General features: G+C 51.8%; 47 protein-coding genes (2 of these 47 cut by a window edge). 27 read left to right on the top strand and 20 right to left on the bottom strand.

Annotated elements, in window-relative coordinates; all coding sequences use genetic code 11:
• Nucleotides 1-584 carry the 3' end of an NnrS family protein gene (locus AGRI_RS12825; RefSeq protein WP_202800798.1) on the top strand. 622 nt of this gene lie to the left of the window's left edge, so 584 of the gene's 1,206 nt are visible here — the last part of the coding sequence; the start codon falls outside the window, past its left edge; it ends in the stop codon at nt 582-584.
• A 109-nt stretch (nt 585-693) separates the two neighbouring features.
• Complete coding sequence (locus AGRI_RS12820; protein WP_008985331.1) at nt 694-1,089, top strand: putative zinc-binding protein; 396 nt, start codon at nt 694-696, stop codon at nt 1,087-1,089.
• Here AGRI_RS12820 and moeB read toward each other — a convergent pair.
• Genes moeB through norR form a run of 3 tightly spaced genes read right to left on the bottom strand, consistent with a single transcriptional unit; the run spans nt 1,086 to nt 3,728 of the window.
• Nucleotides 1,086-1,841 carry a molybdopterin-synthase adenylyltransferase MoeB gene (gene moeB / locus AGRI_RS12815; protein WP_008985330.1) on the bottom strand — a complete coding sequence of 252 codons (756 nt, stop codon included), beginning with the start codon at nt 1,839-1,841 and terminating at the stop codon, nt 1,086-1,088. The genes AGRI_RS12820 and moeB overlap by 4 nt on opposite strands.
• Nucleotides 1,834-2,211, bottom strand: coding sequence for a YbaN family protein (locus tag AGRI_RS12810; protein WP_008985329.1), 378 nt, complete (start codon nt 2,209-2,211; stop codon nt 1,834-1,836). The genes moeB and AGRI_RS12810 overlap by 8 nt, the downstream gene beginning before the upstream one ends.
• A gap of 2 nt (nt 2,212-2,213) precedes the next feature.
• On the bottom strand, nt 2,214-3,728 hold the full coding sequence (norR, locus tag AGRI_RS12805; protein ID WP_008985328.1) for a nitric oxide reductase transcriptional regulator NorR: 1,515 nt from the start codon (nt 3,726-3,728) through the stop codon (nt 2,214-2,216).
• 167 nt (nt 3,729-3,895) lie between these two features.
• Between norR and ytfE the strand changes: the two genes are divergently transcribed.
• A complete protein-coding gene (ytfE, locus tag AGRI_RS12800; protein WP_008985327.1) occupies nt 3,896-4,585 on the top strand; it encodes an iron-sulfur cluster repair protein YtfE in 690 nt (229 codons plus the stop codon).
• A gap of 291 nt (nt 4,586-4,876) precedes the next feature.
• Here ytfE and AGRI_RS12795 read toward each other — a convergent pair whose 3' ends face one another.
• Nucleotides 4,877-6,730, bottom strand: coding sequence for an esterase/lipase family protein (locus AGRI_RS12795; protein ID WP_008985326.1), 1,854 nt, complete (start codon nt 6,728-6,730; stop codon nt 4,877-4,879).
• Nucleotides 6,731-6,975: 245 nt separating this feature from the next.
• On the opposite strand from AGRI_RS12795, the gene AGRI_RS12790 reads away from it, so the two are divergent.
• Genes AGRI_RS12790 through pelG form a run of 7 tightly spaced genes read left to right on the top strand, consistent with a single transcriptional unit; the run spans nt 6,976 to nt 18,832 of the window.
• Nucleotides 6,976-9,675, top strand: coding sequence for a bifunctional glycoside hydrolase/polysaccharide deacetylase family protein (locus AGRI_RS12790; protein ID WP_050979303.1), 2,700 nt, complete (start codon nt 6,976-6,978; stop codon nt 9,673-9,675).
• Nucleotides 9,672-13,151: a tetratricopeptide repeat protein gene (locus AGRI_RS12785; RefSeq protein ID WP_008985324.1), complete on the top strand. Its 3,480-nt coding sequence runs from the start codon at nt 9,672-9,674 to the stop codon at nt 13,149-13,151. Before AGRI_RS12790 ends, AGRI_RS12785 begins: the two co-directional genes overlap by 4 nt.
• 15 nt (nt 13,152-13,166) lie before the next feature.
• Nucleotides 13,167-13,673, top strand: a complete 507-nt coding sequence (locus AGRI_RS12780; protein WP_008985323.1) for a hypothetical protein — start codon at nt 13,167-13,169, stop codon at nt 13,671-13,673.
• A gap of 7 nt (nt 13,674-13,680) precedes the next feature.
• Nucleotides 13,681-15,042: a PelD GGDEF domain-containing protein gene (locus tag AGRI_RS12775; protein WP_008985322.1), complete on the top strand. Its 1,362-nt coding sequence runs from the start codon at nt 13,681-13,683 to the stop codon at nt 15,040-15,042.
• Entirely contained in the window at nt 15,005-15,985 is a 981-nt protein-coding gene (locus tag AGRI_RS12770) for a tetratricopeptide repeat protein (protein WP_008985321.1), read from the top strand. The genes AGRI_RS12775 and AGRI_RS12770 overlap by 38 nt, the downstream gene beginning before the upstream one ends.
• Entirely contained in the window at nt 15,972-17,477 is a 1,506-nt protein-coding gene (gene pelF, locus AGRI_RS12765; protein ID WP_008985320.1) for a GT4 family glycosyltransferase PelF, read from the top strand. The genes AGRI_RS12770 and pelF overlap by 14 nt, the downstream gene beginning before the upstream one ends.
• Entirely contained in the window at nt 17,465-18,832 is a 1,368-nt protein-coding gene (pelG, locus tag AGRI_RS12760) for an exopolysaccharide Pel transporter PelG (RefSeq protein WP_008985319.1), read from the top strand. The genes pelF and pelG overlap by 13 nt, the downstream gene beginning before the upstream one ends.
• Nucleotides 18,833-18,847: 15 nt before the next feature.
• On the opposite strand, the gene AGRI_RS12755 is transcribed toward pelG, so the two are convergent.
• Together AGRI_RS12755 and AGRI_RS12750 are read right to left on the bottom strand one after the other, a co-directional pair.
• Complete coding sequence (locus AGRI_RS12755; RefSeq protein ID WP_008985318.1) at nt 18,848-20,956, bottom strand: putative bifunctional diguanylate cyclase/phosphodiesterase; 2,109 nt, start codon at nt 20,954-20,956, stop codon at nt 18,848-18,850.
• 9 nt (nt 20,957-20,965) lie between these two features.
• On the bottom strand, nt 20,966-22,549 hold the full coding sequence (locus AGRI_RS12750; RefSeq protein ID WP_008985317.1) for a methyl-accepting chemotaxis protein: 1,584 nt from the start codon (nt 22,547-22,549) through the stop codon (nt 20,966-20,968).
• Between the two features lie 226 nt (nt 22,550-22,775).
• Here AGRI_RS12750 and AGRI_RS12745 point away from each other — a divergent pair, with 226 nt between their 5' ends.
• Entirely contained in the window at nt 22,776-23,957 is a 1,182-nt protein-coding gene (locus AGRI_RS12745; protein WP_008985316.1) for a GGDEF domain-containing protein, read from the top strand.
• Between the two features lie 46 nt (nt 23,958-24,003).
• Here the strand turns inward: AGRI_RS12745 and katG are convergent, their stop codons facing one another.
• From katG to AGRI_RS12695, 9 genes are all read right to left on the bottom strand, one after another.
• Nucleotides 24,004-26,172, bottom strand: a complete 2,169-nt coding sequence (katG, locus tag AGRI_RS12740; protein WP_420169881.1) for a catalase/peroxidase HPI — start codon at nt 26,170-26,172, stop codon at nt 24,004-24,006.
• 320 nt (nt 26,173-26,492) lie between these two features.
• The gene (locus AGRI_RS12735; protein WP_008985314.1) at nt 26,493-27,089 is read right to left on the bottom strand and encodes an outer membrane beta-barrel protein; all 597 of its coding nucleotides are present in this window, start codon (nt 27,087-27,089) and stop codon (nt 26,493-26,495) included.
• A gap of 150 nt (nt 27,090-27,239) precedes the next feature.
• Entirely contained in the window at nt 27,240-28,562 is a 1,323-nt protein-coding gene (locus AGRI_RS16225; protein WP_008985313.1) for a PepSY-associated TM helix domain-containing protein, read from the bottom strand.
• A gap of 60 nt (nt 28,563-28,622) precedes the next feature.
• Entirely contained in the window at nt 28,623-30,731 is a 2,109-nt protein-coding gene (locus AGRI_RS12725; RefSeq protein ID WP_008985312.1) for a TonB-dependent siderophore receptor, read from the bottom strand.
• 143 nt (nt 30,732-30,874) lie between these two features.
• Nucleotides 30,875-31,480: a hypothetical protein gene (locus AGRI_RS12720; protein ID WP_008985311.1), complete on the bottom strand. Its 606-nt coding sequence runs from the start codon at nt 31,478-31,480 to the stop codon at nt 30,875-30,877.
• 61 nt (nt 31,481-31,541) lie between these two features.
• On the bottom strand, nt 31,542-32,078 hold the full coding sequence (locus AGRI_RS12715; RefSeq protein ID WP_008985310.1) for a carboxymuconolactone decarboxylase family protein: 537 nt from the start codon (nt 32,076-32,078) through the stop codon (nt 31,542-31,544).
• A gap of 13 nt (nt 32,079-32,091) precedes the next feature.
• Nucleotides 32,092-32,994, bottom strand: a complete 903-nt coding sequence (locus AGRI_RS16220) for a GNAT family N-acetyltransferase (protein ID WP_008985309.1) — start codon at nt 32,992-32,994, stop codon at nt 32,092-32,094.
• The gene (locus AGRI_RS16215) at nt 32,954-34,564 is read right to left on the bottom strand and encodes an NRDE family protein (RefSeq protein ID WP_008985308.1); all 1,611 of its coding nucleotides are present in this window, start codon (nt 34,562-34,564) and stop codon (nt 32,954-32,956) included. The genes AGRI_RS16220 and AGRI_RS16215 overlap by 41 nt, the downstream gene beginning before the upstream one ends.
• The gene (locus AGRI_RS12695; RefSeq protein WP_008985307.1) at nt 34,552-35,046 is read right to left on the bottom strand and encodes a hypothetical protein; all 495 of its coding nucleotides are present in this window, start codon (nt 35,044-35,046) and stop codon (nt 34,552-34,554) included. Before AGRI_RS12695 ends, AGRI_RS16215 begins: the two co-directional genes overlap by 13 nt.
• A gap of 155 nt (nt 35,047-35,201) precedes the next feature.
• Here AGRI_RS12695 and AGRI_RS12690 point away from each other — a divergent pair, with 155 nt between their 5' ends.
• The 6 genes from AGRI_RS12690 to AGRI_RS12665 all read left to right on the top strand — a co-directional run bounded on the left by AGRI_RS12690 (nt 35,202) and on the right by AGRI_RS12665 (nt 39,470).
• Nucleotides 35,202-36,122: an AraC family transcriptional regulator gene (locus AGRI_RS12690; protein ID WP_008985306.1), complete on the top strand. Its 921-nt coding sequence runs from the start codon at nt 35,202-35,204 to the stop codon at nt 36,120-36,122.
• A 113-nt stretch (nt 36,123-36,235) separates the two neighbouring features.
• Nucleotides 36,236-36,670, top strand: coding sequence for a thioredoxin family protein (locus AGRI_RS12685; protein ID WP_008985305.1), 435 nt, complete (start codon nt 36,236-36,238; stop codon nt 36,668-36,670).
• Nucleotides 36,671-36,672: 2 nt separating this feature from the next.
• On the top strand, nt 36,673-37,374 hold the full coding sequence (locus AGRI_RS12680) for a cytochrome c biogenesis CcdA family protein (protein ID WP_008985304.1): 702 nt from the start codon (nt 36,673-36,675) through the stop codon (nt 37,372-37,374).
• 186 nt (nt 37,375-37,560) lie between these two features.
• Entirely contained in the window at nt 37,561-38,196 is a 636-nt protein-coding gene (locus AGRI_RS12675; protein WP_008985303.1) for a methylamine utilization protein, read from the top strand.
• A gap of 27 nt (nt 38,197-38,223) precedes the next feature.
• Nucleotides 38,224-39,057 carry a DUF3034 family protein gene (locus AGRI_RS12670; RefSeq protein ID WP_008985302.1) on the top strand — a complete coding sequence of 278 codons (834 nt, stop codon included), beginning with the start codon at nt 38,224-38,226 and terminating at the stop codon, nt 39,055-39,057.
• A complete protein-coding gene (locus tag AGRI_RS12665; RefSeq protein ID WP_008985301.1) occupies nt 39,057-39,470 on the top strand; it encodes a group I truncated hemoglobin in 414 nt (137 codons plus the stop codon). The genes AGRI_RS12670 and AGRI_RS12665 overlap by 1 nt, the downstream gene beginning before the upstream one ends.
• Nucleotides 39,471-39,523: 53 nt before the next feature.
• Here the strand turns inward: AGRI_RS12665 and AGRI_RS12660 are convergent, their stop codons facing one another.
• The 4 genes from AGRI_RS12660 to AGRI_RS12645 form a co-directional block, all read right to left on the bottom strand.
• A complete protein-coding gene (locus tag AGRI_RS12660; RefSeq protein ID WP_008985300.1) occupies nt 39,524-40,417 on the bottom strand; it encodes a ribose-phosphate diphosphokinase in 894 nt (297 codons plus the stop codon).
• Between the two features lie 3 nt (nt 40,418-40,420).
• Complete coding sequence (locus AGRI_RS12655) at nt 40,421-42,010, bottom strand: thymidine phosphorylase family protein (RefSeq protein ID WP_008985299.1); 1,590 nt, start codon at nt 42,008-42,010, stop codon at nt 40,421-40,423.
• A gap of 103 nt (nt 42,011-42,113) precedes the next feature.
• Nucleotides 42,114-43,808 carry a class I SAM-dependent methyltransferase gene (locus AGRI_RS12650; RefSeq protein ID WP_008985298.1) on the bottom strand — a complete coding sequence of 565 codons (1,695 nt, stop codon included), beginning with the start codon at nt 43,806-43,808 and terminating at the stop codon, nt 42,114-42,116.
• Between the two features lie 98 nt (nt 43,809-43,906).
• Nucleotides 43,907-44,386: a YqhA family protein gene (locus AGRI_RS12645; protein WP_231728928.1), complete on the bottom strand. Its 480-nt coding sequence runs from the start codon at nt 44,384-44,386 to the stop codon at nt 43,907-43,909.
• Between the two features lie 215 nt (nt 44,387-44,601).
• Between AGRI_RS12645 and AGRI_RS12640 the strand changes: the two genes are divergently transcribed.
• From AGRI_RS12640 to AGRI_RS12595, 10 genes are all read left to right on the top strand, one after another.
• Complete coding sequence (locus AGRI_RS12640; RefSeq protein WP_008985296.1) at nt 44,602-47,292, top strand: M14 family metallopeptidase; 2,691 nt, start codon at nt 44,602-44,604, stop codon at nt 47,290-47,292.
• A gap of 146 nt (nt 47,293-47,438) precedes the next feature.
• On the top strand, nt 47,439-47,993 hold the full coding sequence (locus tag AGRI_RS12635; protein ID WP_008985295.1) for a sigma-70 family RNA polymerase sigma factor: 555 nt from the start codon (nt 47,439-47,441) through the stop codon (nt 47,991-47,993).
• Complete coding sequence (locus AGRI_RS12630; protein WP_008985294.1) at nt 47,990-48,667, top strand: anti-sigma factor; 678 nt, start codon at nt 47,990-47,992, stop codon at nt 48,665-48,667. Before AGRI_RS12635 ends, AGRI_RS12630 begins: the two co-directional genes overlap by 4 nt.
• 163 nt (nt 48,668-48,830) lie before the next feature.
• A complete protein-coding gene (locus AGRI_RS12625) occupies nt 48,831-50,411 on the top strand; it encodes a DUF4331 domain-containing protein (RefSeq protein WP_008985293.1) in 1,581 nt (526 codons plus the stop codon).
• Between the two features lie 10 nt (nt 50,412-50,421).
• Nucleotides 50,422-50,895 carry an Ig-like domain-containing protein gene (locus tag AGRI_RS12620; protein ID WP_008985292.1) on the top strand — a complete coding sequence of 158 codons (474 nt, stop codon included), beginning with the start codon at nt 50,422-50,424 and terminating at the stop codon, nt 50,893-50,895.
• Nucleotides 50,896-50,944: 49 nt separating this feature from the next.
• Nucleotides 50,945-52,015, top strand: coding sequence for a tetratricopeptide repeat protein (locus AGRI_RS12615; protein ID WP_008985291.1), 1,071 nt, complete (start codon nt 50,945-50,947; stop codon nt 52,013-52,015).
• Nucleotides 52,012-52,518 (top strand): hypothetical protein, encoded by a 507-nt coding sequence (locus AGRI_RS12610; protein ID WP_008985290.1) that lies wholly within the window; start codon nt 52,012-52,014, stop codon nt 52,516-52,518. Before AGRI_RS12615 ends, AGRI_RS12610 begins: the two co-directional genes overlap by 4 nt.
• Nucleotides 52,519-52,526: 8 nt before the next feature.
• The gene (locus AGRI_RS12605) at nt 52,527-54,575 is read left to right on the top strand and encodes a TonB-dependent receptor (RefSeq protein WP_050979302.1); all 2,049 of its coding nucleotides are present in this window, start codon (nt 52,527-52,529) and stop codon (nt 54,573-54,575) included.
• 148 nt (nt 54,576-54,723) lie between these two features.
• The gene (locus AGRI_RS12600) at nt 54,724-55,419 is read left to right on the top strand and encodes a hypothetical protein (RefSeq protein WP_008985288.1); all 696 of its coding nucleotides are present in this window, start codon (nt 54,724-54,726) and stop codon (nt 55,417-55,419) included.
• Nucleotides 55,420-55,470: 51 nt separating this feature from the next.
• Nucleotides 55,471-56,406, top strand: a complete 936-nt coding sequence (locus tag AGRI_RS12595; protein WP_008985287.1) for a surface lipoprotein assembly modifier — start codon at nt 55,471-55,473, stop codon at nt 56,404-56,406.
• Here the strand turns inward: AGRI_RS12595 and AGRI_RS12590 are convergent.
• A protein-coding gene (locus AGRI_RS12590) for a S8 family serine peptidase (protein WP_008985286.1) crosses the window boundary here: on the bottom strand, nt 56,389-57,671 show its 3' portion. The gene runs 85 nt beyond the window's last position; the window shows 1,283 of its 1,368 coding nt (coding positions 86-1,368); its start codon lies off the right edge, out of view; it ends in the stop codon at nt 56,389-56,391. The genes AGRI_RS12595 and AGRI_RS12590 overlap by 18 nt on opposite strands.

The following is a 57,671-nucleotide window of genomic DNA, read 5'->3' as shown; positions in this document are numbered from 1 at the left end:
CCCCAAAAGTGGAGGCGCTGGTCTGGCTGGATCGTGCCGCGCTGGGTAGTCTGTGGCTGATCTTTGTGCTGCACTTTTTCAGTCTGGCCTCGTTACTACCCGCTAGCCTGTTAAGCGCCCTCTTTGCCCTGAGTGCGCTGCTGACCGCTATCCGTTGCGCGCGCTGGAAAATCTGGCTGACCTTCAGAGTATCATTGCTGTGGTCCTTACATCTGGCTTATTGGTTTATCCCGCTGGGTCTGGCGTTATTTGCGTTACGTTATGCCGGCTTTGCCATCAGCCAGAGTATCGCACTGCATGCGTTAACGGCTGGCGCCATGGGGTCAATGATTCTGTCGATGATGGCCAGGGTCTCGCTCGGCCACAGCGGCCGGCTGTTACAACCAAAACAGATTATGGGCTGGGCGTTCTTGCTGGTGGCGCTGGCCGGTATCAGCCGTACCTTACTGATTTGGTTACTGCCAGCGCATACGTTTAGTTTGCTGTGGCTGGGTATTGTTTGCTGGGTGCTGGCCTATGGTTGTTACGTGCTGGTGTACTTACCGGTATTAACCACGCCCAGAGCGGATGGCCGGCCGGGCTAGCCGGCCTTACCCATGAAGGGGTAAAGCTGGTGCAGCTTTGATTTATATCAAGCTGCCGACGCAGTGGACTTCTAAACTTCAGCTATCGCAAGTTTTAGGAAGCCACATTATGAGTCATAGTTACGAAACAAAGCCGCTGGTTTATGCCTGTTCTGGTTGCTCCAATGTTGCGCAACTGGCCAACGATTTAGCCGTGGTGATGGATCGGGAAGGCCTGGCGGAGATGTCCTGCATTGCCGGCGTAGGTGGTAAGGTTAAACAACTGGTTAAGGTCGCGCAATCTGGCCGGCCGATTCTGGCGGTCGATGGCTGCCCGCTTAACTGTGTTAAGCAAACGCTGGCCACGGTAGACGTGGTGCCGACCTGGCACCTGGAGCTTACGGCTTTAGGTTATAAAAAGCGCGATCATGAAAACTGTGATCTGGGCGATGCTTACCAGTTGTTGCAAAAAGTGCATAGCGACGTGCTGCCGCAACTGACAAAACAGCAAGGGATCAGGCATTAACGCCCCCGGCATACCGGACAATCAGGATCCACGGTTAACTGAAACTGCTGCCACTGACCGCTTAAGGCATCAAACAACTTTAACTGGTGATACTCGGGTTCACCAACCGCAGCCAGAATCTTTACCGCCGCCAGGGCCTGCATTACTCCCAACACACCGACTACCGGCGACAGGATCCCTGCCTCCATACAACTAAGTTGCTGTTCACCAAAAAAGCGGCTTAAACACTGATAACATGGATCGCCAGGCTGATGGCGTAAACTCAATAGCTGGCCTTCAAAGCGGATAGCTGCGGCTGAAACCAGCGGCACACCGGCGTGAACACAGGCGGCATTGATGGCGTTGCGGGTGCTAAGGTTATCAGTGCAGTCCAGCACCAGGCTATAGCCGGGAATCAGTTGTTGTAGTGCGGTTTCATCCAGCCGCTGCGCCAAAGCGGTCAGCCTGATGTCGCTGTTTAATTGTTGCAGTTGCTGCAAGGCAGTACTGACTTTCGGCTGGCCGATATCCTGCTCGCGATACAGTATTTGACGCTGCAGATTACTGCGATCAATGTTATCGTCATCCACCAGGGTAAGCTCGCCAACACCACTGGCTACCAGGTAAGGCGCCGCCGCGCAACCCAGCCCTCCCATGCCAACCAATAGCACTTTGCTGGCTAATAACGCTTCCTGACCACGAAAGTCCAGCGCCGGCAGCATTAACTGCCGGCTGTACCTCAGCGCTTGCTGCGGGTTAAGTATCTCAGTCATCTGCTGACTCCTGCGGCTCTGGCCGCCGCCATAGCCAAACGGCTACCAGTAACAGGCAACCGGGTAAGATAGTTTTTAATAACAAAGGCGCTGTCGACAACCACAGTAGCAGCATACTGGCCAGCATCATGCCGGACGCCAGCCATTTCGCCCGCCGCGACACGGCGCCCTGCTGCCGCCATTGCCGGATCGACGGGCCAAACCTTTGATGCGCCAGCAACCACTCTTCAAACTGCGGCCAGCCCTTACCGGCAGCCCAGGCCGACAGCAACACAAAAGGCACCGTGGGCAAACCCGGTAACGGAATACCCACGAGGCCCAAAGCCAAACTGCACAGGGCTAATAACCGGTAGCCAGTAGTTTTTAGCATGGTTATTTTAATCCCAACCGTTGCGCCAGTTTATGCAGATTACTGGCATCCAGTTGCAGTGCCCGCGCTGCCTTCGACCAACATTGTTGATGTTGCTGCAGAGCTTGCAGGATCAATTGCTGCTGGTACTGGTTTACCGCTTCTTTCAATCCCTGTGTCGGCAAGATTGCCGGTGCCGGCGACAAGGGTGCTCTTATCGTTTGCGGCAAGTCCAGTAACTCTGGCTGCAGAATCACGATATCACTGCGCTGTGCGCCCTGGCTTAGTGCCTTAATTGCCGCCCGGCTGATCACATGCTCCAGCTCGCGGATATTGCCGGGCCAGTTATAACCCAGCAGCGCCAGCTCGGCAGTGGGCGCCAGGCGCAAACTGCGCAAGCCCAGCCGGCTGCGGTTTTGCTCTAAGAAATGCCCGGCCAGTAACGGCAAATCTTCGCTGCGTTCACGAAGCGGCGGAATGGGGATCGGATATACCGATAAGCGGTGATAGAGATCAGCGCGAAATTCGCCCTGCTTGACCTGTTGCTGCAAATCACGATTGGTCGCTGCCACCAGCCGCACATTAACCCGCTGTAGCTTATCCGAGCCCAGGCGTTGAATTTCGCCGTTTTGCAGCACGCGCAGTAATTTCGCCTGCACTGATAACGGCAATTCGCCCACTTCATCCAGAAATAAGGTGCCGCCATCGGCGGCATCGAAACGGCCAGCGCGCTCACTCAAAGCGCCGGAAAAGGCACCTTTGCTGTGCCCGAATAATTCACTTTCGGCCAGACTTTCCGGCAGGGCGGCACAGTTCACATAGATCATCGGTTTGTCCGCACGCCCGGAGCGACGGTGTAACTGACGGGCAAACAGCTCTTTACCAACCCCGGTTTCACCAAGCAGCAACACCGGTAACTCTGAGCTGGCCACCACATCCAACTCCTGCAAAATGCGTTGCAGTGCCGGACTCTGGCCAATAATTTCATACTGTTGCGCGCCAGCAGTACTGGTACCTGCTGCCGGTAGCTCGCCCTGACGTAAGGCACGATTGGCCTGCTCCAACTCGGTAATGCGAATGGCGGCCTCTACCAGCAAACTGAGTTGCTGTAACTGTAAAATGGCCAGCGCATCAAAACCAGCCGGCGACAGGGCATCCAGCGTTAAGGCGCCCCAGCAGCGTCCTTCAACGTATAACGATACGCCCATACAATCATGCACCGGCACCGCTTCACCCGGCGTTTCTGCCAATAATCCATCATAAGGATCGGGCAGCTCGCTGCCAGGTGGAAAACGCACCGGTTGGCGACTGGCTAAAATCGCGGCCAGCCTTGGATGCTGTGCCACCACAAAGCGTCGGCCCAAGGTTTCACGCAACAGCCCCTGCACCGCGACCGGCTTTAACTGTGCTTGCTGCAGCTGCAACAATGCGACGGCGCCACAGGCAAAATGATTACGCAAGGTGTTGACCAGCCGTTGTAAACGCACGGCTGCCGGCAGCTCTGTCACTAAGTCGGCAAATAAGACTGCATCCAACATGGTTGTTTTTACCCTTATGGTGAAACTCACCCGAAGTAATTAGGGTGCAATTTACCATCCGCTGCAAAAAACTTATATAAATCAAAGGTGGTAGTTCTGGCATCCCGCTTGCTCTACAAGGATAACCGCCTGCTACAGGCAAACCTTTGATTAGACAGGAGTACGCTATGTTACTGGAACAACCTTTAGGCCAACTGGCCACCCGCATCGCCGGTGCGACGGCCGTCTTCCACCAATTCAAGCTGGATTTTTGCTGCGGTGGTCAGCAAAGCCTCGGTGAGGCCATCGCCAAGCGCGGTTTAAATCAACAACAGGTGTTGGCGGCACTGGAAAAACTACAACGCCAGCCACAGGCCGCTGTTGACTGGCATAGTGAGCCTACGCCAAAACTGGCCGAATATGTACTGACCCGTTTTCATCAACGCCACCGTGAACAACTGCCCGAGTTGATCCGCCTGGCGCGACGGGTTGAAACCGTGCACAGTGACAGCCCACATTGCCCGCATGGTCTGGCCAATCATCTGGCTGATATGCAGCAAGAGCTGGAAAGCCATATGCTAAAAGAAGAGCAGATCCTGTTCCCAATGCTGGTGCGCGGCGTCTATCCGTTCGGCCCAATCAGCGTGATGCTGGAAGAGCATCAGGAGCATGGCGAAGCGCTGGAAAAACTGGATAAATTGAGCTTTGAACAGCAATTACCGCCCGGCGCCTGTAATACCTGGACCGCACTGTATCTGGGGCTGCGCGAACTGAAAGAAGATTTAATGCAGCATATTTTGCTGGAAAATGAAATTTTGTTTGTCGAACCCAAACGGCCAGGCCACGGCGATCAAAGCTGCTGTGGCAGCTGCCAATAACCCTAGGGCGTGTTGACGTTTGCTGCTTGTTTTTGCAGCCGTTTGGCTGGTGTTTATACAAGGCAGAGCTTGTGATGTGTAGTTATTCTACATGAACAAGCGATAACGCAGTAGAAACGCCAGCCAAACGCTGCCCGAAGGGTTCGCGCTGGCGGCGCTTTGCTCTTTGTCACTCGTCACTTATTTAGAATAACTAAACTGCGCTCCTCGTTTCGCTATCAAAGCGCCGCCAGTGCGAACAAAATCTAAGCAGCAAACGTCAACACGCCCTAAGTATAGTGCTGCCTGCTGTTAGTCGGGCAGCTCTGCTAAATGCTGGTGCAGGATACGCCGCAACTCCAAAATGGCGGAGGACGTTTCCTGTACACTATGACCAGAGCGAATCACCATCTCCGACTGGGCACCGGCTAGCGACGCACTTAAATAAGGTACAACACCGTCAGATTGCTGCTCAACCGGTAACGCCGGTTGCTCGACCCCGATAATAGAGTGGTATCGCACTGCCGGGTTAATCGGCAAACCGGCAGTCGCCTTAATAAAGGGATCCTGATCGCTGAGGTTTTCAATACTGGTAAAGCGCACCGGCCGGCTATTGTCCGAAGTGTCAGGATCGATCAGTAACTCGGTGACCTGCGCCAAACGTTCCAGCACCGTAACCGGCAAGGTGATTAAGCCGGCCAGCCAGCGCGCCAACCGGTAATCGGCAACGGCAGTACCACGATGCGGCGCGGCAATAAACACCGCCCGACTGACACCCGGTAAAGCCGTTAACGTGAGATCCTCGCGAAAACGTTGGAAAAACTGCTGCCGTCGCTGTGCATCCAGCCGGCGCTGCTCACTAATCGTTTGCAGAAGACTATCGCCGGAATCGGATACCAGAAACCGCGTTAATAAACCACCCATGCTATGGCCTATCAGCACGATATCGCGCGACGCCGCTGCACTGCCTGTCGGATCAAAATGCTGTAAGGTACTGAGAATACGCTGGCGGATGCTCTGTACATTAATAATCAGCGGTAAGTTCGTTGGATAATACAGTTGCCACAGCTGATATTGCTCCCGCAGGGTTTCATCGCCTAACACCTCGTTTGCCGTGTTAACCCAAGCTTCCGGGCTACTGGCAATGCCATGCAACATAATGATAATTTTACGATTCGGATCATAGGGCTGCAGCATAAACAGCTGCGGCTCGGCCAGCGCATCGCTGGCGCCCATCAAATTCCAGAAAGCCTGCCGCGAAAAGTCTGAGCGCGCCAGCCACAAGCCGTAACCGGCAGTAAAGTTCGCAGCCAGCGGGATCGGATTACCGGCAATCCGCACCTCACGCTGTTGTAAGGGATCAACTAAATGTAACGTCGCCTGATCACTGGCCAATACCTCATCAAGAGTTGTTCCATCGAAACTTAGCAGTGCCGTCACCACCGGTACCGGCAATTCGCTAAAGCCGCGTTCATTGCGGGCAACACTGGCATCCGGCCCCACCGCAACCAGTTCAGCGCCTAAGCCATCACGACGGTATTGATTGCGCAGGCCCTGAAACGACAAGCTACTGGCGGCCAGCAATTGCTGTGGCAGTGCTTGTTGCCGAAACCGTTGATGCTGCAATAAACTGCGCACCTGCCAATTCTGGGTTTGCAAACGCACGTCCGGATCCTGTAACCAGCGGCGCTGTGACTGTGCGAACAACAGCGTAGCCGCTTGTTGTACCGCAAAATTGTAGTAATCCCGCACCTGGGTCTGGCGATCAGTAAACAGCCGGTTGTATGGCGCGACGCCAGAGTAAAACAAATAGGCATAGGCGTAGCGGGCACTCATCAGATAGGCATCGATTTCCGCCAGTAAGTCTTTGTGCCGGGGTTTTGCATACCAGAGCGCCTGATACAACCACAGTTCCGCCATGGTCGACAGCCGCTGCTCGCTGGTCAGCCCCATTGCCGTGGTTAACATTTCTGCACATTGCGCCGCCTGACGCCGGCAACTACTTTCATCCTGACCAAGAATTTGTAACACGGTACCGGTATATAAACTCAGCTCACCGGTGGTCAGGACATCACCTCGACGCTGCTTTACATAATCGCGGCTATCAACATTCGATACTGACACCATGGCGCAGCCGGATAACATCAATATCAAAATCAACAGCATTCCACCGCAATAAGTGGGGGCCGTGCTTGTAACTCTGATCAGCTGTCGATAATATCGTGCTATTGAATCCATAAAGTCAGCTATCCGGTTTGGCGACTGTAAAATCGGAAACGTGATTATCCCATAAAAAATATAATAAGGATTGATTCATTCTAATGCGTTTGCTTGCAGCGTCTCGCCGCCTTTTCGATCACACTGCCTCTTCGAGGCGTGCGTTCTGGCTCTGCCTGCTACTATGTGGCTTATTGTTTGGCATTAATCGCCCAGTTGTCGCGAAATCGCCAGAGCGCTCTATCGCCTTTTACTATCAAAGTATCGACTCAGTCCGGGAATTATTAAGTTATGACCGGGTTGTTGTCACGCCAGAAGCGTTATCTGACTCTCAACTAAAACAACTACAACAGGCTCAGGTGCAGGTTTTTGCGTACTTAAGTGTTGGCGAAGCCAATCCGCAACTTGCCGCTACCCTACCCAATGCCCAGCTTACCGAAAATAGCGCCTGGCAATCGTTGGTGATGGATTTGCAGCATCCCGCCTGGCAACAATACTTACGGCAAAGCGCGCAGCAACTGCATGACCGTGGTTTCGACGGCCTATTTCTCGATACCCTCGATAGCTTCCGCCTGGCGAATGCTTCACAACATAATGCGCAACAGGATGCGCTACGCCAACTACTCGACCAGTTAGCCGAGATCAGTTCCCAATTGATCCTAAATCGTGGTTTTGACATCCTGCCGGCCCTGCGTAAACCACCGGTTGCCGTCGTCGCTGAGTCACTGTTCCACGGCTACGATGTCAGCACTGACCGCTATACGCAACAGAGTGCAGAGGATATTGCCTGGCTTAGTGCGCAACTGCGTCAGGTGCAGCAGCAGGGTATCGAAGCAATAGTACTGGATTACCTACCCGACGAGCTGCCGCTGCGCCTTAAGGCAGCCCAACAAATCCTGGCGCAGGGCTTTACCCCCTATATTGCCGATGGTTTGTTACGCCAGCATGGTGTGTCATTACATTACCCGGTACGACGCCGGGTATTAGGGTTATACGACGGTGACGCCAGTCCGAAAAAACAGTCCCGTTGTCACCGCTATTTGTCGATGCTGATTGAGTATGCCGGCTATGTACCGGATTGCCTGAACTTCCGCCAGCTTGACCCGGCGCAGTTTCCGCTGCAGTTGTATGCCGCTGCGGCTATCGATCTGCCGGATGCCAATTATCAGGACGCCCGGGTTACCCAATTAGTCCAACGGCTGGTACCACAAATCCCAACCGTATTTGTTGGTACCTTGCCTAGTGATAGCGGCTTGCTGCAACAACTGGGTATCCAGCAGGAAGGTTTTTACAGCGGGCGATTAACGGCCAGCAGCACTATGCTCTATCCGTTGCCCACCGCCTCCGGTACCCGTTTTCCACGTTATGTCAGTACTAATCCCGAGCTCGACATCTTAGTTAGCCTTACCGATAGTCAGGGGGCGGTTGGCGCCGCAGTAATCAAAGCGCCCTGGGGTGGTGCAGTGCTGGCTCCGGTACATTTACAGGAGCTGGTCGGTGATCGCCTGCGCTGGATGCTGGATCCTTTCGACTACCTGCTACCTTTACTACAGCTTCCGGCGTTACCGGTACCGGATCTGACCACTGAGTCAGGCCAGCGGATCCTGACCGCCCATATTGATGGTGATGGCTTCCCGTCCGTTGCCTGGCTGCCCGGTAAACCCTTTGCCGGCGATGCTATTTACCAACGTATTTTACGTCAATATCCACTGCCCCATACCGTTTCAGTGGTAGAAGCCGAAGTCGCGCCGCATGGTCTCTATCCGCAGCATGCGGCTAAACTGGAAGACATTGCCCGTCAAATCTTCCGGCTACCGCATGTCGAAATGGCGTCCCATACATTCAGTCATCCGTTTTTCTGGGATCCGCGGGTATCGGCTCGGGAAAAGCTCTATGGTGATGCGCTCCCTGTGCCGGATTATCAACTTGACTACGACCGTGAAGTGGCTGGCAGCGTCGCCTATATCAACCGACAGCTGGCACCACCCGATAAGGCCGTAAAGGTATACCTTTGGTCCGGCATGGCGAATCCCACGCCCGATATTATTGCCCGCACTTCAGCGCTCGGACTACAGAATGTCAATGGTGGTAACACCTATGTACTAAACGATAACTTCTCCTACGCTCAGGTGTCTCCGCATATCAACTGGTATCCCGGTGCGGTACAGGTTTACGCGCCAGTGATGAATGAAAACCTCTACACCGAACTCTGGACCGAAAATTTCAGCGGCTTTGCCCGAGTCACGGAAACCTTTGAGCAGTTGGGCTCCCCCCGCCGTTTAAAGCCCGTCAGCATTTACTATCATATGTACTCCGGCATGTACCCCAGTTCATTGGGTGCCCTGGATTATTTGTATCAGTGGGCGATGCGTCAGGCCTTTACGCCGCTTTACCTGAGTGAATTTGCACAGCGTGCCCATAGTTTGTATGAAACCGGCATGGCTTATCACCTGAGCGGCCCTGGGTTTCGGGTGCGCAGTACGGGTGTGCGTAGCTTGCGCCTGCCCGGGGATCTTTATCTGTCGCCGCTAAGCCGGGGTATTGCCGGCGTTACCCAAGGGCCCGATGGCTGGTATGCCACGCTGGGTGCTGCGGTGGTGGAATTAATGCCGGCCTCTAATCAACAACATCTGCAAGGCCGCCCTTACTTGCAACACGCCAACGCCATAGTGCAAGAGTGGCGGCTTGACGCTAATGATCTCTGGCTGGAACTGCAAAGCCACGTACCGCTGCAGGCTGAGCTGCGGCAGGTAGCCGGTTGTCAGATTATCAGCCAAAGTCCTGCGTTAAAGCTCAGCCGTCAGGCCGACACTTTCCAACTTAGCACCGCCGAACCGGCTACCGTTCAACTGCAGCTGCGCTGCCCGCAATCAGGTAGTGAAGTATTGCAATGAGGCCGTTAGAAAGAATAAACCAACGGGTTGGCAAACGTATTGAATTAGTAAACCGGCGGACTTTGTTTACGCTGACACTGGTCACACTGACGCTATTGTGGCTGTTGAAGCCAAACACTAATCTACTAGTTTCCCTGCTGGAGAAAACTGAAGATCCGACTGTGGCGATTGCCTTTATCCAGGTACTAAGGAGCGATCAGAGTTCTCCGACCCTGGATTTGGCTTTGGCACAGCAATATCAGAAATTGGCGCAACCGCAACGGGGCATTGAGAGTTTGTCGCCACTGGCAAAATTCGATCAAACACCTGAATGGTTAACCGCACATCAACTCTATACCCAGTTGTTACTGAATTTAAGCCAGACAGATGCTGCAGCCCGCGCTACCCTGCTTAGCTATTTACAGCAACTGCCTCTCACCCTGCCCGTTAGCCAAAAACAGCAATTGGCAGACTACGCGCTGCAACTGGGCGAGCCGGCACTGGCCTTAGCTATCCGCAAGACATTACCCGCGCAAGATCCGGCAGAGTTGCTGGCGTTGGCATTACAAGCCAACGCCACAGACGAGGCGGCACGGCAGGCGACTGCGCTTTATCAGCTGGAGCCCAGCCAGCAGACGTTGCTGCAATTACTGCCCCTATTAGAACAAGAGCAGCAAGGACAACTCGCACTGCGCCTGGCAACACAACATCTGCAGACTGCACCGTGCGATGCCGCCTGTTTACAATACCTGATTGGCCTGGCACTGCGCAGTAATGACGTACAGCAAGCCGCCGCCTTTGCTGATCGAAAAGCCGCGACTAGCCGCGATACCGCAGACTGGCTGCAAGCAAGCGAACTCTTTGCCGCCACTGGCGAAATCGCAAAAGCAACGCACTATCTGGAATTAGTCAGTCAACAGCAACCCAGTCAGGCGGTAGACCGGCAACTACATCAATATTACCGCTGGCAACAAGATACCACGGCCGCACTGCGACTTAGCAAGCGCCTGCTACAACAAACTCAGGATCAGGGCACGGTACGACAAGCTATTGCCGATGCGATGGCAGAGAGTGACTTAGCGGCACTGGCCGATTTTTATACCATCCTGGCCCGGCAAACCGGACTGACACCGGCCGAATTCGACACCTTTATCGATGCCACGGATAAGGCTTATGGTGCTGCTGTTACCTTACAAAAGCTGCAGCAGCTGTACCGGCTCCGACCACAACAAGCCGGGCTGGCCGCCCAACTGGCCCGGTTTTATCTGTTTACCGGCCAACCGCAGCAAGTAACCGCCCTCTGGCCACAAGTTGCCAATACCGAACCATTGAGCACTCCGCAACTAAACTGGTTTGCCCAGGCGTTTATCAGCGTTGGTCAACCCGAGACGGCACTGCAAATTTTGCATCAATACAGTACGCCGGAAACAATGAGTACTGCCCAATTAAGTTCGCAACTGGAGCTGGCACGCTATACCGCGAATCTGCCGCTGCAGCGCTACTATCAGCAGCAATTATTGCTGCGCACTGATAACGAACTGGATACCTTTCTGGCAGTTGAAACCCATAGCGCCATGAGCAGTGCCGACCTCGAGTTTTTGTGGCAACTGTACCAACAAACTCAGGCGCTGAATATTTTATCGGCGATCCTGAATCATGCCAGCAGCACCGCAGATGACGCCCTTTTTGCCAAAGCGGCGGCGATGTTGCAGCAATATCATGCAACCGATAATAATCCGGAAACGCAACAGCTGCGGATTTTTGTCGCCTTACAGCAACAAGACTACACCCTGGCCAAACAGCAGCTACAGCAAATACTGCAAGCCTATCCAGAGCTAACGTCAGAGTGGCGCAATGCGGGTTGGCTTGCACTGACCACCAGCGATCAGAGCTGGTTACGTCAGTTATATCCGCAGCTGCAACGGCAAGCGCGCAGCGAAGCCAATCAACTGCGGCTACTGGCCGCGATGGCAGAACGGCTGGGGCAGTTTCAGCAAGCGCTCTACTGGCAACAACTGCTGGCCGCTCATCCTGAGGTCGCCGCCGCCGATAAACTTAACTTTGCCTTGCTGGCAGAACGTTTTGGTGATCTGGCGCTGGCACAGCAATTACGCTGGCAAGTGGTTCGCGAACATAGCACCGCCTTGCGTCAGGATCCAAACACAGAGCTCAGTTATCAAAGTCTGGTCGCGAGCTTACTGGCGCCCGCCGTTGCTGCTGCAGAGTTACTGCAACAACTGCAGCAGCAACCCAGTAGTCAGATCTTAAACCCGCTTGCTGCAGGCACCTTGCGCAATAATCTGGCAGCACTACAGTATTGGCAGCAACAGCTGCAACAACAGGGACAGGCGATTAATGATACGCTGTCACTTACGCTGGCTCTGGCTAAGCAGGATAAATTGGCAGTGCGGGCGCTGGCCTATGGCTCAGTCACGCTGACGCCTCTGGAACGTGCCAGTGCGCTGGCCGAAATTGGCGATCGGGATGCGGCCTGGAATCTGGCTGAACGCTATGCAAATGGCCAGCTTAGTGTTGCCGAACGGGCACCGCTGCTAAGATTAGCCGCCAATTTGCATCCGCTGCGCAGCCATGGCTGGCGGGCCACTGTCACCGAACATGCCAGTTGGGATTTCTCACGCCGCGAGCTGCGCTACTACCAACCTTACGCCGATAGCCAGTGGCGACTGGAGTTACAACATGAAGCGGGCGACACGCCGGGTCCTTTACTGACGGGCTATCGTAACCAAAGCGGACATTTTAGTTGGCTCACCTCTGTGCAGGATAACGCCTTACAGTTACAACTTAACTGGTTAGTGCGCCAGCGTGCCAACCAACTGCAGCATGGCCAGCAAGCCGTACTTAGTTGGGATAATGCCTACCGGCTGTCACACAGCTTGCGGTTACGCCATCAGATGCCCAGCGAACAAAGTCGTAATCTGTATTTATTGGGCCACGAAGACCGACTGGAATGGCAGCCGCGATGGCAATTCGATCGGGTGCACAGCCTAAGTGGCAGCCTGGCGGTTAGCCGCTTTGCTACCGATTTTAATGAGTCTATTGGCCAGCAACGGCAGCTACAACTGCAATACAGTTATCAGCTGCTGCAAACGCCGAACTGGCGTTGGTACACGCAATATGACTGGCAAACCAATCGGCTGGCAGCTACCGACTTTACCGCACTCAGTAACTACACCGGCAACAGCTACACGGCACTGGATTTTCTGACAGAGCGTTACCAAAGACTGGCGATTGGTCAACAATGGGCACGCGGTCAGGTGGGTGAGCCAGGCCCGCAGCAACCGCACTATCGCTACTTCCTCGACACCGCCGTTGGCTACAACCTGGTCACCGACAATGTTGATTACGCGCTGAGCTTTGGTCTTGGCATCAGGCTGCTGGGAAATGACGAACTCTTTATTAAAAGTAACTGGCAAAGCGCGGATCCCCTTGGCCGGGAAAGTCTGAGTTTTAGCCTGGGCTACTTTATCGATTTTTAACTGTAGGAGAAGACTGTGAGAGCGCTAATCGTTGTTATGTTTTTACTGCTGACTGGCTGCGCCAGTCAAATGAGCAGTCCCAGCCCTAAGCTGGACAAAAGTCAGGTGCTGTATATTATGCCGCTAAGCAACCAATCAACGATGCCAATGGCGCAGGCGCAGGTTGAGCAACTGTTAGCGTCTGTGCTGGCGGATGCCGGCATCCGGGTCGAGCTTTACCCCACCAGCAAAGTTAACGATCTGCAAGCCAGTATTGAGCCCGAGCAACGGCAAGCTGAAGCCCAAGCCTGGTTGGCCAGTAAGCGTCAGGGGTATGTGTTGCAGGGTGCCGTGCAGGAATGGCAATACAAATATGGCTTAGATGGCGAGCCAGCAGTTGGTGTCACCCTGCAGTTAAGCGATCTGAACGGCCAGGTATTATGGCGCGGTTCGATCGCAAAAAGTGGTTGGGGCCGGGAATCCTTATCGCAGCTTGGTCTGACGTCACTACGCAAGCTTACCGCTAACCTGAACTGGGACTAACAGCACCATGAGTCAACTCAAACAACGTGGCGGCAGTGCCTTATTACGCCGATTATTATTCGGTAGCGACCACCAACTCTTTGCCTGGTTTGAGTTGTTGCTGGTAACTGTAGCGGCCATGTTGATTTGGGTGTACCAAGCCAGCCTCGAATACGATGTCCCGCAACAATACTTTTTTTGGCCCATGTTGGGCCCGATTCTGATTGCGCTGCGTTATGGCTTTGGTCGCGGCATCATGAGTTTTATTTTGCTGCTGATTGGCTTTTCAGTGTGGCAAACTTCATATGGCCAGCCTTACTTGCTGAGTATGCCGGTCGCCGTTGGCACGGCCATGATGACGATGCTGGTCGGTGAATTCCGCGATCACTGGCATGATATCAATGAACGCTTCGAGCTAAACCACCGCTACATGGAGCAAAAGCTAAAAAGCTTTACCCAAAACTACCATTTATTAAAAGTTTCGCACGACCAGCTTGAACAGCGGGTCGCTGGGAAACAAATGAGTTTACGCACCGGCATTCAATTGCTGCAACAGGAAACGCTGGTAGCGGCTGGCGAACGCCCGGTAAAACTGGCTGAGCGTAGTCTGCAGCTGATGACTGAAATTATCACGCTCTATCAAGCCGGCCTTTATCGCGTCAATAATGGCAAGCTGGATCCTACACCACTTGCTACTATCGGCAACCAACACCGCTTGGTCGCTGACGACCCCATGCTCACCGATCTCTGGCAAAGCAAAGCCCTGCTGTCACCTGCCGATCTGTTGCAGCAAAGTCATCTGCAGTACCAACTTGCCATTCCGCTGGTCGATTTACATGGTGAATTGCAAGGCGTGGTACTGGCTGAAAAGATTAAATTTGTACAACTCACCGAAGCGAATATTGCGCTGATTGCACTTTTATCCGGCTATATTGCGAATTTTATGGCTAATGAGGTTTTAGTCCCTATTCTGAAACCAGAACAGCGCCAGCTGTTCCGCAATTATCTGGAAAACCAGCGGCAATACATCCGGCGCTATGGCATAGACAGTACGCTGGTGGTCTTTACCGATCTCAGCAGCACCCAGCAGTTGCCACTGCATCAGGTTACTGACTATCGGCGCGGTGCTGATATTTACTGGTCTTGTCAAACGACAGAACAACGCCAGGCACTTTGCGTGTTATTACCAATGACAACGCTAATGGAAGCTAAGCAATTTATCGAACGGGTAAAAGCGATTTTACGCAGTCATGCCCGTTTTGAAGATAACGAACTGGCTCTGACCGGACCGCTGTTGCTCTCTGCCCATCAAACCAGAATTGAGCAGTTGTTAAATGAATTAGGCGCATACGATGAAGACCTGGCTGACACTGCAAACCCTGCTGTTTGAACTCGGCAGCCTTTACCTGCTGGGTAATGAGCAACTGGACTGGTTGCAATGGCTGGGTTATTTCTGCAGCCATGGTCTGGCGGCGGCCAGTTTTACACTACTGTGCTGGTTGGTGTTACCGCTGCGATTAAAGCGACCAGTTGCGCCAGCTTTGTTATTTATCTTTACTCTCGCTTTCTGTATTCCAGTGTTGGGGATCCTGGGTCTGGCGAGCATTTTTCTGCTGGCGCTGTACTTTCCTAAACCAGAGGCCAAAAATCTGTGGCAACGTACCCATAGTCTGGAACTCCCGATCCACCCGGAGCAATTAGAAACCAATCAATATGGGTATGCGGCGTTAAAAGACATCCTGTTATTCAACCCGTCAGATGAAAAACGCTTAATGGCCACTAACTCTTGTCGGTTTCTGCCACCTCAGGTTGCTATGCCGTTATTAAAACTGGCACTCACCGATCGCAGTGACGATATCCGCTTACTGGCCTATGCCGCAATCGAGAAAATTGAGTTTACACTAAACAACAAAATCGCCTCACTGCAGCAAAAAATTCGGCAAACGCCGTCAGCAGAACTATTACACCGCGTTGCTGAAAACTATTGGGAACTCTGTTACCTCGGTATCGCAGAGGGACCTATCCGCAGCTTTTATCTGGAGCAAGCACAGCATTATCTGGAACAGGCACTGAAACTGGCACCGAACCCCGGAATGGAGCTAAAACTCGGCCGTATTCTGTTAGAGCAACAACAGTATGCGGCAGCCCGTGAACACTTAATCAAAGCACAGCAGGATGGCCTGCTGGTGAAGCAGGTTACCCCTTACCTGGCGGAGATCCTGTTTGCCGAACAGCGTTATCAGGAAATTGCCACTTTGCTACAAGCCGTGCCGACCGGCCAAAACACTATGATCAATGAGCTGAAGGAGTACTGGCGCCGTGCAGCAAGCTGATATTTGTTTATTACTGGAAGGTACCTATCCCTATGTGCGGGGCGGCGTATCCAGCTGGGTACACCAGCTGATTAGTGGTTTACCGCATTATTCGTTCTATCTGGTCTTTCTCGGTGGAACCCGCGACGCCTATGGTAAGCAACACTATCCTTTGCCTGATAATGTGCTGGGGCTGGAAACTCACTATATTATGGAGCGCGACTCGCTGCAGCCCCCTCGTGCCAGACTGGGTAATACCCAAGCCTTTACTATGTGGCAACAAGTATTAGAGCGCTTTAATCTGTCGAAGCAGCCGCTAAGTACGGAACAGCTTCAGCTGATGCTAACCCAACTTGGCCAGCGTCACGGCCTGACCTATGAAGACTTCTTATACAGCGAGTCATCATGGCAAGTTTTGGTGGATCTTTACTTCGAGCAAGCAGAAAACCAGTCTTTTGTCGATTTCTTCTGGACCTTCCGCAATATCTACACGCCCCTGTTTAATTTGGTAAAAATTGCCAATAAGGTACCTCCGGCCAGGATGTTCCATAGTATCTCCACAGGTTATGCCGGCTTTTTGGGTGCCTTACTGAAGCAGCGCCAACAGGCACCCTATCTGCTAAGCGAACACGGTATCTATACCAAAGAGCGTAAAATTGATCTAACCCAGGCCAGTTGGATCCAGGATCGACGCTTTGCCCTTGACACCAGTATCCACAAAAAAATGGAGCAAACCCGGCAAACCTGGATTAGCTTTTTTGAGCAACTAGGCCGCACTGCCTACAGTAGCGCCGACCACATCACTGCGCTCTACCAGGGTAACCAACAGCGTCAAATTAAAGATGGCGCCGATCAGGCCAAAACCGAAATCATTGTCAATGGCATTAATCTGGCACGGTTTACTCAGGCCCGGGCCAGCCGCAGCCAAACACCCCCCAAAGTCGTGGGATTAATTGGCCGGGTAGTACCAATCAAAGATATTAAAACCTTTATCCGTAGTATGCGGGTTGCGATTAACCATGATCCTGAAATTCAGGGCTGGATTATCGGCCCGGCTGATGAGGATCCGATCTATGTTAAAGAATGTGAGCTGCTGATAAACAGCTTAGCACTAGGCCAGCACGTAAAATTCCTGGGGATGCAGAATGTGGCTGAAATTATGCCGCAGTTGGGCGTCTGTATGCTGACTTCTATCAGTGAAGCGCAACCGCTGGTTTTGTTAGAAGCGATGGCCGCAGGCGTACCCTGTATCGCGACGGATGTTGGCTCCTGCCGCGAAATTATCGAAGGAATGCAACCAGAGGATAAGGCCCTTGGCCGCTGTGGTTACGTGATTAGTATTGCGAATCCTAACCAGGCATGCAGCGCCATGCTAAAGCTACTGAGCGATACAGCACACTGGCAGCAGATGAGTGATGTCGGCTATCGTCGCGTCGAGCTCTACTACCAGGAGCACTTTATGTTTCATCGCTATAACCAATTATATGAGACCTTTCTGACATGGCAGGCATAGGCTTCGAGCTTCGGAACATCTTAAAAAAGAATACCCTGCTTTCCTACCTGGAAGCTTACGGCCTGGCCGCGATTATCGGTTCGGGTCCGTGGGTCCTCTCGATCCTGGCACTAATGCTAATTGGTATTTTGAGCATCGGCCGGGTGTTTCCGACCGACTTGATTATTCAGTTCTTGGTGCTGGTAACCTATATGATGGCCGGCTCACTGATTTTAAGCGGTCTGTTTCAGTTATTGCTAACCCGTTTTATTTCCGACCGTTTATTTCAGAACGAAGGGCATAAAGTCACCCCAAATTTATTGGGGTGTATGTTAATCACTTCCTTGCTTGGCACGCTGTTAGGCGGCAGCATTCTGGTCGTTTCGGCACTGCCGGCCGCCCTTAAAATGACCATGTTAGCCGCCTTTGTGGTGCTGTGTAATCTGTGGTTGATTATTGTGTTCCTCAGCGGCATGAAACAATACTACCGCATTGTGTTAACACTGCTCGGTGGCTATGGCCTGATGGTACTGGCAGCCTGGTTGCTGCCTCCTTTCGGCTTGCTGGGTTTGCTGGTTATTTTTGCCACTGCGCAGGCACTGATTACCTTCACGCTGCTGTTTTTTGTGCTGCGCAATTATCCGTCACAGCAACTCGTTGCCTTTGAATTTTTAAAACGACGGCATGCGTTTATTTCGCTGGCGCTGTGTGGCTTATTTTATAACCTCGGGGTTTGGGTGGATAAGTTCGTATTCTGGTTCACCACTGAGGTGTCCTTTACCGTTATTGATATTTTCCGTGCTTCCTATATTTACGATTTACCGATCTTTATCGCCTACCTGGCAATCATTCCCGGTATGGCGGTATTTATGCTGCATATGGAAACCGATTTTGCTGCCGCTAATGAACAGTTCTATAAAACCGTGCGCGAAGGCGGCACCCTGGAAGCGATTTTTCTGTTAAAAGATAAAATGGTGCTGGCCTGTAAAAACAGTCTGTATCAGATCTTTAAAATTCAGGGTCTGACCTTAGCCATGTTGCTACTGTGGAGTGAGGAAATTCTGTTGCTGCTGAAAATTGACCTGGCCTACCTACACTTGCTCTATGTCGATTTAGTCGGGGTATCGTTGCAGGTATTGGTGATGGCAATCTTAAACGTGATGTTTTATCTGGATAAACGTTATCAGGCTTTAGCATTAATTCTGGTCATGGCGATCACCAACTTGCTGCTCAGCCAGCTGTCGATTCAGCTGGGGCTGGCGTTTTATGGCTATGGTTTCGCGGTATCGATGCTGATTACCACACTGCTCGGCTTGATAATGGTGAATCGTCAGTTCAATCATTTGGAATATCAAACTTTTATGTTGCAACGCTAAACAACTTAAACCGGCTCAGTGTAACTGAGCCTGTTGTTGCATCGCGACGAAATCCTGCCCCGGCAACGGCCGGCTAAAATAGAAACCCTGATAATGATAACAGCCCAGTGCGGCTAACGCATCACGCTGCGCGGCGGTTTCTACGCCCTCAGCGATAACGCCCAGCCCCAGAGCCTCAGATAACGCTATCACAGTACTGGCAATGGCGGCATCGTTCGGGTCATTTAAAATATCATCAACAAAACTGCGGTCGATTTTCAGCTGCTCCAAGGGTAACCGCTTTAAATAACTTAGCGACGAATAGCCGGTGCCAAAGTCATCCAGCGCAAAGGCAACGCCATAGTTTTTCAGCAGATTCATCTTCGCCACCACTTCATCCACCCTTGATACCAGGATACTTTCGGTTAGCTCAAACTGCAGCCGGTTGCGGGCCACACCGTAGCGCTCTAATGTCTGAATCACCTGAGGTAAAAAGTTTTCCTGGTGAAATTGCCGCGCACTGATATTAACCGATAATTTAAGCTGCAAGGCCTGTTTGCTTTCAGTCCAGATCGCCAGCTGCCGGCATGCTTGTTCGATCACCCAGCTACCAATTTCAAAGATCAGCCCGCTCTCTTCGGCGATGGGAATAAATACCGCCGGACTGACCGTACCTAATTCCGGATGAAACCAGCGTAGCAGTACCTCGGCCCCTAATAATTTACCCTGACCATCATGCAACCCCTGAAAGTACAACTGTAATTGTTGCCGTTTGATCGCTTCGCGCAGCTCGCTTTCCAGCCGGGTGCGCTCAGAGGCTTTGACCTGCATCGCAACATCAAAGAACTTAATCATATTTTTGCCAGCAGCTTTCGCCTGATACATCGCTAAATCAGCCTGCTGCAATAATTCGTCTATCGAGTTGTTATCATCTGAAAACAGCGTAATGCCGATACTGGGGCTACTGACATAACTGAGCTGCTCCAACTTAAAAGGGGTATTCAGCGCCGTGCGCACTTTCTCGGCAACCAACTCGGCCTGCTGCAACGCGACCTGCCGCACCGGCGAGAGATTGTGTAGCAGAATAATAAACTCATCGCCGCCTAAACGCGCCACCAAATCATGCTGCCGTACGCTCTGCTGCAAACGGCTGGCGACCTGGCGTAACAACTGATCACCGGTGCCATGCCCCAGCGAATCGTTCAAGTGTTTAAAGTTATCCAAATCAATATATAACAAGGCCCCCAGCTCCTGGCCCGGCTGGCGTTGCTTCAGGGTTTCCGCCAGACGTTGCTTTAACAGGCGGCGGTTCGGCAGTTGGGTCAAAGGGTCATAAAACGCCAGTTTCTCGATCAGCACTTCAGCCCGTTTACGCTCTGACAGATCGCGTACCATGCCAATAAATTTATAGCTATCAACCCGCTGAATGCGGCTGATCCTCAGCTCCATATTGAACAAGCGCCCATCTTTACGCTGCCCTTTCGTCTCGCGACTTTGGCCAATAATCTTCGCCTCGCCGGTGCGTTGATAAGCATCGATATAATGATCATGAGCGCTACGATAAGGCTCTGGCATCAGCATGGAGACATTTTTGCCAATCACCTCCTGTGGCTGATAGCCAAAAATCCGTACCGCTGCATTATTAAAGGTTTCAATTAGTCCGGCTTCATTAATGGTAATGATGGCATCGATAATGTTATCGACAATTTCGCGGTGCTGACTGGCGTATTCAGCCAGTGCCAGCTCATTCTGGCGGATACTGCTAATATCGTTGATATAGCCATGCCAGAGGATCCCGCCCTCGGCATCGCGCCGTGGGGTAGCATTGCCTTCAAACCAGCGATAGTCGCCTGCCGGGTGCTGATAGCGGAACTGTAAACTCCAGGGGCTAAGGTACTGTGCCGAGTGCTGAATAGTCTCGCGCAGATCATCAACATCGTCCGGGTGCACCCGGGCCAGCGCAGCAGCACTATCTTGCCCGAGCTGTGGTAAGGCGATACCCAGCGCTTTACCGGCACTTTCCGACACCAGTTGCAGCTGAAAACTGCCCTCGGGTTTACGGTAGAGCTGAAAAAAGAACCCCGGCACATTTTCAGAGAACAAATTCAGTAACTGCTGTAGCTGTTGTTGCCCGGATACCAGCATGACGTCTCCTTATGCCTGGCTGCGCTGTTTGGCCCAAAATTGCCGGGTTAACGCATCAAAGCCCTGAGTCACACCATGCATCTCATCACTGGCTGACGCCGTATGCTCAGCATTGCTCAGGCTACGGCTCGCCAGATCGCGGATACTGGTGATATTTTGATTAATCATCTCGGCGACATAACTTTGCTGCTCTACCGCCGCAGCAATCTGCTGGTTTTGTGCTGTAATGCTGTGGATTGCCGCCAGAATTTGCTCCAGTTGCTGCGCGGTACTGGCACTGAGTTCAGCACAATGCTGAGCCCCTTGCTGACTTTGCGCCAGCGCGGCCACCGCATCGCCGGTGCTTTGCTGCAAACGGGCAATTTTTTGCTGAATATCGGTAGTGGCACTTTGCGTGCGGCTGGCTAATTGCCGCACCTCGTCAGCCACTACTGCAAAGCCGCGACCGGCATCACCGGCGCGGGCGGCTTCAATGGCCGCATTCAGCGCCAGCAGATTGGTCTGCTCGGCAATACTGCAAATCAGCTCCAGAATTTGATGAATATCCTGACTACTGTGCGCTACCGCCTGCAGCAGTTTTTGGCTTTGGCTAAGTTGCTGCTGTAAATTGGTCGCTGCAGTCTGGCTTTGCGTGGTAACGGTTTTACTGCTTTGTGCCTGACTCAGTGCATTATCTGCCGCATCAGAAGAGTGGCGGGCACTGCCAGCCACCTCCTGCACACTTACCGATAACTGATGGATCGCACTGGCCACCTGTTCGGTTTCAGCAAACTGGGCCTGAATTTCCTGTCGTGAGCCATTAACGGAATCCGTGAGTTGGCCAATACCCGCTGCCAGTGCCTTGGCGGAATCGGCGACCCGCCCGACCACGCCGGCGGTTTCGGCTTCCAGGCTGCGCAGCACTAATTGCAACTGGCCGATATCATCATTGCGCCCGGTATAGACATAACGCGCGACAGCATCATCAGTCAGGTTACGGCTTTGCTGGCATAATTGTTTAAAAGGCTGTAGCCATTGCCAGCACAACAGGGCCGACAAGCCTAAGCCCAGCAGTGGAAACAGGGTCGGTGCATAGCTAGCCGGATACCAAAAACCTAACAAGATCGCGGCCAATACCGGCACCACCAGCAACAACAGTAACTGTGTACCTAATGACAGCGCCGGTTTTAATTGTTTTAAACTGCGCCCATTATTCAACGCCTGATACACCTGCTCAGCACGCTGCACCTGCTCGGGTTTAGCTTTACGGCGTACCGACTGATACTCGGTAATCTGGCCGTCATGGCTTATCGGCGTAACATAGGCATCGACCCAATAGTGATCGCCATTTTTGCAACGGTTTTTCACCACTCCCATCCAAGGCTGGCCGCTTTTAATGCGCTGCCAGAACTGCCGGAATACCTCCGGCGGCATCGATGGATGCCGCACAATATGGTGGTTTTGCCCCAGTAGCTCGGCGCGCTCAAAGCCGCTGATCTCAACAAAAGCGGGATTTACGTATTTGATTTTACCCTGTAAATCGGTAGTCGACAGGATATTGGCATCGGCGGGTACGGGTTGCTCCCGGTTGGTTACGGGTAGATTCTGTTTCATGCGGCTCCCTGCTGGCGTTCTTATTATTGGCACATAACCACAAATTAAGTGTGGTTATATAATGTCCAGCGAACGCCGTCAATACCCATTTGGGTGAGGTAAGCCGCAAACGGTTTTTAATTCTATTAATAAACCAGAGTGTTAAGATATAACGGCTAAATTATGTTTCACCTTTCTTTGATCCAGATAAAGAAAAAGACTGTCCTGCGACAGCTAAGAGGTCATAGTGCCATTGATCATTTTATTGCCCGTACTGTTGTTACTGGTTGCCCAAGGTCTGACGCCGGAGCTGGCACTCTTTCAGTTACTCCCCTTTCCGCAAACCAGTTATCTGGCGCTGATCAGTGTCTTGTTACTGGCACTGTTATTACGCCAAACAGAGTGGCTTTACTGGCTTGGTATCCTGGCTACCCATTACTGGCTTGCCAGCTCAACCAACTTAACCGCGACGGAGTTTGCTAATAGTCTGCCGCTGCTTAGCGCCAGCCTGTTGCTACTACTGGCGTTAATACCTAAACCCTCACCTTTTAAACTCAACGGGCTGTTGCTTCTTATCAGCCCACCATTACTGCTGTTACTCAGTCAGCAGCTGCCATTGGCAACCTGGCTGGCCTCAGCGCAGTTACCTGCCATAGTATTTCAGCCCGTGTTGGCAGCAAGCCCGATTAATTGGTTGAGTGCCTGGTGGTTCAGTATTCTGGCTGGGATATGGCTTATTGCCATTAACTTAAAACCACCGAAGGCGGCCAATTGGGGGGAGTTTGGCCTGTTGCTGGCCCTGCTACTTAGCACGGTTATTCCGCCCGGTACTGCTGTCGCCAACTGGACGCTGGTTGCGGCCTGCCTGTCGGTGTTTTTGGCCTTAGCCTTCCAGATGTTACACCTGGCATATATCGATGAGCTGACACAATTGCCGCAGCGCCGCGCGCTGATGGCGCACCTGAACCGCTTAGGACGAAACAGCGCGATTTGTATGCTGGATGTCGACCATTTTAAGAAATTTAACGACACTTACGGCCATGACGTTGGCGATCAGGTATTAAAGTTACTGGGCTCTATTCTTAGCAAGGTCAAAGGATTAACGGCCTACCGCTATGGCGGTGAAGAATTTACGCTGGTATTTGGCCATAATAAAAAAGCGCTGCTGGAAGAAAAACTGGAAGAAGTACGGCTGGCAGTTGCCGAGTACCCGCTGGTGATCCGTAACGATAACCGACCCAAAGACAGCAGCAGCGGGAAAAAAGCCCGCGGCAGCAGCGGTGCAGAAAAAACCGTCAACGTTACCATCAGCCTGGGTTGCTGTGTTAAACAAAAAGGCGAAACGCCAATGCAGCTGTTAAAACGGGCAGACGAGGCCTTATATGCCGCCAAGAAGGCCGGCCGCAATACCTTTGTATTAAAGATTTAGCCTTAAAAAAAGCCCCGCTTGGCGGGGCTCGGTTATCAGCTTAAGTTTACTTCTTCAGATCAAAGCGATCTAAGGTCATCACCTTGTTCCAGGCGGCCACGAAGTCGCGGACAAACTTCTCTTTACCATCGTTCGCCGCATACACCTCGGCTACGGCACGCAGTTCAGCGTGTGAGCCAAACACCAGATCAACCGGCGTAGCCGTGTACTTACGTTCGCCACTCTTGCGGTCAAAACCGTCGTATAAGCCTTCCTGTTCAGCTTTCGCCCAGCGGGTAGACATATCCAGCAGGTTAACGAAGAAATCATTGCTCAGCTGGCCTGGCTTATCCGTGAACACACCGTGTTTGCTGCCGCCGCTGTTGACATCCAGCACCCGTAAACCACCCACCAGTACAGTCATTTCCGGTACCGTCAGTGTCAGCATATTCGCGCGGTCAACCAGTGCTTCAGCCGGTGAATACATGGCATCGCTGCTATAGTAGTTACGGAAACCATCTGCTTTTGGCTCCAGTACTGCAAAAGACTCAGCATCAGTTTGTGCCTGAGTTGCATCGGTACGACCCGGAGTGAACGGCACGGTAATGTTGAAGCCGGCGTCTTTCGCCGCTTTCTCAATCGCAGCAGCACCACCTAACACGATAACGTCAGCCAGGGAAACCTTCTTGCCACCGCGTAAGGTTTTGTTAAAGTCAGTTTGCACTTTTTCCAGCACCGCTAATACCTGTGCCAGCTCTTGTGGATCATTGGCGGCCCAGTCTTTTTGTGGCTCTAAACGTAAACGGGCACCGTTAGCACCGCCGCGCATATCGGTACCACGGAAGCTGGCCGCTGACGCCCAGGCGGTTTTAACCAGCTGTTGCACCGTTAAACCAGAAGACAGCAACTTGCCTTTTAAGGCGTTAATATCACGGCTTTCGATTAGCTTATAATCAACGGCGGGGATCGGGTCTTGCCAAATCAGCGCTTCTTTTGGCACTTCAGTCCCCAGATAACGGCTGATCGGCCCCATATCGCGGTGAGTTAGTTTAAACCAGGCTTTAGCGAAGGCCAGTTCGAACTGTTTAGGATCTTCTTTAAAGCGAAGCGAGATTTCGCGGTAAATCGGATCTTCTTTCAGAGCAATGTCAGTAGTAAACATAATGGGGGCACTGCGCTTGCCCGGAATATGTGCATCCGGAACCAGATTGGCAGCCTGACCATTAGCCGGGATCCACTGAATATGGCCGCCCGGACTCTTGGTTTGTACCCAGTCAAACGCAAACAGGTTATCCAGATACTGTGTAGTCCAGGCAGTTGGGTTAGCAGACCAGGCGCCCTCTAAGCCGCTGGTTACGGTATCTTCAGCATTGCCTTTGCCACACTTATTGGTCCAGCCCATGCCTTGTTCTTCCAGACCGGCAGCGGCCGGCTCTTTGCCGGTACAATCCTGCGGTTTATGCGCACCGTGTGCCTTACCAAAGGTGTGACCGCCGGCAATCAGGGCAACGGTCTCTTCATCAGTCATTGCCATCCGGCCAAAGGTATCACGAATTTCTTTCGCTGACGCCAGCGGATCCGGTACGCCATTCGGACCTTCCGGATTAACATAAATTAAGCCCATCTGGGTTGCACCCAGCGGTCTGGCTAATTCGCCTTTTTCGTTATAGCGTTTGTTGTCCAGCCACTCTTTCTCTGAACCCCAGTTTACAATTTCCGCTTCCCAATCGTCGGTACGGCCACCGGCAAAACCAAAGGTTTTAAAGCCCATAGATTCCAGCGCCACGTTACCGGTTAACACCATTAAGTCAGCCCAAGAAATCTTGCTACCGTATTTTTGCTTAATTGGCCACAGCAGGCGACGGGCTTTGTCGAGGTTGGCGTTATCCGGCCAGCTGTTTAACGGCTCGAAACGTTGCTGACCACCGTTGGCACCGCCACGACCGTCGAAAATCCGGTATACGCCAGCGCTATGCCACGCCATCCGGATCATAAAGGGACCGTAGTGACCCCAATCTGCCGGCCACCAATCCTGCGAAGTTTTTAGCAGAGTTTCAATATCTGCTTTAACTGCTGCCAGATCGAGAGTTTTAAACTGTTCGGCATAGTTATAGCCGGGGCCGTAAGGGTTATTCTCAATACTGTGTTGGCGCAGTGGGGCTAAGTTTAATTGCTCTGGCCACCAGAACTGGTTGTCAGTCATATTGCCTTTCGCCATGACAGCACCTGAACTCATTGCCAGGGTTACCGCGAGGGTGAGAGCCGATAAAATAGGACCTTTTTTACTTTGCATTTTTGTCTACCTCTGGATTACACAGCGCCAAAATCGACGCAAGTTAAACACCTGATAAGTATTAAAAACTGGTCAACACCCAGCCGGCAGCTTATGCCGGCGCCGCCTTGGGTCTCAGTGTGTAAAGCCTAGTTGAAGTAAAAAAAAGGACAAAATAATTAAAATTGATTGGTTTAATCTGAAAAAATGATTCAGTGCCGCAGATTAGACAAAACAGCCCCGCTTTTGCGGAGCGAGGCTGCTTAACAACAACATGTTAGAGCTTAGAACGCGTAATGCAATCCAACTTTGCCGCGGCGATTATCAGGATCGGCGTCAAAACCTATAACCAACTGAAAAGTCTGTGTAAAATGCAGGCGGCTATTGACACCAAATGCCGTAACACGGTCAAAGTCATTATTCTGGTGGTTCAGATATATCGACAACTCCACTCGCTCACTCAGCGCATGATTAAGCCCTGTTTTCGCCATCCAGCCTTCTGCTGTGATATCGTTGCGCACTCGCCAACCGGTTTCGATAGCCTGTTGTTCCAGGTATCCCAGTTCAACAAACAAATCTGTAGCGGCTCCTGTGGGTAACCGTAAACCCAAAATTAACTCGGTTTCCCGTAACTTAAGCTCATAATCATTAAGGTTATCCGCTAACCTGCTGTGCGCAGCAGCAACATAAAAATATTCACTGATTTGATAGCCGGCTTCATATGTCACACCAAAAGGCTCTAAGCTACCCTCTTTCGGCAACAAACGACTGTAACTTGCGCCGATATAATCATAGGTTAAGCTACCAGCTGCAACAGCCGGCACAGAAATCACACTACTGAGTAATAGATACGAAGCGATATTACGAACAAATTTTAACATTTCATTCCCTTGGTTAATCGAACTTTCTTTACAATATTAAAAAGACAAACAAACTTGCAAAGCGCAAACTGGAGCTGACGAGTCTACTCGGCTAGTCCCCAATAATCAAACGTGTTTACACAGTTCCAAACCCAATCTTGTAGATCTAAGCTAAAATGAACGTCTTTCATATCCTATTACACTGAAAAGCTTGAAGCACCAGTAGGCAATAATCGCGACCGTCAGAACAAGCCAAGCACCCAAAAATAGCGTTGTCGCCACGGGGAGTGCCGGCAGTTGCCCCGCCACCCCATAAGACAGGGCCGCCTGATAACCGGCCCAGATACTGGCCAGCAACATAAGTACAGTGCCTGCTACCGCCAAAATCAACGTACGTCGGTATGCCAGTGGTTGGCGTTTACTTTGCTGTCGTTTGACATACATATAGCTACCGGATAAGGCCATAAATGACAGGATCAGGCCAAATACAAACCAAATCAGCTTACTGGTTAAGCCAGCAAAATCGCCAAAATGTAAGGGATCGGCAGTATCTGACCACCGCCAGTACAACGAAAGATCACTGGCATTTTGGTTATGCACTACCTCACCAGTATAAGGGGCGAGATAAAGTTTATTGGCGCGGTCCCTAACCAACAAATGTCCGGCCTGACCATGTACCTGTAAATATCCGCTATCAAACCACAGCGACGTAATTTGCAGGTCAGGTCTTGCCTGTTGTGCGCGCGCGACCAGCTCCGTCAACGGCAGTGGCTCCGTAATTGCACCAGACAACGGCGGCAATGGCTGAACGGCATAACTACCCTGCCCCACTAAACTCACCTTACCGTCAATCGCATCCACCCGAAATGCCTCATACAAATACCAAACGCTGGTTAACGCAATCACCAAACTAAACCACAGGCTCCAGATCCCGGCCAGTTTGTGCAGGCTGGCGACATTGGCGCGCCGCTGCCGGCTCCAGTTCAGGGTAAAAAACTTTTGCCACCAGCAGCGATAGAGATATAAGGCTGAAATCACTGAAATTAACAATGGAATAGCCAGCAAAAATACCAGATATGACGCCAAAGTTCGATTGACGGCACCAAAGAGCACTCGGTGAAAATCCCGAAAAAAACGTTGTATATTCAGATAACTGCTATCGCCGGCGATCACACCGCTAACCGGATCGACATAAAGGTGCCGCCACTGACCAGCCTGAGTTTCGATCACAAGATCGTAGTTAAAACCCGGCGCCAGCGGAGCACTGGCAAAAGCTACCCGGTCCTGCGGCCGGGCCTCGCTCACTATTTGATAAGCCTCTGCCAGAGAAAGCTGGGGCGTCTGGCTGCTTGACGCCCGGATCGCGGGGTTGGTCAGCCAATCCAGTTCGTATGACAGGGTGGCAAAAGTACCGCTCCAGCAAATGACAAACAGCAACAGCCCTGTCCAGACACCGGTCAGGCTATGCCAGTTAAACCATTGTTTTGCTGTCATCGTTTTTATACCTCAGAGTGCTCCCCGCCTGTAACACAGTGCAGGCGGGTATGGCTGCAGCTAGAAGCGGTAGCTAAAGGTCAAACTGGCTGAGCGCGGATCGCCGGGGAAAATCCGGCCGAAGTTATAACCGCCGGTCCAGTGCACTTCATCCGTAATATTACGAACTTGCAGTGCGGCATCCCAGTCGGTCGCTTTGTAGTACAAGGCGGCACTAAACAAGCGGTATGACGGTAGCTCAAGGGCCTCCTCGAAAGTGCGACGCTCTCCCACGTAGGTAACACCGGCACCGGTCGACCAACGATCACTCAACTGATACTTAGCCCACAAGGTTGCACTGTGTTTTGGGGCCCCCTCTTTCGCCAGACCAACCAGGGCTGCGTTGGTATCTTCGGTAATTTTGGCGCGGTTAAAGGCATAGTTGGCGATCAGCTGCAGTTGCTCGCTAAGCTGACCATTTAGCTCCAACTCAAAACCGCGCGCCTGCTCTTCGCCACGCTGCCGGTATTTGTCAAAGCCGTCATTTGCGGCCTGCGTCGCTTCTTCATCGTATAAAATAATATTGGTTTTGGTGATTTCATACGCTGATAACGTTAACAGTAACTTGTCATCGAATTGCTTGGTTTTAAAACCAATTTCTTTTAACTCGCTGTCTTGCGGATCAAAAGGGCCACCACTTTGTGGGTTATTAGCGAATAAATCCTGTGGCTCAAAGCCGGTAACCCAGGTGGCATACAAACTGGATTGCGGCGACAGGCGATAAACCACCCCGACCCTTGGTAACAGCGCATTATCTTTGGCTCCAAAGCCATCAGTATCAATAATGTCGTAGTGCTCACTGCGTAAGCTCAGCAACAGCGACCAATCGCCCAGATCCATCTGATTTTGCAGGTAATACCCGGTACTCTTAAAGTCGCCGCCCCAGGGAGCATCAGCAGTAGCACTGTAGGTAGCAGGATCTCTAGGCCGATACTCTGGTTGCAGAATATCAAAGGTGCCAACATTATTTGCCCGCAGCTGCGCTGAATGATAAGAGCGGCCAACGTAATCTATACCAGCCACCAGGCTCTGGCTGATACCGCCAAGCTGAAACAAACCAGTGATGTAGCCAGAGAAATTATCGACTGTTGCCGACTCATCACGATCAACATACAGCAGATTAATAACAGAATCAGAACCGGTAACATAGTTGCGAATGCGGTGCTCAACCAACTTCTGGTCATAATCCTGATGCATGTAATTGAATACCGCTGTCCAACCATCGGTTAGCTTATGATCAATCGCCAGGCTGCTGGTTAACGACTCAGTATCCATTTTATCGCCGGGCTGGGTAACCGATACATTAATGGGCACTACTCCCAGTGCTGAAGCGTTACGCACATTAGGTTGGCCACGGTCAAGAATACCTTTGGTATCCGCGTAAACCAGTTCGAGGTTGATGGTGGTTTTATCGTTAGCTAACCAGGTAATGCTAGGCGAGGCCAATAAACTCTCATTAAAGATTTGCTCCCGGAATGAGTCAGAATTCTCGTACCCGAGATTAAACCGGTATAACAAGGAAGCACCCTGATTCGCCGGACCAGTGGTATCCAGCGCCACATAACGATCTTTGTAGCTACCGTAACGCGCACTGATTTCATTACGACGCTCAGCCAACGGCTTTTTTGTCACGATGTTTACCGTGCCGCCCGGGCTGGCATCCCCAAAGATAGCCGATGCCGGCCCTTTGATCACTTCTACCCGCTCAACATGCGAAATCACCGATTGCGACCAAAAGTCATTGTAGGTACGCATACCATTGACCCGACGGTCGTCTGAGTTACGAAAGCCACGGATCGTAATATCGTTATAGACTGAAAATTCGTTAACGCCGCTGATAAAAGGCGATATGTCGTTCAGGCGCATCATCGCCTGATCTTTAATCACCTCTTTGGTGACCGCGCTAATCGATTGTGGAATATCTAACACATCAGCTGCAATTTTGGTCGCAGAATAACTGTATTCCGAAAAGGTTTTACCGGTAAAACGGCCAATCACCTCTATGGTTTCAACATAATCCTTCGCTTTATCCGCTGACGGCTCCTGCTGCTCAGTTACGGTTTCTGCCGCAGCCAGCAGATTGCAGGATAATAAAGCCAGACTAATCGACGTTAACTTAAAGTATCGCACGGCACCCTCATAAAAAAGAAGGGCAATGCTAATGAGATCGATTCTCAATGTCAATTGCAAAATTGTTATTGTATAACACTATCCACCGAGCTTAATGATGACAACGGGTGACGTGATCGAGCGGTGCTATAAACTTAGGTACTTTAGGTACTGAGGATCTGAAAATCCCGCGCCCCCAACTCTTTGGCCAGCGCCCGAATTTCACTAGCCTGTTTTACCGGGGCATAAGCAAAGCAACTGACCTGTAATCCCGCTTCGGCGGCAGTATGGATAAACTGACACACTTCGGCAAAGCCGTATTGCTGTGGCTGTACCGCCTGCTGATAGGCCGGTGGATTCGCAGCCGGAAAATAGATTTCCAGCCGCTCGACTTCCAGCGCCACTAACTGCTGGCATAGCTGCTCTGCCTCTGCAGCCAGCACCAGGCCATAGGTCACCAGCGTAACCGGCACACCATGGCGCTGTGCTTTAAAAGCCGGTAATACTTGTGATAGCAGCTCCAGTGCCAACAAAGGATCGCCACTGCCGGCAAAAGCAATACCTTGCAGTTCAAACTCGGTTGACGCCTGCTGCTCATAGCCATCCTGATAAGCCTGCGCTATCGCTGCCAGCACGGCAGCGGCATCAGGCTCGGGATTGAGCGTCACCTCAAGCTCACCCTGCCCGGCTAACTGCAGTATAGACTGCGCCGCCGGCAAGGCAGTGCCACTTTGTAAAGTGAGGCGTTTGTCCTGTAAGTAACTTAACATGCGTCATTTTAACCTTAGATGAGATAGTCTTCAGTCTCAATGTTGTAACCTGCGTTGTCAATTACGCAAAAGCTTTAAAAGCTTCATCCAGCGGCGTTTGCGCCAGGTGATTGGTGTAATTACTCATCACCTTTTGTGCAATCATTTGCACAATTTCCAGCACCTGCCGCGGCTGATAGCCCGCGCTCAGGAACTGCGCCACATCCTGCTCGCTGACCTGACCGCGCTGTTGCACCATTAACTGCGTAAAGTGCTGCAAACTAGCCAGCGGCTCCGGTAACGGTTGCCGCTGCCGCAAAGCTTGGTCTATAGCGGGCTCTACCTTAAGCATGGCCGCAATAGCAGCGTGTGCCGGCACACAATAATGACAGCCATGTTCTAAGTTAATGGTTTGCCAAACCACGGTTTTTTCCGTGGCATTAAAGCTGTTCTCCATCACCAACTGATGCAACTGCTGGTAGCCGGCCAGTAAGCCAGGCGCAGCCGCCATAACGGCGAATAAGTTTGGTACCCGGCCCATCGTTTTGGCGGTAGCATCCAGTAAGGTCTGGCTTTGTGCCGGGGCGCTATCGCGGTCAAGTATTGGAAAGTGCTGCATGATATTTCTCCTGTTATAGCTGACAATCAAGAAAACGTTGCCGAAAGGCATGACTTAACGCGTGAAGGGGGACGATAATGCTTTGCTCGTATGCGGCTCCAAAATCGAGATCCAGCGCGGCGTCATCAAACCAAATGCCGTTGCCAACACTTAAATACGACTGGAGCACTGGTGGGATCCGACAGTGCAATGCCTGTAAACTGTATTGAAGTGCTTTAATCCGCTCTGAGGGAGCGGCATGCAATAATTCAGCGTCAACCATCATCGGCTTACTGCGATAAAGCAACTCTGGCAACGCCTGTAGCATTGGCTCTGGCGGTGGATATAGCTGCTGGCAAAACTGCACTATATGCTGCATCGCCACCTCTCCCAGTTGCGGGTACAGCGTCACATTACCAAAAAAATACTGCAATCGCGGATGCCGACGCAATAACGCTCCTAAACCCAGCCAAAGCGCAAAAAAACCAAGCGTATGTGCCGCAGCAGCTGGATTCACCACCGAGCGGCCTAATTCAATAGCGTAAGGCAAGACCTGAGCACGAAAAGCCTCGCTATACCTAAATAATTGACTGGTCCGTAAAATGTGTAGCCCCGCATCGGCCGCCAACCACCCCAATTGATAGCGATACATGGCGACCAGTTGCAGTCGCTCAGGATCCCAAACCAGTAACTGCTGGTAAGCAGGTGCAGTGTAATCCAGATCATCAAGATCCCGTGGCAGGTTGCGCCCCGCGCCAGCCTGGCGAAATACCGCTTCGCGGATCCGGCCGATCTCCTGCATTGTACTGGGGATATCCGACGCATCGGTACTAAAAATAAGTAGCCCTCGGAAAGTCGCCAACGGTGTTAACCCGCCTAACTCAGCCTGCATTGACTCAGCCGCGACTGCGGCCGCAAGAGGTATAGCCTGCTGCATCCTGTTGCTCCTTGTATAAGATCGGTAATTGCATACCGCGGCGCTTTAGCCGCTGTGCCCGCTGCCGGTCGGTATCGGCCAGCGCATCAAGTTCGACCGGATGCATCGGCACATCAACAAAGATCTTGGGGTGCTTCACGGCCGGCTTTAACATCTCCCGGCTTAGCAGTAGCATCTCCAAATTTGTCTTAATGCCAAACCACAGGCGGAGCGCCGCCAGTGCATAAAACAGCCGGGAATTGCGGCTATCGATATGGATTAACGTCAGACTACGTTGCTCCCGTCGGCATAGCGTAATCGCCAGTTTAGCCCAGACCCCATCATCAAGCTGATGCTGCGCATTAAACCGGGCTGTGCGCCCGGCAGGAAAAATCAGTAACGGCTGACCAGAAGCAAAAGCGGCTGTCAGCTGTGGTACAGCGGCGGCAGGCTTGCCAAATACCGACACCGGCAAAATATTAGCTTGTAATGGCACTATCGCTTGCAGCAAGTCGTTTGCCACCACCTGTAAATTCGGATAACGTTTTTGCAGTAAGGCGATCAGCATTAGCCCGTCTAAACCACCGGTCGGATGGTTGGCGACAAATACCGGCCGGCTTTCTGCACTGGGCCAGCGACAAGCCACTAACTGCGGCTCCACCCGCAAATACTGCAGTGCGCTGTCACAGAATCGTTGGTCGGGTTGTGCACTTAATTGCTGTAAAGCCTGGTTAAGTTGTCGCTGCGCAAGGCAATGCTGTAATCCATACCACTGCCAGGGACGAAGACGTGCCGCAAAAGCTGGCACCGCGCTTTTAACGAGTTGCGGTAAATCAATTGGCTGGTAACCACTGTGCTGCAAATGCAGAGCAGTCGTCCAAGTCAGCAGCAAGCTGGTGTCTGGTTGCACCTGTTGAGTATTGGGATGTCCATGCCAATAACGGAAATTGACACCGTTGGCATCACAGTGCAGATAGCAGGTACTGACGGTCTGGCTGGTGCTGCGCTGCATCGCCAAACCACAAAAAGCATTAACTGGTTTGCTACTGCGCTGCAAAGTCAGCAGCTCGGCAGCTCTGGTTATGTCTTTCACCTTAGCCCGCCAGTACCAACGCCGTAACGCTGGGATCACCCCAGGTAATTTGCTAGAGCTCGAGATGGGCGAGCGGACTGCCAGATGCTGCGTTAGACTACGGCCATTCCAATGCCAGACGATCGGCTCTTGCAGCTGTTGAAATAACACCAGTTTAAAGGGGGCATAGGCTTGCAGTTTATCCACCTGTAGCAGGGTATCTTGCTGCTGACGTGCTGACATATGCGCCAGTGCTTTAATCAACATGCCCCTACTGGATAAACCTGCTGTAGCCACTCGACTTCCTTTGGTATAGTCATTTAACAGACACCAAACTTGTCCGAGTTCATTAACTGCCAGCCAACTGCCACCGGCCACAGGATCAAGCGGCATTAATGCTGTGACACCGTTTTCCTGATAGCGCTCTGGTAACAGGGCCGCCGGACGCTGTATTTGCTCGTCACGATTAAACAGCAAATGTAAACCGTCTTCCCGGTATTGCCAGCTTAAGGTGCACATCGCCGATACTCCAGGGTTGAACTATGCACCCCTGCCTCGGCAGGCAGCTGGTAGCCGAGTTGCAATAGCACAATCTGTAATATTGCCAGATGATGTACAGTATGGCTGGCAACAAAATCCAGCTCCCGTAGCAAACAGCTATGACCTTTTCCCTCAGCACACTGGTAATGAAATATTGGTATTGCTTCACAGCCTGCTAATGTTGCTAGCCAGTCAAGTTGTTGTTGTAACAACCCTAAAGCGGCGAGTGGGTTTGTTTCAATCAGCTGTTGCCGTTCACGCTGGCGATAATCCAGCATCCCGGTTTGTAGCCCTTGTTGCAGCTGTTGATAATGTCCCAACACATGCCGTACGTGCTTGCCAACACTTGGCTCTCCAGGTAGCGCCAGAACTTTTTGATAATCGGCAGCACTAACCTGACGCAAAATAGCATCGATAACATCAAGCTGTTGTCTATTTTGTTCTAATATTTTATCCAGCACGCGGACATTCCTCTGTGACCAGCAGCAGGCGTACCAGCTGTTGGTAAGCCAAGCCTTGCTTCTGACTATTAACAAAGATATGAGTTTGCAAACCGGGACACAAACCGTAGACTAAAGATGCAATTACAGTTTAGAAATCCAAACCTAGGCCGACAATGACCAAAACAACGCCCTTATCAACTGAAACACCGGAAGCGCTGGAGCAGCTGCTGGGGCAATTGGCGTTTGGGTCAGAATTACATTTTGAATCTGGCTTTTGCGATAACTGGAATATGCTGAGTAGTAAGTCAGACAAAGCTGCTTTGCATGTCGTTACGGCCGGCACATTGTGGATGGCCATTCCCGGTAAATTGCAGGAGCAAATTCAGCTGCATGCCGGTGATGCTATTTTTTTTAGTCATAGCATTCGACACTGGCTCAGTGATCAACCTGTTACCGAACAGACTCAGAGAGTTGAACTGGCGCCCTACTGTGTCCCTGAACATCTCGAGCGTGGCCTGGTTTGTTACGATATCAGTATTGAATCGCCACTTACCGCGAATTTATTTCAGGTGATGCCCGATTATATTCATCTGCCGGCCCACGCACAAAAAGGCCAGTTAGGGCCATTAATCAATCTCATTCAGTCTGAAGCAAAAGCTCGCCAACCCGGCTATCAGGCCGCGATCAGCCGACTCAGTGACGTAGTAGTGCTGCACTTACTACGCCAGGTGCTAACCGACGATAGTATTAATCAGGGCATGCTGGCTGCTCTGAAAGATCCGGCTTTACGCCGGGTAGTGCTAGCCATTATGGCCAAGCCCGAAGCGGAGTGGACAGTGGAAAGTATGGCAGCATTGGCATTTTTATCGAAAAGTGCCTTTGCCGAACGTTGCCATAAAGTGATGCAAGCTACCGCCAAAGCGTTACTCGATACGCTACGCTTACAACGTAGCCGCTACTTACTGATCCACACCGAACAAAGCTTAGACCGCATCGCCGAACAAGTTGGTTATCAATCAGCCACTGCCTTTATCCGCTTTTTTAAGCAGCAACACGGCATTTCACCCGGCGACTACCGGGCACTGCAAAGCTAACTTTCTTTTTACACCACCGGTGTTTTGGTTGATTACACCGTTGTTATGGCTGATGTTGCTCCTTGCTCAACCTTCTACACTGAGCCTGTCTTATTAACCACAGAGAGGTTCCTATGAACATTAAAATCCTTACCACTGCTGGTGTTGCTGTACTGGCTATTTTGGCTGCTGTATTCTTTTTTAATCCAGCTACTGCTGCAGCCGAACATCTGGCGAAGCATAAACAACCCTTTACTGAAGAGGTGTTCCGCCAAGCGCAAGCGGACAATAAGCTGGTATTAATTGACGTTTTCGCCCCTTGGTGCCCAACGTGCCGCAAGCAACACAAGGTATTAAACGACTATTTTGCCGCCAATCCCAGCAGCGAAATTCTGGTGTTAGAGGTCGATTTTGATAACCAGAAAGATTGGGTAACCTATTTTAAAGCGCCGCGCCAATCGACCTTAGTCTTGTACCGTGGCGAACAACAAGTATGGTTTAACGTTGCAGAAACTCGTCAAAAACCACTATTTGCTGCCTTAAGCGAGCATGATAAGGGTGTGAACTAACCATGGAGTTTACCGCCATTCCTCTGGCGCTGTTAGCAGGCTTATTAAGCCTGCTTTCACCCTGTGTACTGCCGATGATTCCGGCAGTAACAGCGTCAGCGATGCGAGCATCGCGCTCTGGTGTCTGGTTTTTAGCAGCCGGCTTAGCACTTACCTTCGCTATTGGCGGGTCTCTGCTGACATACCTGCTGCTAAGTGCAGGACTATCACCCGATATTATGCGCACCTTTGCTGCTTGGTTTATGCTGGCAATGGGTTTGGTGCTAACCGTTGATTGGTTATCGATGCAATTTTCAAACCTGCTATCCCGCCTGACCAGCCGTTTACCGGCCGGTGGCCAGATTAATGAAAGTAGCGAGCATCCGGCATTTCAGTTTATGGTCGGCGGCTCGCTTGGTCTGGTTTGGTTACCTTGCGTCGGCCCAACTTTAGGTGCCGCCATTGCGCTAGCATCAACTGGCCAGAATATGTTGATGTCGTTCAGTGTAATGCTGGCATTCGGCTTAGGCACTGCCTTGCCTTTGGTTGCTATTGGCTACGCTGCTGGCGTAAAGCTTAGCAAGCTGCGCAGCTCTGGTAGTTTTGGCCGCAAGTTATTAGGTTATGCTTTATTGCTGATAGCCCTGATGATCTTTACTGGCTTTGACAAAGTCATGGAAACCTGGGCAATTGACTATTTGCCAGACTGGGTGAGCAGTATTTAAATATTGGCGGGCAGTGCATCAGATCGCACTGTCAGCCGAGCCAGGGGGTGCTTTAGAGGTGATCGCGAACATCAGGGCATTAACTGCTAACCGCTTTAAAAACAGGTGCTTTTGTTTATGCTTATTTGAAACCTGACAAACCATAGGTTATGGTGTTAGTAACAACATAACAAAATGAGTTTGACTATGTGTACCCGAATTTGTTGGCTGGTTTTCATCTTGGTCATGCAATGTGTCACCACTCCCAAGGCACACAGTCAAAGTCTTAGCATACAAATTTATGATCAGGGAAACCGCCCACTTGCAGATGCCGTTGTTGAAATTATCAGCCCAACAGCAGCAATCGTTAACTCCGGCATTCAGCACGTTGCTCAGGAACAACTTACCTTTGTTCCCTTTGTTACCGCAACGCCGAAAGGCTCACTAATCGACTTTCCTAACCGGGATAAAACACGACACCACGTCTACTCATTCTCCAGCGCGAAAACCTTTGAAATTGAGCTATATACGGGTAAGCCAGAGGAGCCGGTCTTGTTTGATGAGCCAGGAATAGTGGTGCTGGGCTGCAACATTCATGACTATATGCTGGCCTATATCTATGTCGGTGAGAGTCCTCTGCTTTTAGTTACCGACGAAAACGGCAAAGTATATTTTCCGGAGGTACCACAAGAGACACTACGGATTAAATTGTGGCATCCCTGGCAACTTGAGCAGCAGACAGAGCAGGTTGTTTCAGCGCCTTTAAAGACTGAGCTCTCTTTTACACTTGCCGTTGCAGCCAAAGAAAAACCGCGCCCGCCAAAGCGCGGATTTGGCAGTTAGTTAGCACAGCATCAAAAGGATCTACAGATGACGAGTAAACTGTTTTGGGTTACCTGTTTGCTAGTATTGAGTACCAATAGCGTGGCGGGTAGTAAAATTATTGCTACCGGCGGTGCCTCCAGTATCGAGGGCAGTGCTGGTGGCGGTATCGTACCCTGGGCTGTTATCAATAGTTATGCCAGCAGTGGAGAGTGGGGGGCTACTGCCTTCGCCAGCCAAGTAGGAGTCGACGACTTTACACTTAATGTTTTTGGTGCCAGTGCAAGTTACGATAACAGATGGGAATTCTCGATTGCACGGCAAACTTTTAAGCTCGACAGTATTGGTGGAGAATTGCGTCAGGATATCCTCGGTATTAAATACCATATCGCGGGTGAGTTGCTTTATACCGCATTACCGCAGATTAGCCTGGGGTTGCAGTATAAAAAACATCGTGATTTTGCCCTACCCCAAGCTGTGGGAGCGCGTGATAGCAGTGGGTTGGATATTTATTTGTCAGCCAGCAAAGTTTTCTTCAATCAGGTGGCTGGCCGCAATTTACTTTTAAACGGCACCATTCGTGCGACTAAAGCGAATCAAACCGGTCTGCTGGGCTTTGGTACCATCGAAGACAATAATTATCAGTTCATGTTTGAAGGTTCTGCTGCTGTATTACTTAATTACAATTTGGCAGTTGGCATTGAATTTAGACAAAAACCTGATCAGTTAGCTTTTGCTACCGAGCAACATTGGCGCGACCTCTTTATTGCTTGGTTTGTCAATAAACATCTATCTGTTGTTGCCGGCTACGCTGACCTTGGTAGCATAGCCGGTTTGGCCGAACAACAAGGCTATTACTTATCAGTGGAAGGGGCTTGGTAATGCGTATCGTCAGCTTAGTTCTTATCATCCTGTTGAGCGCTTGCAGCCATACAACAAAACCCAGCCTTTATCAGCAACTTGGGGGTGAACAAGGTATTGCCGCTATAACTGACGGTTTACTGCGCGCAATCGAACAAGATCAGCGCATTGTTCATCATTTTGTTGATACCGATATAGCCAGGTTTCGTCGCCTGCTTGCTGAACAACTGTGTAATATTAGTGGTGGGCCTTGTCAGTACACCGGCGGCACTATGCAACAGAGCCATACTGGTTTTAATATCACGCTGGCTGACTACGATGCTCTGGTTGAAAATTTGATTAATGTGATGCAACAACAAAACATCAGTATTAGTGCCCAAAATCAACTTTTGGCACTGTTGGCGCCGATGTATAAAGACATTACATACCGCTAATTAAACCCCAACACTGACGCGATAACAGCAAAATGCTGATTATCGAGAGCAGCTCAAAGAGGTTTTAAGGTTTTTAACGCCGCTGCCAGCAGCGGCGCCATACTAATGGCATTGCTGGCATGGGCGATACAATCGGTACTCCAGACTTCGCCAACGCCGGCGGCCTTAATCACCTCCAGCGCATCGCCGGCAAAGAGCGCATGGGTAACGGCCACATCGACTGAGGCAGCACCAGCAGCTAATAACTTGCTACAAGCGCCCGCCAAGGTACGACCGGAGCTGGCGACATCGTCCATTAATACCACGTTGCGGCCCTGCACCCTGATATCGGGTAAGGCAATATCAACCTGCTTATCACCATGCCGCACCTTGTTACAAACTGCATAATCACAATGAATGTGCTCAGCCGCCAGTGCCACCCATTGCAGGGCTTCGGCATCGGGGCCAATTAACAGCGGCCGGCTATGTTTGCTGGCAATCAGCTCGGCTAAACGCGGGGCACCACTGAGTGCTATCGCCGCACCTTGTGGAATGGCTTCGCTTAATTCGCTGATGCGGTGCAGATGCGGATCGACAGTAATAACGCCATCAAACAGTTCGGCTAAAAACTGGCCGATAATCTTTTGGCTGACAATTTCACCCGGATTAAACGCAATATCCTGCCGCATATAAGCCAGATAAGGTGCCACCAGCCAGATTTTCTGCACGCCCTGTAACCGGGCATGGCGGGCGATCAGCAGCAGCTCCACCAGTTTATCGTTAGGCTTATCCAGGCTACGGTACAGCACCAGCTCGCGGGGTACGGCTTCAGCAAACGGCAGGGTAAGTTTTAACTCGGCATCGGGAAAATGATGCAACTGATAACTGATTAACGGTAAACCGGCGGCGTCGGCTAAACGGTTCGCCGCCTGCACCTCATCCGGTGCGCATAATACAAATACCGACATACTTTAATACTCCAACTGCAGTGGCAGCAGCAACTCAGGGGCACCAATCCGGTAACCCAAGCTGCGCTGACAAGCCTGGCGGGCAAAGGCTAACTCGGTGGGGTAAGCCGCATACACCCGGTATAGCGCTTGTCCCTGTTCCACCTGCTCACCTAGTTTTACCAGCAAATCGACCCCTGAGCCTTTGGCACGTGGCGCACCGGCCGAGCGGGCGATGCGGGCCAGCTGCACATTATCTATTTCTACTACCGTACCGCTGTGCGGTGCGGCGACATCAAAACTTAACGGCGACAGCGGCGGCTTATCCGAGTCAAAGTCTTTCATACCCTGCGCCGCCATAATGGCCTGCATTTTTTGCCAGGCCCGACCGGAATCCAGAATATCGCGGGCGATAGCAAAACCGTCACCGCCACGCACATCCGGGTCAAACTCCAGCATTCTGCCGGCTAAGCGCAGCGACTTCTGCCGTAAATCGTTCGGCGCCAGCGGATGATTCTTAAGCACCCTAATCACGTCGCGGGCTTCCAGCGCCGGGCCGATACCATTGCCAATCGGCTGCCGGCCATCGGTGATCACCACCTCGATCGCCAGCCCCATCCGTTTGGCAACAAACTCAAACAGTTTGCGCAGCTTTTGTGCCTCGGGCATGCTGCGCACCTTGGCCGAAGGGCCAATCGGAATATCCAGTAATAAATGGCTGGAGCCGGCAGCGACTTTTTTCGACAAAATCGACGCCACCATCTGCCCCGGCGAGTCGATAGACAATGGCCGTTCAACCGAAATTAACACATCATCCGCCGGGGATAAATCACTGCTGCCCCCCCAGGCTAAACAGCCGCGATGCCGGTGTACAATGTCGGTCAGCTGGTCAAAAGGCAGCTCCACCCGCGCCAACAGCTCCATGGTATCAGCGGTGCCGGCCGGCGACGTAATGGCCCGCGACGAGGTTTTCGGGCATAGCATGCCATGCGCGGCCACGATCGGCACCACCAGCATCGAGGTACGGTTCCCCGGAATGCCGCCAATACAGTGTTTATCGACTACCGGGTGTTCCTGCCAATCGAGCCGGCGCCCCACTTTACTCATGGCATCGCTTAAAAAGAATACCTCTTCGCGGTCTAACTCGCCCTGATTACAGGCCACCACAAAGGCAGTAAGTTCAATTTTCGAGTAACGGTGGGCGGCAATATCCTGCACTATGCTGGCAAAGTCATCACGGCTTAGTCGCTCACCGGCAATTTTACGGTGCAGCGCCGGAATAGAATGCGGTGGCTCGGCCGGTGATACCGTAACGGCTTCACCATCCAGCGCACCAAGGTTAACAAAGGCCTCTTCCGACAGGCCGAGCTGCTGACAGCCGACAATACTGGCATCGTCTACCACATTTAGGCTGGCTAAAATGCGCTTACCGCGCGCCTGCACCTCAATTTTCGCCAGCGCCTGAAAACCCTCGGCGCGGTAAATGGCACAGTCGCGGTGTAAATAGGCCACGTTTTCGCGGTAGGTATCAATACCTACCCGCTTCAGGCTTAGGGTAGTGGTTTTCGAAGTACTGGCAGGCTGGGCTTCGGTTGCTGCTTTGGATGCGGTCATAAACACTCACCAAAAACGATATCGAACTTAATCTACTCCTGCTGCTATGGCAGTGCCAGTATTTTTGTCGCGCTAAGCTTGTGCCAGATCAGGATATGGCGGCTTACCATTCAGCGACTTGTAGCCGTTGTTTAATACCGACCATTTGTAGTTGCATCGCATGCAGCACTTCGGCGAAATCCCGACAACCCGGGCTGATATTTGGCAGTGACAGCCCTGCCTCGATAAAAAAACGTTGTTGTTCCGCGTCGGTTTGCCAGGCTTGACGCCACCAATCCTGAATATGATTGGCACAATGCTGCATCCGGCTTTGGCTCGGTAGCCGATCGCGCTTTTTGCGATTTTCGGCCTGACTGGCCGGCAGCAAATTCCATAGCTCATTGTTTGGCCAATAGCTAAAGGGTACACAGTGGTCAATATCAAAACTGTAGAGTGGCGCCCCACTCCAGACACTGCATACCTGAGCTCCGCTGCTGCGCAGTCCTGCAACTTTCTGCCGCACCAGTCGGGTATCATGCTGCTGATCCAGCCAGCGCAGCTGGTTATGGTAGCTTTCAAGAGAGATTTGCCGTTCTGCATTACGTTGATACTTTTGCATCTCGGCAATCCATTGCTGAACCAGTAACGGCTCAATCCAGCAGCCGTACTGGCGGAAGCAATTCCAGAGATCCTCGCTTAAAACAAAGCAACCGAAACTTGCCAGAAAATCGCGATCAATTAATATATGGCTGCGTTTTGCTACTTTGTGGCGCTCCATCCGGAATAGCGGATTACTCTTCTCGCCCTGCCAGATATAGGTAACAGGCCCCGCCTTTATGGTGCTGAGCGTATCCGCGAACAGTTGTTGCAACGCCTGAGCTTCCTGACCGGTATAAAAGTTACCGATCGCGAAATCATCAGCAGTGAGATTGGCAAGCTTGCCCCAGCCATCCGGCTTTACGAAACCTAAGCCTTTCGCCGGATCAGCGTTCTGTTGCATATCGCTATCGACCAGACGCTTAAACAAGCGGATCCAATATAAGGCAACTAAACCCAGTGCAATGCCTACCTGCCCATCTTGCCGATCAATAACGGCGCCCGGATGCGCCTCGGCGATCCGCACCAAGGTACGTAATAGCGCCAGCTTGTAAGTCGAAGATTTGTTGTCGTTAACTACGATATGCCGCACTTTACTCAGGCTGCCACTACCGTCATCCGGTAGCATCAGTACCAGCGTCTGCCATGCAATATCAACCCGACCGCCAGCATCGGCAGTTCGCGCGGAGAGATGTTTAAGCACTAAACCCAATTTGCTGGCCAGCTCGTTTATTTCATCTACCGAAACCGGATAGGCAACCCGATGATCGCTAAAGTCGCCATAGCGCAAGCTGAGAACAAAGTGGCCGCCGGGGGCCAATAAGTTGGCTATTTTTCGGAAGGTGCGCTGCCGCTCTGACGGACTGATATGCATCCAGACTGCGCTCAGCAAAATCGTATTAAAACGCAGATTAAGCTGATAGGTCGCTTTCAGCTCCGGCAAGCTATCAGAGAGCCATTGCACTTTGGGAGCCAGCGCGGCACTGGTTTTTAACTGCCCCAGCCGGCGCAGATCCTCTGCAGGCTCGACGGCGATAACCTGATTGCCTTGCGCGGCCAGCCAGAATGCATCCCGGCCGCTGCCGGCACCGATATCGAGCACCAATTGTTCTTTCGGCCAGTAAGTTTGCCAACTCTGATGCACCTGTTCAAAACTTAGCGCATCATACTGGGCGGCAAAAAGCTCAGCTTGCTGATGATAAATATCGATAGTTTTGCTCATTGAGGATAGCTAAGCCGTTGTTGTCGCTGCTACTTTAGGTCTTTGTAGCAGCTACGCCCAGTCAGCGCAATCTTAACCGGTAAATTTACCGGCTCACATTAAGAATGCCGCATCTGCTTTGCTGCAAATACACTGGCCAGCACCACTACGGCGATGGCAAGGCCGAAGTACAGGGTTTCCAGCGTAGCGCCGACTTCTACCGCTTGCTCCAGAAACAGAATCACCATAATTACGCTAGCGACCTGCATCAGGGTAATTTTTAGATCATGGAAGTTTCTGATATCCATGGCTTTGAGTAAGCCTTTGTCGAGATTTTCCACATCGCCCAGAAAAAGCCGGTACAGGCCGGTGGCAATAATCTGAAAGGTCAATGCGATTAATAAGGTATCCAGTACTTTCAGCAATTTTACTGCCAGCCTTTTGCCTAAATCGGCGGTATCGGGCAGTTGGCTTAGAGTTTCCCAAATAATGTTATACACAATCACCGCACTGCTCAGATACAGTAAGCAAGCGGCGGCCGCACAAACCACTATCGTCAGTAGCACCAGAATACGGCTGCTTTGTAAGATTCTTTCCATCGGTTTTACCTTTAACATAGGCTTGCTCCGCTTACTGACGTTAGTGGCAACTTGGAGTAATGGTGCTGTAACAAGTTCCTTGTGATAACGCTCACTACTGTGATGCCATGGCCGTTTTTAATTGACCACTGGTCGCAATCCACAGTGCGGCCTCTTGTGCAGCTGCCCTGCTGCGCCTAAGGTAAGCAAAAAACACTATAACTCTGCGGGAACCTATGCGCTTATTTTATACCAGCTTGCTCACTGCCAGTTTGGCAGCCTTACCTTGTGTTGCCTCAGCTGCTGACATCAGCACCGCCCAGCCGGTGCCGTATTTTCCACAAAGTGATTACCGGCCGGATATCAGCCCGGTGCCGGAATTACTGGGCCATCAGTTTGGCGAGCGCATTTCAGAGCCGGCGGCGATATCCCGCTTTTTTGAGCAACTGGCCAGTCGTTATCCGCAGCAGGTTAAGCTGGTGCACTATGGCAAAAGCTGGCAGGGCCGGCCGCTATTTTATGCGGTAATTGGCAGTAGCAGCAATATCAGCCAGCTGGCCGACATTGAAGCCGGAATGCGTAAACTTGCAGAGCCTGCAAGCCTGAGTGAGCCAGAAGCCAAACAGCTGATCGCCAGCCTGCCGGCCAGTGTTTGGATTGCCGGTAGCCTGCATGGCAACGAAATTAGCCCGGCCGATGCCGCTATGGCGCTGGCTTATCATTTACTGGCTGACCAAAGCGCCCTGACCCAGCAAATATTAAGCAATACCCTGGTCTATATAGACCCGCTGCAAAACCCGGATGGCCATCACCGTTTTGTTAGCCGTTACTATGCCACTGTTGGCCTGGAGCATTCGCCGGATCGGCTTTCCGCTGAGCAAAACGAACCCTGGCCGAATGGCCGTACCAACCATTACCTGTTTGATATGAACCGCGACTGGATTTCGTTAACCCAGCCGGAAACCGCCAGCCGCGTTAAAGCACTGCAGCAAATGTATCCGCTGCTGTTTGTCGATTCGCATGAAATGGGCGGCGATATGGGGTATTACTTTAGCCCCGAGGCCGAGCCCTACAACCCGCATATTCAGGCCAGCCAGCGTCAGGTGCTGAATAAGGTGGGCCAGAATAATGCCAAATGGTTTGACGAGCTGGGCTATCACTACTTTACCCGCGAGATTTTCGATGCCTTTTACCCGGGCTATGGCGCCAGCTGGCCGCTGTATTACGGCAGCGTATCGATGACTTATGAGATGGCCTCAGCACGCGGCCATCATTACCGGATGCAGGATGGCCAGATCCTGACGTTTGCCGATGGTATTCAGCGTAATTTTGTCGCCTTTAAAGCCACGCTGGAGACGGCCAGCCAGCAGGCCAGTACCTTACTGCAAAACTTTTATCAGTACCGCAAAACTGCGGCGGCACAGGGCGAAAAAGATGGCCTGCGTAGTTTTATCTTTGCTGCCGAGCGCGATCTGGCCGGCCATCAGAAACTGATGGGCGTGCTAACCCAGCATGGCATTAAAGTAGAGCAGGCGCAGCAGGCATTTCGTGCCTGTGGCAAAGACTATCAGGCGGGCAGCTACCTTATTCGCACCAATCAGCCGAGTTACCATTTAATGCGCACCCTGCTCGATGAAACGGTGCCGATGGATAAGGCCTTTTTAGAGAAACAGGAGCAGCGCCGCGCCAATAACCTGCCGGATCAGATTTACGATGTTACCGCCTGGTCGTTGCCATTGATGTATAACCTGGAAATGCAGCGCTGTAATCAGGCACCGCGGGTTAATACCACTGTGGTGGGTCCGGATACCCTGATCGCCGGTAGCGTCAGTAACCCGGACGCACGTTACGGCTTTGTGGTGCCCTGGGGGGATATGGCGGCGGCGCGCTTTTTGAGTGCGGCGCTGCAACAGGGTTTAACGCTACGCAGCAGTGATCTGCCCTTTACGCATCAGAATGGTCAGCGTTACCCGGCCGGCACCCTGGTATTAAGCCGTGCCGATAATCCGGCTGACTTAACCTCCAAGGTACAACAACTGGCGCAGCAAAGCGGCGCCTTAGTGCAAGGACTGGATAACAGCTGGGTAACGGAGGGGCCGAACTTTGGTTCCTTTAATGTGCCGGCTGTGCCAAAGATTAATGTCGCAATGCTTTGGGATGAGCCGACGAATCCACTGAGTGCCGGCAGTGCCCGCTTTGTGCTGGAGCGTGGTATCGGTTATCCGGTCACGGCAATTCGCCCGGCGCAACTACGCAGTGCCGATCTAAGCCGTTATCAGGTGCTGATTTTACCGGCGACGGGTGCTGGCAGTTATCAGCAGGCACTGGGAAGTGTCGGCAGCGAGAATTTACGCCAGTTTGTGCAACGTGGCGGTGTACTAATTACGCTGGGCAATGCCACCAGCTATTTGCTGGAGGGCGATAAGCCACTGCTAAGCAGCAAGCGCGAGTATCAGGTCAGCGAGCAGGAAAAACCCGCCAGCGAAGCAAGAGTGCCAGGCCGGGTGTTGGCGGAATACCGCGAGTTCGAGCAGATGTTAAAGCCATATCAGGCCGATCCGGACTGGGTGCCGGGCTTTATTGCCAATGCCGTGGTTGATCAAAACCATTGGCTAACCGCTGGTATCGCTGAACAGGTACGCAGCCTCTATGTTGGCAACCATATTTACCAGCCGCTGCGGATTAACGATGGCCGCAATGTGGTTAATTTCGCCGCCCCTAAAGATCTCTTGGCCGGTGGCTTTGTGTGGGAAGAAAACCGCCAGCAAATTGCCCATAAACCGCTGGTGATGGTGCAGTCGCACGGCCGTGGCCAGGTGATTGCCTTTACCCAGGAGCCAAACTTCCGCGCTTACGTCGATGGTATGCACCTGCTGTATATCAACGCCGTATTCCGCGGCGCCGCAAACGCCGGCGCCCTGCGCTAACCCAGTTATCCACAGCACTCCGGTACCGGTCAGAGGTCAGACCGGTACCGGAGACGTGTGGATAAGTTACTGAAATGCCCCTAGACTGCATCTAATGCACTTCGTCAGTCGTACCTGTAGCACAGTTGATAATAAAAGGATTGAAAATGGACCAATCACAACAACAATTGCTGCAATGGTTATATGAGACAGCTCAAGGCAACCGCGAGGCCTTTGCCAAGCTTTATCAGGCGTCATCGGGCAAGTTGTTTTCTGTTAGTTTGCATTTACTCCGCCGGCATGACTGGGCCGAGGATGTGCTGCAAGATGCTTTTGTCCGTATCTGGCACAACGCGGCAGACTATCATGCAGAAAAAGGCAGCGTCATGAGCTGGATGATCAGTATTACCCGCTACCGAGCTTTGGATTTACTGAAATCGCGACGAGTAAAGTGGGAACATGTCGATATTTCTGAACCGGCTAATGATCAAAGTACTGATGAGATCCCGTTGGGGGAGGTCATCGGCTTAGCCCGTGAAAAAGTAAAACTGGATGACTGTATGTCCTCGCTGACTGACGATCATCGAGTCTCTATCCAACTGGCATACTTTAACGGGCTAAGCCATCAGGAGATTACTGAACATACAGGCTCTGCGCTGGGTTCAGTAAAAAGCTGGATCCGTCGCGGCCTTACCCAACTTAAAAGGTGTCTTGAAGCATGAAGTTCGATGATCAGAATTTGCTGGATGAACTGGCAGTGGATTATATTCTCGGTACGATGCGGGGCGCCGCGCGCAGGCGTTTTCAAAAATTAATGATGAGTCAGCCCAATATCCGGCAAACGGTTTGGCGCTGGGAGCAACATTTAAATCCGCTGGCAGAAAGTTTACCGACCTCCGCCCCTAACCCTGAAGTGTGGCTGAAAATTCAGCGCAGACTGGGTTGGCTGCCCACCGAACAACGCGTTGAAACACGGACAACCAGTCGCGTGTCTTGGCTTATCGCTGCCGCAGCGTCAATTTTGCTGGCGGTTGTTATGTTGCGTCCCTATTTGGTAGATCCGGTAAGTCAGCAGGTGGCATTAATTCAAACCACTGATGCGAAAGTATGGTGGTCTATTGCCAAAACGGAGCTACAACTCACCGTGAGAGCAACTTCGGCCGTGCAAGCACATACTGATAAAGACTATGAGCTATGGATGTTGCCAGCGAATGGTCAGGCACCGATATCCCTGGGTTTATTACCGCAGAATCAGGAACGTATATTACAAGTACCAGCAGCGGCCAAAGATCTGATGATTGCTGCGCTGGCGGTTAGTATCGAACCTAAGGGCGGTTCACCCACTGGTGCACCTACTGGTGACGTCCTGTTTACTGCAGAAATCATTACGTTGTAATACGTTATTTGGGGTATTCCCCTTCACCCAAGCCCGGATAATCGGCAGCTGCGGCTGCAATTATCCGGCACCTGGTCCGATGTGTGAGATTTTTTTAAATAACTGCATCCGCAAAGGATAGTCAGTCGTTACTTCAGAGCAACTTAACCTGAGGGTAACGAAAATGAGACTAAATACCACGGCTTTTGCCATTTCAATCGCTTTAAGTTCTGCACTATACCTCCCAGCCAGCCTGGCATCTAGCCATCGCGAGGCACCCAATATCACGCGGATGCCAACCGTTGACGCCAGCGACTTTTATGTGTTTAACAGTTATGAAACGGGTCGTGAAGACTATGTCACCATGATTGCTAACTATATTCCGCTACAAGACGCATACGGCGGGCCGAATTATTTTGCAATGGATCCTGACGCCGTTTACAGCATTCATGTTGATAATACCGGCGATGCCATGCCAGACCTGAGTTTTAACTTTAAGTTTAATAACAACCTGGTAAACAATGGCATGGGCGTTAAACTACCAATTGGTCCGGCGGGTAATCAGCGGATGGTTGCCGTACCATTAAAGAACGTGGGTGGTATCAGTGCCGACAGCCAGGCCGCTCTTAACTTTACAGAGCAGTATTCAGTAGAAGTGAAACAGGGTAATAACAGTACCACGTTATCACCCAGTGGCGGCATGCTGTTTACCAAACCCTATGACTATGTCGGCAATAAAACCTTTGGTGACGCCGCCGCTTACCAGCAATATGCCGATCAATATATTTACTCGGTAAATATACCAAACTGTAACTTCCCGGCCCGTATTTTTGTTGGTCAGCGCAAGGATCCCTTTGTCGTCAATTTGGGTGAAACTTTCGATTTAGTAAACTATGTTCCGGTGGAGGGTGACAGCAGCCCTGGCGCTGGTGATGGTGGCGGCTTCCCTGGCGGAATTACCCAAAGTGCCGCTAATGATGATCTGGCAGATAAAAATGTCACTGCCATCGCGGTAGAGGTGCATAAAACTTGTGTTACGGGCTCAGGTAACAGTGTGATTGGTGCCTGGACTACGGCCAGCCTGCCACAGGCTCGCATCCTCAACCCAAATGCAACCTTTAGTAAACCTGCCGCCGCTGGCGGTGCGCTGGTACAGGTATCCCGCTTAAGCAACCCGCTGGTAAACGAGCTGGTTATCGGACTAGCGGATAAAGATAAGTTTAATAGCAGCCAGCCCGCCGATGACGGACAGTTCGCCGACTACGTCACACACCCGACCCTACCTGCATTATTAAATATTTTATTCCGTGACGCCGTAAACAGCACCCTGGGTACGAATATTGCGGATTTGGCGCCGTCTAACTTCCCGCGAGCCGATTTGGTTGCAGCCTTTCTTACCGGTGTCGCCGGTGTTAACCAACTCGCTATGGTAACGCCGTCTGAAATGCTGCGTTTAAATACTGCCATTCCGGCGACGCCGGCTGAGCAGCAATCGGCTTTTGGTGTTGCTGGCGATGATCTGGCAGGTTTCCCAAATGGCCGTCGGCCAGGTGATGACGTGGTTGATATAGCGCTGCGGGTAGTGATGGGTGCGCTGTGTCATGATATTCCGGTTGCAGGTACACCAACGAATCTGGGCTTTTGTAATCCTGAAGATGCACCGGTAGGTAATGTGCCCTTTACCGATGGCGCACCACTCAATGCCCAGATGTTTGATCAGCGCTTCCCCTATCTGCTGACCCCGATTGCGGGTTCACCAAACTAAGGAGCGGACCATGAAACAATTAATATTACTAGCTGGCTTAGCGTTACTGACCGCGTGTAATGGCTCTAGTGAGAAAAATGTCGCGCCCTATTTTGGCGTCAACTATTTCGTGACTGAAACTGACACGCCGTTAACCGAAACGATTAAAGCCTTCGACAAAAACAATGACGCCTTAACCTTTACAGTTATTAGTCAACCGTCGAATGGCACAGTGTCATTAACCGGTACCGGTGGCTTTAGCTATACCCCGGCTACCGAATATACCGGAAATGACCAATTTCAGGTTGCGGTGTCCGATGGTGAATTCACTATCAACGGTACCGTAAATATTGAAATTAAGGTCGCGATGGTGTCTTTTTTGAATTACAGCCGCCAGGCCTTTATGCAAAATGCGGAAGCGCCACCTCTGCGGGTTAATGGTCGCACCTTTATTCAGGATGCCATGACGCCAGAAGATTACGCAGATTTACTTAATAATCCGTGATATCAACGGGGCGGGCAACCGCCCCCCTTCTTTTACCAGGGGAACAACTATGGTCTGGTTTTTTGTCACCTTACTGGCGTTTACCGATGTGTCGCCGAGCGCCGTGGAGCAACCTACCGGTACGACCGTATTTCAGATGCAGCCTGAGTTAGCAGACAACGACAATCTGCTACCACTATTAAAAGCCTTTCAGGCAGCGCCATCAACGACAAACCGGCTGCAGCTAGCCAATGCCTATTTACAACGCGCACGCCGTCCGGGATGGAGCAGCTATTTTCATGACGCAGAAGCCTTGTTAGCTAATTTTCAAGCCGAACCGCAACATCGCGAACACCTGATACTGCTGCAAGCTGATATCCTACAGCAACAACACCAATTTACTGCTGCGCTTGCCTTACTCGAGCCACTATTATCCGCTACGCCACATCAGCTGCAGGCTAATTTGATGGCCGCCCGGATCCATTTGGCGCTCGGTGACACCATAGGTGCACAGCGTGCTTGCAACAGATTGATGCGGGAAGCCCTGTTCTTTTTTGCCACCTGCAGTTATGAGGTAACAGGTCGCAAAGGGCAGTGGTCAGCAGCCTATTCAGGCTTGAAGGCCCTGTTGCAACAAAATCCGGATTTACCTGCTGAACTGGCTATCTGGACACGTGGTATTTTAGCGGAACAAGCCGAGCAGCTGGGCCAGTTGGACGCTGCGGTGGCATGGCTTGAGCCCATTTTAACTGAAGCACCGACTAGCCTGTGGTTGAAATGGGCAGACTTAAAACTGGCGATAAAACAACCTGAAGCGGTATACCAACGCCTGGTTACGCTGGCTGCAGACGTGGAATTAGAGGACAGCTTGTTACTGAGGCTAGCCTTAGCTGAACAGGAGCTGGGACACCCCTCTCATTTCGGTCATCAGTTGCAGCAACAAATGCAAGTGCGTATTTTGCGTCAGGACCAGGAACATGCTGCTGACCTGGCCCATTATTTTTTGCGGGTTAGCCCTGATCCCCAAGCCGCACTGCAGTGGGCAACCATCAACTATAACAGCGCGCGGGAACCCGATGATCTGGCCTTACTGACGCAAAGTCGTCACGCCGTTGCGCTACTGAACGGAGGCTCCAAATGAAATTCGTTGTTTTACTGTCACTGCTAATACTCAACCTGGCATCTTTGCCTGAGGCAAAGGCTCATAAATTCAGCACCGCTTACATGGAGGTGTCAGCAGAGCTTCGGCAGCCGCGGCTACTGTGGAAAGTCTCTTTACATGATTTGGCACAAGCAAAACTCTTTGGCCCACAACCTTTAACGCAGATCAGCTGGCAGCAAGTTATTGCGCATAAAGAGGAGCTCACACTCTATATTCAAAAGCATATCGCTTTTACCGACAAATTAGGATCTTGCAGCCTGGCAGTTGCCGATACCAGCAACTGGCGTACCCAACAATTACAACAGCAGCTCTACTTGCTGTTACCTATCGATGCCACATGCCAAAGCCCCGAGCAATGGCAAATCGGCTATCAGGCGCTGTTTGAAACCGGCCACAATCATAAATTACTACTGAGTTGGCAAGCATCCGACAAAGCGCAAGCGGTGTTAAGTAAAGATAAGGCAATCTATCCTGAATATTGAGGTCAGTCATGCCAATAAGAAAACCGAATATATTGCTGGCGACTCCGCTGGTGTTATGGCTTGCGCCGCTGGCGGCCGACCCTTTGTCAGCACATTCAGTAGAAACGATTTTAATCAAAGGCCGCCAACTTGATTTACTGGGCCAGAGTATTTCTGCTTCAGAAGGCATAGTGGGTAGCGCTGAAATTGCCGCACGGCCGTTATCACGTACCGGCGAAATTTTAGAATTTATCCCGGGTATGATAGTGACTCAACATAGCGGCAGCGGTAAATCTAACCAGTACTTTCTGCGTGGCTTTAACCTGGACCACGGTACTGATTTTGCCAACTATGTCGATGGAATGCCGGTCAATATGCGCAGCCACGGGCATGGCCAGGGTTATACCGATCTCAACTTTATTATTCCTGAATTAGTTAGCCAAATTGATTATCAAAAAGGCAGTTATCACGCCAATAGTGGCGATTTTGCTGCAGCTGGCAGTGCTCGTTTTGGTTTGCAAAATACTACAGCCAACGAGTTGGCACTGACTTTGGGCGATCACCAATATCAACGTTTACTGGCTAAGGGTACGGTTAATACCACCTCTGGTGCTTTGATATTGGCAACAGAGTTACATGGTTACGATGGCCCCTGGCGGGATCTCAAGGAAGATCAGCAAAAAATTAATCTGCTTGGCCGCTACACGCAACAAATAGGGTTAGCACAATTTGCCGTAACTGTGATGGCTTATGACAATAGCTGGCGTAGCGCCGACCAAGTACCACTTCGGGCTATCGAATCGCAATTAATTGACCGTTTTGGCTCATTGGATACCCAACTTGGTGGCGAAAGCAGTCGCTACAGTATTTCTGCCAGTTGGTTCAGTGACGCCTGGCGGGGAAATGCCTATCTGGTGCGCTCAGAGCTGGCGCTCTGGTCAAACTTTACCTACTTTCTGAATGACCCACTAAACGGGGATCAGTTTGAGCAAAGTGACCAACGTCATCTATATGGTGGTGAGCTGAGCTATCATTGGCATCAGCAACTGGCTGACCTTGAGGTGGAGCATTTGCTCGGAGTGCAGAGCCGGATAGATGATATTGATGAGTTAGGCCTGTATGCGACCCTCAATCGAACCCGACTCAGCACTGTGCGTACCGATCAAATTATGCAGCGCAGTGCTGCCATCTTTCAGCAGAGCAGTATCGCCCTCTCTGAAAGTCTTACTGCCCACCTCGGGCTGCGTTACGATTGGATGACAGCGCGTGTCGACAGTGACATGCCGGTGAATAGTGGCCGCAGTAGTGATGGTGTCTTATCGCTAAAAGCCGGCTTGAATTATCAACTAAGTGAAAACTGGTTGTCTTATCTGAATATCGGGCAGGGTTTTCATTCTAATGATGCGCGCGGCACCACCACTCGCCGTGAACCAAGCTCGAACGCGCTAATTGATCCGGTAGATTTTCTGGTTGCCAGCGAGGGAGCAGAGATCGGACTACGTTATTTTGACTATAGTGCGCTGAGTTATTCTGTTGCGCTCTGGTATCTGGAGATGGACTCAGAATTGCTCTATGTCGGAGATGAAGGAACAAACGAGCCAAGCCGGGCTTCACGACGTTATGGTATAGAAGCAAGTTTGTATTATTGGCTAAGCCAAAAATGGAGCCTGGATACTGAGCTGGCAATGACACGCTCGCGCTTTACTACAGATGAAGAGGGCGAAGGGAATTATATTGATGGCGCTTTACCTCTGGTATTGAGTATGGGCGCCACATATCAGGCCAACTCGAATTGGCAACTGAGCTTAAGGTTAAGGCACTTCGGTAAACGCACCTTAGACAGTTTTAACGAGATGCGCTCCGCATCCTCCACCGTGGTTAATGGCCGCGTTCAATATCAGTTAGATCGTTGGCAATTCAGCGCCGAGCTGTTTAATCTGCTAAACAGCCGGGCAAGTGATATCGAATATTTTTATAGCTCCCGCCTTCCGGGTGAAACGGCAGAAGGTATAGCCGACAAACATCTCCATCCGATGACACCACGCAGCCTGCGTCTTAGCCTAAGCTATCGCTTCTAACCAACACAGCACTTATCCACACGTCTCCGGTACCGGTCAGAGGTCAGACCGGTACCGGAGTGCTGTGGATAAGTTTCAAAAAAACGGGAATAAAATAGTGTTTTGATCCGTTACCTCGGTGTCAGTGTGACAAAAAGAGGAAACGATCATGAAAACTGTATTTAAACCATCATTAATTGCTTTAGCCTGTTTTTCTACCCTGGCGCTGGCGGATGTTAGCCTGAGTGTCAGCACTCAAACATCGGCTCAAACCGCGATGTCTGCATCTGCTGGCCAGGCGCAAAGCGGTTCTGCCAATGCGCAAGCCAGCCAAAGTAGCAATACCCAGGCCTCTGCCACTGCTTCGATCAGCACCCCCAATACCCTGCCTGCTGCTGACTCCGAGCCAGCAGATGAAGAAACCGTTGCAGTACCTACTACCATTGCGGGTAACGCCGATGCAGCAACCGACACCAACACTGAAAGTGAAGGTGAGCTGGCACTGGGCTTAACCGACCTGCTGGCAGACAACGCTATGCCACAGCCGGCTCTGCCTGAGCTACCCACTGCCACGGTAACCGAGGCGGTAGCCAGTATTGATGCGGCCAGCACCGTTGCCAATGCGCTGGCAGTGAGCTCTCAGGTGCAAGGTTTGGCATCAGGCAGTGCAGAGGCCGCACAACAAACGGCCGGGGCCGTTACTGCGAATGTCAGCCAGGCAGTGCAACAGCAGGTTCAGGGTTCAGCCAACCAGTTGGTGCAGCAAGCTGCCAGTGCGGAAGTGCTGCAAAACGTCAATCAGGCTGTTAACGCTGAAGTCTCGAACACCGTTCGGAACAGCCTGCGGCTGACCACCGGTCTGTAATATGCACCGGGCCCTGCCCGCTGCAGGGCTCGTTTTTGCAGGAGTATTCCCATGTTATGCTTTCGCCATACTTTGCCCGCTACCGCCCTGCTGAGCCTGATGCTTACCCCGGCGCTGGCGGCACAAACTACAGAGTCCGCCGCACCGGCCTGGGGTTTTTCCGGTAAGGTGCGGGCGGGGTTAGAATATCAATCTAACGTCAATGTCAGTGAATTAAACCAGGCCAGTGGCCGCTCCGATAATGCCCGTTTGCTGGAAGCCGATGTCAATGCCAGCTGGCAAGCCACTGATAAGCTACAAGTGTTTGCTGGCTATTCGCTGCAGGATAAACAGTATCAAAATGCGGACGACTATAATCTCAGATTGCAGCTGGCCTTTTTAGACAGCCAGTATCAATTGGGTGCCACCAGCTTAGGCATCAACCTGTACCATGCCGATGCACGCTTGGCGTCTGCTCCCTTTTTAACCTTAACCCAAAGCAGTGTCTACGCGATGCACAGTGCCAGTGATACCTGGTATCTGCGCCCGGCACTAACACTTGGCCAAAAGCGTTTCGATAATATCAATGGCCGTGATGCCCAAACACGTAGCCTCAGTGCCGACAGTTTCTGGTTTAGTGCTGATGGTCAGCGCTTTATCAGCCTGGGCCTGCGTTACGATTGGGAGGCCGCCGATGCCACTGAGTTCCGCTACCAGGCACCGGCCGTGCAACTGAAAATGTCGACCCGCTTTACCGCCTGGACCTTGCCGCAGCAACTGCAGTTTGGCGCCCGTGTCGCCCGGCGCCAGTATCAGAGCCATAGTGTGGCCAATACTGCAGCTGCCCGTAACGACTTGCAACGTCAGCTGGATCTGCAATGGCAACTGGGGCTGTCAGAGCACTTTGCCCTGATCAGCAAACTGGAGTTCGGTGATTTTCAGTCCATCCTCGATAGCGCAGATTACACCGAAAGTCGCGGCTCACTGTCGCTACAACTGAGTTTCTAGCGGCGGTTCGATCACCCCGTGCCCCGTTACCGGATCTTTACCCGGCTCGCCAAGGTCGCGGGCCTGCTGCATCAGTAACTGATACACCTGCTGATGCGTTAATTGCGGCTGTGCGGCCCGCCAGCAAGCCACCGCAGCACTGACGACGGGTGCTGCCAAAGAGGTCCCACTTTGTGGCTGCACCTGACCATTGGCGGTCAGTGCTGCTACTCTTACCCCGACGGCGGCGAAATCGATATAGTCGCCCTGATTAGCCCAACGATAGGGAGTCATATCCGGTGCCACTGCGGTTACTGCAATCACTCCCGGATAGGCCGCCGGATATAAAGGGGTTGCCGCAGGGCCGCCATTGCCGGCAGCCGCCACCAAACTTAGTCCGCGGGCCTGTAATTGTTGGATCAGTAACGCCAGCACCGGGTTATCAGGCCCGGTCAGACTGAGGTTAATCACCTGCAGCGGCTGACTCGCCAGCCAGTCCAGTGCCGTCAGCAAGTGCTCTAAACTGGCGGATTGCTGCACCGCATTGCTGGCATAAAAAGCCGCGGCACTGTACAACGTTAATTGCGGTAATAACGGCGTGATCGCCGGGTCGCGCGCCGCCAGCAAACTGGCCACCGCCGTACCATGGGCATAACTGGCTGCCAGCTGTTCAGGTAAAAAGCGCCGCGCCACCAGATTAAAGTGCCCGCTTTGCACGGCCAGCGCAGGCAACTCAGTATTAATATCGGTATCGACCATTCCCAGGCTGACCGGCCAATCGCACATACTGGCCTTACTCTGAGACGCGGCCTGCGGCGCTGCGGTGCTGGCTTGCTGCTGCGGCTGGTACAAATGATTACGCCCACTGTAACGCAGTAGCTCGGCACTAAATTGCTGCGCTAATGCAGACGCCGAATCAAGGGCAGCTGGCACCTTTAATGTCACTAACGTTAGCTGCAAAGCAGGTAAAGGCTGTTGTCGCTGCAGATAACCGGCCAGCTCAGGCCAGCGCTGCTGCAACGCCTGCCACTCGTCTGCGGTTAGCAACAATAGCCACTCGCGTTCTATGGCACGAAAGCCCTGCTCCACTTCAACTTCGCGCCAGAGTGGTTCACCGCTTAGGGTCAGAATGTCCTGTACCGCCGGTAGCTGCAGTGGGTCGGGCAAGGTCGCCAGCGCGGCCAATTGCTCGCGCAAGCGCTGCTCGGCAAGCTGTTGTTGCAGTTGCTCAGTTTGCCGCAACAACTCGCCGGTGGGTTGCTTTAAGGTATCAACCAGAGGCGGCG

Source organism: Alishewanella agri BL06, assembly GCF_000272005.1.
Classification (GTDB): Bacteria; Pseudomonadota; Gammaproteobacteria; order Enterobacterales; family Alteromonadaceae; genus Alishewanella; species Alishewanella agri.
This window is presented reverse-complemented; position numbering and strand designations above follow the sequence as displayed.

Coding starts and splice junctions, on each gene's coding strand:
- AGRI_RS12735 (WP_008985314.1), bottom strand. CDS start 27,089: ATGTTAAAATTTGTTCGTAATATCGCTTCGTATCTATTACTCAGTAGT.
- AGRI_RS12715 (WP_008985310.1), bottom strand. CDS start 32,078: ATGCAGCACTTTCCAATACTTGACCGCGATAGCGCCCCGGCACAAAGC.
- AGRI_RS12820 (WP_008985331.1), top strand. CDS start 694: ATGAGTCATAGTTACGAAACAAAGCCGCTGGTTTATGCCTGTTCTGGT.
- AGRI_RS16220 (WP_008985309.1), bottom strand. CDS start 32,994: ATGCAGCAGGCTATACCTCTTGCGGCCGCAGTCGCGGCTGAGTCAATG.
- AGRI_RS12755 (WP_008985318.1), bottom strand. CDS start 20,956: ATGCTGGTATCCGGGCAACAACAGCTACAGCAGTTACTGAATTTGTTC.
- AGRI_RS12645 (WP_231728928.1), bottom strand. CDS start 44,386: ATGGAAAGAATCTTACAAAGCAGCCGTATTCTGGTGCTACTGACGATA.
- AGRI_RS12660 (WP_008985300.1), bottom strand. CDS start 40,417: ATGTCGGTATTTGTATTATGCGCACCGGATGAGGTGCAGGCGGCGAAC.
- AGRI_RS12750 (WP_008985317.1), bottom strand. CDS start 22,549: ATGAAACAGAATCTACCCGTAACCAACCGGGAGCAACCCGTACCCGCC.
- AGRI_RS12720 (WP_008985311.1), bottom strand. CDS start 31,480: ATGTTAAGTTACTTACAGGACAAACGCCTCACTTTACAAAGTGGCACT.
- AGRI_RS16215 (WP_008985308.1), bottom strand. CDS start 34,564: ATGTGCACCTTAAGCTGGCAATACCGGGAAGACGGTTTACATTTGCTG.
- AGRI_RS12785 (WP_008985324.1), top strand. CDS start 9,672: ATGAGGCCGTTAGAAAGAATAAACCAACGGGTTGGCAAACGTATTGAA.
- AGRI_RS12620 (WP_008985292.1), top strand. CDS start 50,422: ATGAAACAATTAATATTACTAGCTGGCTTAGCGTTACTGACCGCGTGT.
- AGRI_RS12625 (WP_008985293.1), top strand. CDS start 48,831: ATGAGACTAAATACCACGGCTTTTGCCATTTCAATCGCTTTAAGTTCT.
- katG (WP_420169881.1), bottom strand. CDS start 26,172: ATGAGTTCAGGTGCTGTCATGGCGAAAGGCAATATGACTGACAACCAG.
- AGRI_RS12810 (WP_008985329.1), bottom strand. CDS start 2,211: ATGCTAAAAACTACTGGCTACCGGTTATTAGCCCTGTGCAGTTTGGCT.
- AGRI_RS12770 (WP_008985321.1), top strand. CDS start 15,005: ATGAAGACCTGGCTGACACTGCAAACCCTGCTGTTTGAACTCGGCAGC.
- AGRI_RS12635 (WP_008985295.1), top strand. CDS start 47,439: ATGGACCAATCACAACAACAATTGCTGCAATGGTTATATGAGACAGCT.
- AGRI_RS12795 (WP_008985326.1), bottom strand. CDS start 6,730: ATGCTGTTGATTTTGATATTGATGTTATCCGGCTGCGCCATGGTGTCA.
- AGRI_RS12675 (WP_008985303.1), top strand. CDS start 37,561: ATGTGTACCCGAATTTGTTGGCTGGTTTTCATCTTGGTCATGCAATGT.
- moeB (WP_008985330.1), bottom strand. CDS start 1,841: ATGACTGAGATACTTAACCCGCAGCAAGCGCTGAGGTACAGCCGGCAG.
- AGRI_RS12680 (WP_008985304.1), top strand. CDS start 36,673: ATGGAGTTTACCGCCATTCCTCTGGCGCTGTTAGCAGGCTTATTAAGC.
- pelG (WP_008985319.1), top strand. CDS start 17,465: ATGGCAGGCATAGGCTTCGAGCTTCGGAACATCTTAAAAAAGAATACC.
- AGRI_RS12615 (WP_008985291.1), top strand. CDS start 50,945: ATGGTCTGGTTTTTTGTCACCTTACTGGCGTTTACCGATGTGTCGCCG.
- AGRI_RS12690 (WP_008985306.1), top strand. CDS start 35,202: ATGACCAAAACAACGCCCTTATCAACTGAAACACCGGAAGCGCTGGAG.
- norR (WP_008985328.1), bottom strand. CDS start 3,728: ATGTTGGATGCAGTCTTATTTGCCGACTTAGTGACAGAGCTGCCGGCA.
- AGRI_RS12655 (WP_008985299.1), bottom strand. CDS start 42,010: ATGACCGCATCCAAAGCAGCAACCGAAGCCCAGCCTGCCAGTACTTCG.
- AGRI_RS12630 (WP_008985294.1), top strand. CDS start 47,990: ATGAAGTTCGATGATCAGAATTTGCTGGATGAACTGGCAGTGGATTAT.
- AGRI_RS12685 (WP_008985305.1), top strand. CDS start 36,236: ATGAACATTAAAATCCTTACCACTGCTGGTGTTGCTGTACTGGCTATT.
- AGRI_RS12605 (WP_050979302.1), top strand. CDS start 52,527: ATGCCAATAAGAAAACCGAATATATTGCTGGCGACTCCGCTGGTGTTA.
- AGRI_RS12600 (WP_008985288.1), top strand. CDS start 54,724: ATGAAAACTGTATTTAAACCATCATTAATTGCTTTAGCCTGTTTTTCT.
- AGRI_RS12670 (WP_008985302.1), top strand. CDS start 38,224: ATGACGAGTAAACTGTTTTGGGTTACCTGTTTGCTAGTATTGAGTACC.
- AGRI_RS12775 (WP_008985322.1), top strand. CDS start 13,681: ATGAGTCAACTCAAACAACGTGGCGGCAGTGCCTTATTACGCCGATTA.
- AGRI_RS12665 (WP_008985301.1), top strand. CDS start 39,057: ATGCGTATCGTCAGCTTAGTTCTTATCATCCTGTTGAGCGCTTGCAGC.
- AGRI_RS12610 (WP_008985290.1), top strand. CDS start 52,012: ATGAAATTCGTTGTTTTACTGTCACTGCTAATACTCAACCTGGCATCT.
- AGRI_RS12595 (WP_008985287.1), top strand. CDS start 55,471: ATGTTATGCTTTCGCCATACTTTGCCCGCTACCGCCCTGCTGAGCCTG.
- AGRI_RS12640 (WP_008985296.1), top strand. CDS start 44,602: ATGCGCTTATTTTATACCAGCTTGCTCACTGCCAGTTTGGCAGCCTTA.
- AGRI_RS16225 (WP_008985313.1), bottom strand. CDS start 28,562: ATGACAGCAAAACAATGGTTTAACTGGCATAGCCTGACCGGTGTCTGG.
- AGRI_RS12650 (WP_008985298.1), bottom strand. CDS start 43,808: ATGAGCAAAACTATCGATATTTATCATCAGCAAGCTGAGCTTTTTGCC.
- ytfE (WP_008985327.1), top strand. CDS start 3,896: ATGTTACTGGAACAACCTTTAGGCCAACTGGCCACCCGCATCGCCGGT.